Source organism: Vibrio sp. G-C-1 (genome assembly GCF_021728015.1).
GTDB classification, from domain to species: Bacteria; Pseudomonadota; Gammaproteobacteria; order Enterobacterales; family Vibrionaceae; genus Vibrio; species Vibrio splendidus.
This window is the reverse complement of sequence record NZ_JAKKCR010000009.1, coordinates 57672-115342: the sequence shown is the minus strand read 5'-3', so window position 1 is coordinate 115342 and position 57671 is coordinate 57672. Positions and strand designations below refer to the sequence as shown.

The window sequence follows — 57671 nt, the reverse complement described above, 5'->3', positions numbered from 1 at the left end:
GGGATGACAAATATACTTGGGGGCGTCAGGTTCACGTTCCATCAACCGTGTCTATTGAGATGCAAGGTCGAGACGAAGACAAAGCGAAATACCTAAAAGAGTGGTCTGAACTCGGTATTAAGCGTTATGACGATCGCCTACTGCCTACACTTGATGAAGACATCAAAGCTTGGTTGATAATGCCGGACGATGAAACGGGTCGTTCGTACCTCATTTACAACAACTACAATGTGTTAATGAAGTGGAATCGTTCTTACTACTTTGCTTTGGCTGTCAGCCACCTAGCAGACAGAATTAAGTTTGATTAATTGACCTAATTTGATTAATAGACTTAATCTGAGTAATAGAACTAGGTCGCTTTGAATAGCATTTAGCCTACTATAGGCAGAACAGATTAAAGGACTCTTCGGAGTCCTTTTTATTTTATATTTCAGAGAGTTAAGAAGGTGATTTTGTGCTAACAGATAGAGCCGCACAGATGGTGATATTCCATGCGTTAATCAAGCATGAAGGCTTTACCAGTGCAGCAAAAAGCTTGAATGTGTCGGTATCTCACATCAGTAAACAAATTGCTTTGCTCGAGGATTCGATAGGTATCAAGTTAGTACAAAGAACCACACGCAGCCTTACGTTAACCGAAGCTGGAGAAGTGTTCTATCAGCATTGTGAGCAGCTGTTCAATACGGTGAAAGCGGCTCAAATGGACATGGATAGCCAGCGTGACGACATTTCTGGAATATTCCGTATAGGCTTGTCTCAGTCATTTGGCACACTGCATATTATTCCAGCGATTGACCAGCTTAGACAGCTTTACCCTCAGCTGAGAATTGAAGTGCATTTGTTCGATTACAAAGTGGACATGATTGAGGAGCGCTTGGATCTCTGGATCACCAACAATGAAGACCTGCCTGAAGGTTACATTGCGCAGCGCCTAGCCGACAGCCAGTTTGTGGTGGCCGCATCACCGGATTATCTGATTAAGGCCGGGACTCCACACGTGCCATCTGATCTAATTGACCATAACTGCCTCATCTACCGCAGCCGTGAACGTGATTACACTTCATGGGCATTTGATAACGGCCAAGAAAATCTCAGTGTTAAAGTGGCGGGCGATTATTCGGTGGATTTGGCTGAAGCGGTACGAGACGCGGCAGTATCAGGTTGGGGCGTTGCTTACCTAGCGACTTACTTAGTCAAAGAAGAGTTTAGAACGGGCAAGCTCATCCAAGTTTTACCGGAATGGCGAGCAAGTCAGCTGATGCCATTTTATGCCGTGTATCCGAGCCGAAAGAACATGCCGAAGAAGCTTTCAGCAGTGATTGAGTTCATCAAAGATCATATCGGATCGCCGACTTATTGGGACAAAAACCTCAAAACCTGCGTTGAACTGCACCGCTAACTGTTTCCCAATCTATAAATATAATTTCCACATGGAAAAAGTGTGTTTTTTAATCAAAGTTAATTATTAAAATTCAATGGCTTAGTGGAAGGGACTATTAAAGAGCGATTCAACCAACATCACATTAACAACCTCAACTTGCCGCAAACGATTTCCTCTATAGAATGCGTCGCCTTTCCTACCTACAACTTTTAGGTTGACGCACATGGCTTCCCTACTTGGAATTATCACTATTTTAGTAACCGCTTGGTTACTATCTACGGACAGAAAAAATATCCCGCTAAGAACCGTCTCTTTGGCTTTCTTACTGCAAATCTCATTCGCCCTACTGGTTCTGTATGTGCCAATGGGTAAAGAAGTGCTGAATGCAGCTACTGGTGCAGTGTCTAGTTTGATCAACTACGGTCAAGAGGGGATTAACTTCCTATTTGGTGGCCTAACGAATAACGGATTTGTATTCGCTATTAACGTTCTCGGCATCATTATCTTTTTCTCTGCATTGATTTCAGGTTTGTATCACATCGGCTTTATGCCAAAGGTGATCAACCTAATCGGCGGTGCTTTGCAAAAGTTCTTAGGTACAGGCCGTGCGGAGTCACTGTCTGCTACTGCGAATATTTTTGTTGGCATGATCGAAGCGCCATTGGTGGTTAAACCTTACTTGAAGCACATGACGGATTCACAGCTGTTTGCCGTGATGGTGTGTGGTTTGGCTTCTGTTGCTGGTGGTACGTTAGTGGGTTATGCATCGCTTGGTGTTGATTTGAACTACCTGATCGCTGCAGCGTTTATGTCGGCACCTGCTGGTCTATTGATGGCCAAGATTTTGGTACCAGGTAACGCAGATGAGGCTCAAGAAAATATTGAGTCTGACGTTGAAATTCCACGAGCAACAAACGTCGTTGAGGCAATGGCAGATGGGGCTATGTCTGGACTCCGTATTGCCGTTGCAGTGGGCGCGACACTTCTGGCCTTTATCAGTGTGATAGCAATGCTGAATGGCTTGTTAGGCATTGTTGGTGGCTGGTTTGGCGTAAACCTAAGCTTCGAACTTATCCTAGGTTATGTGTTTGCACCTGTTGCATGGTTGATCGGTGTGCCGTGGTCTGAGGCTGTGGTTGCAGGCTCGCTGATCGGTAACAAGATCGTTGTGAACGAGTTTGTGGCTTTCATCCAGTTAATGGACGTAAAAGACGCACTGAGTGAGCACTCAAAAGCGATCGTTACTTTCGCGCTATGTGGTTTTGCAAATATCTCTACTATGGCAATTCTGATTGGCGGTTTGGGCAGCTTAGTTCCAGAGCGTCGTTCTTTCATCTCACAATACGGTTTTAAAGCGATTTGTGCGGGTGTGCTTGCCAACCTAATGAGCGCAGCGATTGCGGGTGTGGTGCTTTCTCTATAAGTAATTATTGGTGACTTATAAGCACTTTCTAACTGGGCCATAACCACCCAGTTAGCTAATCGTGGCTTTGCTCTCCCTATAGTAAAGTGACTGATTAACCACAATAATATTCGCTTAGTATGATAAAGAGAGCCTATAGTGTAAGAACGTAGGCTTTCTTATTTCAGTGAATAAGTTTGTACCACAGGGTGTGGTACAAATGTTTAGGGGCACAAATGGATTTGTCGATCACTTCTTCTTTGGCGTTAATTGGACTCTTGTCCTTGGCTTGTCAGCTACTTGGTTGGCGTTTGCGTCTTCCCGCTATTCTTCCTTTGCTTATCGTTGGCCTGCTATTAGGTCCCGGTCTAAAGATCCTTAATCCTGATGCCATTTTTGGTGATGTACTGTTCCCGTTGATTTCATTAGGGGTCGCCATCATTCTGTTTGAAGGTGCATTGACTCTTAATTTCAAAGAAATCAGAGGCCATGGCCGCATGGTGACGCACTTAGTGAGTTTCGGCATGTTGATTACATGGGCGTGCATCGTGGTGGGGGCTTATTATTTTGTCGATTTCAGTTGGCCATTGGCGGCGCTGTTTGCTGCATTAGTCGTGGTGACTGGCCCAACGGTGATTGTTCCCATGCTGCGCAGCATTCAACCCAAATCTTCGTTAGGCAGTATCTTGCGCTGGGAAGGGATAGTGATTGACCCGATTGGCGCTCTGTTTGCCGTTCTCGTTTACGAATACATTGTCTCTTCAGCCGATCCTACAAGTCATGTTCTGTCGGCGTTGGGGCTGACTTTAGCCATTGGTTTGGGCTTAGGGATCATCGGTGGCTATTTGATTGCCAAGATGCTGCAAGGGCATTGGGTTCCGCACTATTTGCGTAACGTGGCGGTCCTGACATTAATGCTGGCGGCGTTCTCATTTTCAAATGATCTGAGTGAAGAGTCCGGTTTATTAACCGTGACCATCATGGGTATCTGGCTCGCCAATGTGAAAGGCTTGGATCTCGAAGACATTATTGAATTCAAAGAAACCCTGACTGTGTTACTCATTTCTGCGTTGTTTATTCTGTTAGCGAGCAGGCTTGATTCAGGGACTTTCCTCTCAATAGGTTGGGGCGGAATTGGCTTATTAGCGGTCGTCATGCTGGTGGCTCGTCCTCTGAGTGTGTGGATCAGCGGGATCGGCACGGATCTTACTTCAGCAGATAAATGGTTTTTGAGCTGGATGGCACCTCGCGGGATCGTTGCTGCTGCAGTCTCTTCTCTATTTGCAATCAAGCTTCAAGAGAAGCAATTAATCGAAGGGGCTGACCTACTGGTGCCAATGGTTTTCTTGGTCATCATAGGCACGGTTGTGATTCAGAGCCTAACCGCGAGTTGGTGGGCAAGAAGGTTGGGTGTGACGCAAGAGAAAGCGCAAGGGGTTATCTTCTTTGGTGCGACTCATTTTTCACGTCAGTTTGCCAAAGTGCTGGCGACACACAACATCAACAGTGTGCTTGCTGATACCAACTGGGAGAGCATTCGCTTAGCGCGCATGGACAACTTGAATGTCTATTTCGGTAATCCAGCTTCGAGCCATGCTGAAAATAATCTGGAATTGGACGGAATAGGGCGCGCGATGATCGTCTCGCCTTATCGTCAAACCAACCCATTAGTCAGTATGCATTATCAAGATGAGTTTGGTGAAAATAAGGTGTTTGAACTTGAATCATCAGAAAATAAACATGAAAGGCATCAGGTGAGCCGTGATGGCAATAGAAGCCTGTTTTCAGAAGGGGTTACCTATTCCAAACTTAACTCCTTGATGGCTCAAGGTAGCCAAATTAAGAGCACGGGTTTGACCGAAGCATTTGACCTTAATGAGTTTAACGCGCTGTATCCTAAAGCGATTCCATTGGGTGTGATTACTGGCGGTGATTTCCGTTTAGTGACGCAAGGTTCTGATTTGGAAAAACTCATATCAACGGAGTGTCAGGTTATTAGTTTATTGCCGCCTTCGGAAGAAATTGAAGGTATCGATACTCCAGATAAGTAGTGAGTGCTCTGTATTTAAAGCGAGTCGCTTTGTATCAAAAACGAATAGCTCAGTATCGAAAAAGCCGCAACGTTTTCACGCTGCGGCTTTCTAATTTTGCTCTAGGGCGAGGCAATTCATGCCACCGGTATTACTACCTAAGCTCTCATTGCCGACTATTTCGAGTGAAATTGCTCACAAGCGATCATTGTATTCTCGATTAGGCTCGCCACTGTCATTGGACCTACACCACCCGGAACTGGTGTGATGAAGCTTGCGCTCTCTTTAGCCACATCGTATTCAACGTCGCCAACGAGCTTGCCAGATTCCAAACGGTTGATACCAACATCGACCACAACAGCACCTTTCTTAATCCAAGCACCAGGAATGAAGTTAGGCTTACCAACGGCAACTACAACAACGTCTGCTTGACGTACGTGACCTTCAAGGTCTTTGGTGAAGCGGTGGCATGTTGTTGTCGTACAACCTGCTAGAAGCAGTTCTAGAGTCATTGGGCGACCAACGATGTTTGATGCACCAACAACAACCGCGTGCTTGCCGCGTAAATCGATGTTGTAACGGTCAAGCAGCGTGATGATGCCTTTAGGCGTACAAGAGCGCAGCTTAGGCATGCGCTGAGCCAAACGGCCTACGTTGTATGGGTGGAAGCCATCAACGTCTTTTTCAGGTGTGATACGCTCAAGAACGTGAGTAGTATCGATACCAGCAGGTAAAGGCAGTTGAACTAGAATGCCATCAATCTCTGGGTCTTCGTTGAGTTGATCGACTAGCGTTAGCAATTCATGTTCGGTGGCAGTTGCTGGTAAATCAAAAGATTTCGAGACGAAACCAACTTCTTCACACGCTTTGCGTTTACTGCCAACGTAAACCTGAGATGCCGGGTCTTCACCCACTAAAACAACCGCTAGGCCCGGGGCACGTAATCCAGCTTGAGTACGAGCTTTTACACGTGCCGCTACTTCAGAGCGAACCGTTTGAGAAATTAGCTTTCCATCAATATTTTGAGCAGTCATGAATTTCCTTAGTATTGATATTCAAGTTAGTGGCTGATGTTTTGGCGCATTATTCCAGAAAATCTTTTTGATTACCATCAAGCAAACGTTTGCTTTGTTCTATTTTCCAACACTTATAATCTTATTGCCCTTTTTTTACTCACTTGGATCAGAATGTTAGATAAAGCCGTTGCTTTACTGATTCGAATTCGTATAATCCTTTCCTGTAGCGCGCCCTTAGCTCAGCTGGATAGAGCACCTCCCTTCTAAGGAGGTGGTCGAAGGTTCGAATCCTTCAGGGCGTACCACTATTTAAAGAAACCCGATAACTCCCTGAGTTGTCGGGTTTTTTGCATTTCAGAGATCCCTCTTTCTTATCGAACTACGATACATTAATCCCAGAAGTATTTTTACTATCAATATATTTGTGGTTAATTTATCTCTGGTAATTGCGAATTGTATCAATTCATTTCTAGGCTATGTAAGTAGGTTGGTATTGTATTATATAAGATGAGTAGCAATTGTTACTGGCACTAGAAATGAATTCAGACCTCAGTAGTACCCAAGTTTTTTATCGCATGATTGATATGGATCCGAAAGAGTGGCAGTCAAGACTCTCGGAGCTAAGCCATGTTTCACCGCAAATGGCTCGAAGAGTTTCCGATTTACTTTTGTCATATGAACAACAGTGTTTGACTCAATTGTTAGATATCCATTTATCCTCTTCGGTGCCTGCGTTTCAATCATTTGAAAACGAAATAGTTGATGATCGTTACCTTATTGGACATGAACTAGGTAAAGGTGGCTTCGGGATGGTTTATTTTGCTTCACGGCGTGACCATTTGTTTGAGCATAACTACGCAGTTAAGTTTTTTAACGCCGAAGCGTTTAATATTTTAGGCAAAGACAAACTTTTCAACGAAGCTCAAATCATGGCAAACCTCAATCATTCCAATATTACGAAGGTTTATGACGCAGGTCTTCATAAAGGAGTTGCTTATATAGTAATGGAGTACGTTGATGGCTGTTTACTCGATGAATATCTGTCTACTAATTCACTTTCTTATGACCAAAAGCTTACGTTATTTCGAGATATTTGCCTTGCTATTGAGTATGCGCATGAGTTGAAAGTTCTACATGCTGACCTAAAACCTGAAAATATACTCATAAATGCTCATGGAGAACCTAAGGTTATTGATTTCAATCTTACTCAAACTCTTAGTTGTTCGCCTGATAACTCACTCAACTCAATTAAAGCGGTAAGTCGAATCTATGCTAGTCCAGAACAACTCACAGGTGAAAGTTTGGATGAAAGGTCTGACGTGTTCTCTTTAGGGCGGATCCTACAGAAGATGTTTCCAGATAAAATAGCGTCTAGAGATTTAATTCGAGTACATCAACATGCGACTAACGTAAACCGTTCTCGTCGATATCAAAGTGTTCGTGCTTTAGCAAATGATATCGAAAATGTAAGGCGTTGTTATCCATTAAATTATCGTAACAATAATAACGTTCATAAAGTGATTAAGTTTATTCAACGTTATCCTACCACCTCCGTGTATTTTTCTTTCTTTCTTACGATATTGACCGCATTTTTAGTGGCTTTCTCTATAGAGACGCACAATCTTAGTGATCAAAAATTGCAACTTGATTCGGTTATATATGATGTCACATCAATGGCTTACCCATCAAGCCATACCTTACTTGATTGGGATGAAATTATTCACTCTCGAAATCTGAATATCGTTGACCTAGACGTTTACGTTGAAGACGTTAATTCAAATGATCGTGACGGTTTAGTAGTTCCTTAAAACCACCGCCCTAGTCGGTGGTGATTGTTGCTTGAGGCTATGGCCTCGAGAAGTGCTCATGTTAGAAGTAATCTCTTATTCATCACAAGTAAGAGGAAACAACCATATGGGCGATTACAGAAATTCATCATATGTCTATTGGCGTTGCAAATACCATATAGTTTTGACCCAAAGTACAGATATAAGATTTTGAAAGATAAGGGTGGAAAGGAGCTTTATCGTTCAATCCATATCTTGTGCAATGTGAAAGACTGCGAGGTTTTAGAGTTAAATGTTCAACCAGATCATGTTCATCTTTCTGTCATTGTTTCTCCCAAGTTATCAGTCTTGAGTTTGTTAGGAGTTTTAAAGGGTCGAATAGCAATTAGACTTTTCAATAAATCCCCACATAAACGCAAGAAACTGTGGGGAAATTACTTTTGGGCTAGAGGTATTTTGCAGATACGGTTGGTGTGAATGAAGAAGTCATTCGGCGATATGTACGACATCAAGATAAACAGGACATAGAGTATGAACAACAACTGCAGTTATTGAAGAATTGATAGCGCGGACGCCCCCTTCTTGGGGGTTATAAAGCAAAACCGGCTTCTAAGAAGCCGGATGTTTTTTGGATGAGGAATTATTCGATTCTTGGATTGCCACAGAAGACATGAACCTATTGGTTTACTTGTTGTGACTTCCCATTTAATTGTTTTAAAAGGTTAAATTGTGTCGACCATAAAAAAAATTCAGGAGCACAAGGGGCTTACTACTCTTATTTACCAATGGCAACATGGTTGCAAGCAGTCTGAAGCTGAATTGTATCGTTTTGCTTACTATCGGCTTAAAGAGTTAGCTCAATTACGACGTTATAAATGTGCAGAGGTATTTAATGAGCCTTTGATAGATACGAGCTCTACGACGACATTGACTCATGAGGCTTACTTGAAGATTGGCTCCGTTGGGAAGGGTGAGATAGAAGGGACGCGAGATTTTTTTTTGATGTCCGTTAAAGCTATGCAGCATATTCTCATTAATGACTCTTGGGCGTTGAAGGCTGATAAAAGAAAAAAGGGCAATTTAATGCGCATAGAAAATGCAATTTCGATTGAATACCTGCCCCTTGATAAACGCATTGAGTTAGAGAAGTCATTGATGGATTTTACGGAACGCTATCCACGACAATCTAATGTGCTGAAATTAAAATATTACATTGGCCTAAAGCATCAAGAGATCTGTGAACTATTAGATTGTAGCCACAGCCTGATTGAGAAAGATCTCAAATTTGCTAAGAGCTGGCTCCACAATAAATTGGCGGCTTAACTTTGCATAATTGGAAAAATTTAGAAATTATTTTACGAGTTTTCCATTATCCCCTGTGCCTTGCAAGTTCAAAGTAAACCTCTAAAAATAATGATGTTTTAATTATCACAGCCTACTGAGGTTGGCTGTATGAAGACTCATTGAATAGGTTTAATAAGGAATAATAATGAATAAGCAAGGCTTGCTCGCAGCGTCAATTGCAATGGCTCTGGTTGGGTGTGGTTCAGACAGCGATTCGTCGAGCAACCCAACGGCGTTTTCTATCACTGCTATTGATGGTTATTTAGTGAATGCTAATGTTTCGGTAGACAGTACTCAAGATGGCGTGTGTAACTTATCTCAAGGCAAGACTGACGATAAAGGCCAAGCAAGCTTGAGCTTGGAGTATCGTAACGCAGTGGTATGTGTTGATGCGGTCGCTGGGCAAACTGTAGATAGTAACCGAGGCTTGGTTCAGCACGACTTTACTCTGGCAAATTCGGGCAGTGGTACAATCATCAACCCAATGACTAATATGGTGAACAAGCTTCTAGCCGAAGACTCTGAGTTAACGGTAGCTGTGGCCGAAGAGCAAGTGGTTGTCGCGATCACGGGTGATGCGGGCCTAGAGGTGTCACAAGCACTGATCTTTGGTGACTACATTGCAGATACCACGGAGCAGGCTGAGGCTCTAAACCTGATCGGTGAAGTGCTGGTGGATAATTCTGACAAAGATATCGAAACTAAGCTGAAACTGACTCAAGCAATGGCGGAAGCGACTCAAGAAATCATTGATGCTGGCGACCCGCTCGATGACTACTCGCCAATTATTGATATTCCAGAAGGTGGTGGAGACATCATCGTGACTCCAAATACGCGTCCGAAAGTCGTTGGTAGCACTGACCCTGTTGAGTTAACACTAGGTGAAGCATGGTCCCCATACAATGTTAGCGACAAATTCCTAGACTCCGAAGGCGATGAAATGACCTTCTCGATGGGAGCCATAGGAACAACTGGAAGTAATGGTCTGCAAGTTGATTCTTCAACGGGCATTATTAGTGGGGAGCCTGAAGGGGCTGGTGACTTTACTTACCATATTTTTGCGACCGATGAGCACGATGCGCGTTCATACCCACTGACCTTTGAAGTGACGGTTTTAACTGACAACCAACTTCCTGTGGTTGACGAGAACGAGCTTGCAAACCTGCAGTTGACAATGAATACGTGGTTAATCACAGAAGGCGAGTCGCTAACCGATACATTGGATGTAAGTGCACTATTCATAGATCAAGATGGTGACGCCTTAAACTACGAAGTGGAAACGACGCTATCAACGGCTGCACGCACGGGCTTTAACGGTCTAGTAAGCGAGCAGGGCGTAGTGAGCTTCTCTGGTTTGCTTCCACGCCCTGCTGCGGCAGGTGACGAAACACTGACAGTTTTAGTCAATGATGGCGTCAACAGTGAGTGGGTTGCGGCAACTCTGAGCTTCCCTGTTATCGAAGAAGCACCACTACCACCAGTGGATGGCCATCCATTAGAAGACAATACATGGTACTTCCTTGAGCGAGGCTCAAATGGAACGAAATACGCTCAAGTATGGTGTGACACAGTGCGTTTTGAAGATGGTGATATCTTCTACAATGACCGTGACTTGAGTAATAAGACGGAATGTACGACAGAGGCGACTTTGAAAGTCGGTACGTACGCTATTGAAGGTGACACGCTGGTGGGTTCATTTGTCGATGACGAAGAAACGATGACCATGGCTTATGATATCACTAATGATTACGATACCAACCTAGTTTCACAAGGTGCGTTGACTATGCTCTGGACTGAGGAAGGTAAATCAAGTCGTTATATTGGATTTAGCAACAAGGCTGATGCAGAAAAACGAATCCAAGTGAAATCAAGTCACGGCCCTGAGTTGCGAGATGCATACCTATATTGGCCTGGTGAACAAGACCACCAATACGATCTTATCTCTACGTCACTACAGATGAGTACAGCAGAACTTTCAACTGGTAATTCACACGACTATATTAAGGTCTGGATGAATGGTATTAGCTGTGATGGATTGTTGAATTCGCACAATGGCGATGCGGCTATTTTTGAAAGGTTCACTGTGACGTCTGAAGCCATTTCCGCAAGCAACGGTTATACTTTACACCCACAATTTTGTGACGATGTCTTTGAAGATGATACACCGAATGCGGTGCTTTCATTCTTGTTTGGGTTAGATAATAGCTACTCACTTGAATTAGATGAAAACTACAGCATCATTGGCAAAATTAGTGATGAGTGGAGTCAGTACATTACCGATGTGAACTTTAATATGGTGTGGGATGGTTCATCGAACGACGATTAATTTGAACGCTTGAGTTAGTCGCATATTGAATGCCAAGTGAATCAAAGGTAATGAAAGAAGGAAGCCTAGTGATGGGCTTCCTTTTTTATTTTTCGATAAACTGACAATTGTTCGTTTTTTGGGGTTTACATCATTTAGTAATAAAGCCACTATGAATTCACGAAGAATAGACAAGTAAAGCTATTAGCTGGTTGGTTTAGGAATCAAACCTTCTGATTGATGGCTGATTTAGAGGAAGTAATGGCAGGAAACAGTATCGGACAACATTTCCGCGTGACCACGTTCGGAGAAAGTCACGGTATCGCACTAGGATGTATCGTAGATGGGTGCCCACCAGGATTAGAAATTACCGAAGCAGACCTTCAAAGAGATTTGGATCGTCGTCGCCCTGGTACTTCTCGCTATACAACGGCTCGCCGTGAAGCGGATGAAGTGAAAATCTTATCAGGTGTATTTGAAGGCCAAACTACGGGCACTTCTATTGGTCTATTGATTGAAAATACAGACCAACGCTCTAAAGACTATTCCGAAATTAAAGACAAATTCCGTCCTGGTCATGCTGACTATACCTACCATCAAAAGTACGGTGTACGTGATTACCGTGGCGGCGGTCGCTCTTCTGCTCGTGAAACTGCAATGCGTGTTGCGGCAGGTGCAATTGCGAAGAAATACCTGAAACAAGAATTTGGTGTTGAAATCCAAGCATATCTTTCTCAAATGGGTGATATCTCAATTGATAAAGTGGATTGGAATGAGATCGAAAACAACGCGTTTTTCTGCCCAGATGCCGACAAAGTGCCTGAGTTTGACCAACTGATTCGTGACCTGCTAAAAGAAGGCAACTCGATCGGTGCGAAGATTCAAGTGGTTGCGACTAAAGTGCCTGTAGGCCTTGGTGAGCCAATCTTTGATCGTTTAGATGCTGATATTGCTCACGCTCTAATGAGCATTAATGCGGTAAAAGGTGTTGAGATTGGTGATGGCTTTGATGTCGTAAATCAACGCGGTAGTGAACACCGTGATCCATTAACTCCAGAAGGCTTCAGCAGCAACCATGCTGGCGGTATCCTAGGCGGTATTTCTACTGGTCAAGATATTGTGGCAAGCATTGCGCTTAAACCAACATCAAGCATTACTGTTCCTGGTGACACGATCACTAAAGACGGTGAAGCAACGCAGTTAATCACTAAAGGTCGTCACGATCCATGTGTGGGTATCCGTGCGGTACCTATTGCTGAAGCGATGTTAGCGATTGTATTGCTTGATCACTTGCTACGTCACCGTGGTCAAAACTTTGGTGTGACAACTGAAACGCCAAAAATCTAGTTCTGCTTCGCTTTATTCAGAACAGATTTGAAACTGATTTGATAGATACAAAAAAAAAGGGTTGCTTCGTACTGAAGCAACCCTTTTTATATTCTGCGTCATTGAGAATATCTAATGTACAGAGCTTTCCGTATCAAGCTGGAACGAAGGCAAGCGCCATTTGAATCTTACGGCCGCCATACGCAGCAAGTAACCAACCACAAGCGTAACAATCGTTGCGGTTACGTCGTTAATGCCAAGCTCAAGCAAACCTAGGTATAAACCTGAAGCGACAAGTGCGACAGACGCATACAGCTCTTCATGCAGAACCAATGGTGTTTGACGGCAGATAAGATCGCGCAACAGGCCACCGAACACGCCAGTGACCAAGGCAGACACCATACAGATCATTGGGTGCAGACCCATGGTCATCGCGACTTTAGTGCCAATGATACTGAACACGATAAGACCTAGAGCATCTAAACGAATGAACAAGCCTTTTAGCTTGATTACCCATTTAGCCAGTCCTGTTGTGATAACACCCGCGATACAGGTGATCGCCAGATATTGTGGGTTTTCAACCCAACCTAAAGGGTAATGGCCGAGTAAGATATCTCGTACTGTTCCGCCGCCAATTGCCGTTGCACTTGCAACCAACATTACACCAAACCAATCCATTTTTTGTTTGCCAGCGCTGAGAGCGCCGGTCATGGCTTCTGCCGTGATGCCAATGATATACAAAACACTTAGTAGCATTGCTGTAGCTCTATAATTTAGGTCTATAAATTGGAGTCTTATAGGCCATAGGGATATAAAAATGAAGCGCGAGTGTAGTAGTAAAAACGCTGATTGACGAATGAATATTTGTACCGTGAATAGGCATTTCAGATTAGCTAAACTAATCATTCACCTCAAAATGGTGTAATCTGGGATCAGCAATCGATTGTCATCGTAAAGTATTATGATGAACCTAATGTCATTGCCAGTGATAGGGCTTTACCGATCGCTTAAAAAAACGCAAAATGCCCCAGTTCTTTTTATTTAAATTTGATCTTATGACGTACCAATACCCAGATATCATCGACATTTTCAATCAAACCTTTTTCGAGAGCTTCAATACCAAGCTAGAACTGGGAGCGGACGAGCCTATTTACCTGCCAGCCGATGGGGAGGTTTCTCATCACCGTATCGTATTTGCTCGCGGCTTTTACGCGTCAGCACTTCACGAGATAGCACACTGGTGTGTGGCTGGTCCTGAGCGCCGTTTATTGGAAGATTTTGGTTACTGGTATGAGCCTGATGGCCGAACTGAGTCGGTTCAAGCTGAGTTTGAAAAAGTAGAAATTCGCCCACAAGCGTATGAATGGATCATTGCGACCAGTGCAGGCTTTCCTTTTAATGTCAGCTGTGACAATCTACACGGCGATTTTGAGCCAGATCGTTTGGCCTTTATGAATAAAGTACACAGCGAAGTCATGGGTATCTTTGAAGCTGGCCTTCCGCCTCGCGTGAAAATGCTCTCTGAAGCATTACGCAGTTTCTATGATGTTGCACCTTTATGTACTAGCCAATTTATTGTGAAATAAGAGAATATTATGATTATCGAATTTGAAGAAAAACTACTTGAAGTAATTGATGCTCGCATTGAAAACGCATCAGACGATGAACTGTTTGCTGGTGGTTACTTACGTGGTCATATTTCTCTTTCAGTGGCTTCATGTGAAGAAGACGGTATTGAAGACGTAGCAGAAGTTAAATTGCGTATTGAGAAGAGCCTAGAAGACGCGCGTTCTGAATTGACGCCAGCCGATCGCACGATCGTTAATGACCTTTGGGTTGAGCTGCAAAACCAAGCTTAATTTTATTCGTCTAGCATTATTCGTCTACCGTAATTCGCTCATTACTCTTCCTCCTCATTTTTGAGCGGACCAATAATTTGAGACTCATTCGAAACTTTTGAATGAGTCCGTTCATTTCTTGTGATGGTCCCATTTCCTGACTACGTTATTCTAATCCCACTTAACGGAACTATAGAAAAGGTCACATCATGAAAGTTATCGCATTTGGCGCAAGCACAAGCTCTACCTTTATCAATAAAGCACTAGCAACTTACGCAGCAAACTTGATTGAAGGTGCTGAAGTAAAAATCCTAAACATCACCGATTACAACGTGCCTATGTTCAGTGAAGACACTGAAAAAGAGATTGGCCAAGCGGAAGGCGCTCAAGCATTTTTACGTGACCTAGCTGAAGCCGATGCATTCGTTATCTCGTTTGCAGAACACAACGGTCACTATCCTGCAGCGTACAAAAACCTATTTGACTGGGCGACACGCATTGAGCGTTCAGTATTTGGCGAGAAGCCTGCGGTTTACTTAGCGACATCTCCGGGCCCGGGTGGTGCACAGACGGTACTTGGCGCAGCAACAGGTTCAGCACCATTTTTTGGCGGTAACGTTAAAGCGTCACTTTCAGTGCCTAGCTTCTACGATAACTTTGATTTTGAGTCGGGTTCAATTAGCAACGAAGAGATTGCCGCTCAGATTAAAGACGCGATTGCTAAGCTGTAAAAGCGGAAAGTAAAGCGAATAGCTGCAAAGTAGCAAGCTGATGTAAAGTTACGAGCCGCTGAAAAGTAAGAAGCAGCGACGTAGACAAGATTAGAAAAACAAAGCCCGAGCATTGAGAGATGCTCGGGCTTTTGTTTGAGTCGTACTAATACTTATTTGAATATTTAGACCTAGTCTAGAATCGATTATTCCGCACTGGCTTGTTTTGTTGAAACCCAGCCTTCTGTTAACGCTTTGCCTTTGCGTAATCTTCTAATCCACATTCGACTTGGATGAATGGCTTCGAGCACATCAACCGGAAGAGGTAGAGGATCGCCACAAATTTGTGAGGCTAAAACTTCAGCTAAAAGAGGGGTCGAGCTCAAACCACGCGAACCTAAACCGATAAAGCAGAACAAGTTCGGATAGCTGATAACAGGTTCGATACTGTCGATAGCATCACGCTGCGGATTAAAGTTGTGCAAATTCTGATATTGCTCTTTGATGGATTCAAAATCACCAACATTACCGACGAATGGTAGGTGATCACGGCTTACGCTGCGGATGCCTTGGCGCGCTAAGTTACCGCTGGTATCGACATCTTTTGTCCACGCTTGCTCTGGCAACGAGCCGTGTAAGCGCTCGCCATTATGTTGTTGCACCTCAATATCAAATTCTTGGTCGATATTGGTTTTATCGTAATTCGCGCCAATACAGTGGTGACCATTATTTGGGTTTTGTGGCGTCAGGTAGCCATCAAAGCACAATACCGTTTTTAACTGGCTGAGATTTTCTGTGGTCGGGATATGACTCACTTGCCCTTTAACTGGCGTCAGAGGTACGGGTCGAGTTTGTTCAAACTGAGTAAATTTGTGCCCATTAGCAATAACCACTTGGTCGTGCTTGGTTTGAATCTCGCCTTGAGGTGTCTCAATCGTCAGTAACCATTGTTGTTCAGCTTCGAGCCACTCAAGTTGCGTTACTTGATGTTGATAGTGTGCGCTTACTTGGTTGGTCTCTTCTAACTTACCTATCAAACCTTGAGTCAACTGAAGAGGGCTTAACCACCCACCCATTGGGAAGTAAACACTCTCTTTATCGACCGGTAAGCCAATCTTTTCGTTCGCTTGTTCAGGCGTTAAGCGCTGGATCAAGTCTGTGTGGAAATTGCCTTCCAACATGCGGTTGAGCTTTTTAGTTGAGCCTTGATCCCACATCAAGATATTCACGCCACACCAGCTGTGATCAAAGTTCACCGATTGTGCTGCTTGATTGATAAATTGGCGGGCAAACAATAAACCCGGGCCAAATATTCTTGAAACATTAGATGTCGCTTCACTCAATAACGGGTAAATCGCACCTTGATTATTGCCAGAGGCATTGCCCGCAGCTTGTTGGTGTTCACAATAAAGGGTGATGTTTTTACCACGTCGGCTTAAGGTTTTTGCAAGCGCAGCGCTGGCAACACCACCACCGATAATGGCGATATCTTGTGAATCACTGTGTTGAGCTAGGCCATACCAAGGTTTGATGTTGGTGTGAGCGTGCTTTTCGTTAAGGCGGCCTGCAATCATTTCCCGCTTAGTACCAAAGCCTTTAACTTTTTTCATTGCAAAGCCAGCTTCGATTAAACCACGGCGAACAAAACCAGCGGCGGTGAAAGTGGCGCAGCTACAATCTTGTTTTGCCAGTTTTGCCATGCCGTTGAATAGGTTTTGATTCCACATCTCTGGGTTCTTACTTGGCGCAAAACCATCTAAGAACCAAGCGTCAACCAAACCTTCATGCGGGGTCGGCACGTTTGGCATACAATCTTTAATATCACCAAACCACAAATCAAGCGTGATCGCACCATCACCGAGCACAACACGGTGACATTCAGGCAGGGCGATAGGGTAGTGTTCTTGGAGTTGTGTCGCATACTCCGCTAATTCTGGCCACGATTGGTGCGCTTTGATGAGATCCTCTTTATTGAGAGGATATTTTTCAAAACTGATGAAATGTAACTCTTTGGTCATCGCTTGTGGGTTATCTTTAATAAAAGCATCGAACCATTGCCAGACTGCGAGAAAGTTCAAACCTGTACCAAAACCGGTTTCAGCAATCACAAAACGGCGTTGTTGATGTTCAACCCAACGCTCTGGAAGGTGGTTTTGTTTTAAAAAGACGTAGCGAGTTTCTTCTAAACCGTTAACATTAGAGAAGTAAACGTCGTCAAATTGGTCTGAAACTGGCGTGCCAGACTCATTCCATTCCAGTTCTGCATTAGTAATTGAAGTCATAAAATCTATCATTTTGTGATTTGAAGCGATATGTTGGTAGGGATTGTACGAATTTCTAGGAAAGCTGACCACTTTTGTTAGGCTTCTTAGTTATCATCTAGCTGAATTTAGAATTATAGGAATGTCACATGAAACGAGTCGTAATCACCGGTATGGGTATTGTTTCAAGTATCGGTAACAACGTCGAAGAAGTTTTAGCATCACTGAAAGAGGGTAAATCTGGTATTACCGCTTCAGAGCAGTTCAAGGAAAATGGCTTGCGCTCTCAAGTTTGGGGTAACCTAAAAATGAACCCTGCTGACCATATCGATCGCAAAAAAATGCGCTTTATGGGTGATGCAGCGGCATTCGCTTATCTTTCAATGGAGCAAGCAATTGCTGATTCTGGTTTAACTGAAGATCAAGTATCTAATGACCGCACGGGTATCGTAGCGGGTTCAGGTGGTGCTTCATCTCTAAACCAAGTTAACGCTGTAGACATCATCCGTGAAAAAGGCGTTAAGCGCGTTGGTCCATACATGGTGCCACGTACAATGGCTTCTACGGTTTCTGCTTGTCTAGCAACTCCTTTCAAAATCCGTGGTGTGAACTACTCTATGAGCTCTGCATGTGCGACATCGGCACACTGTATTGGTCACGCAATGGAGCTTATCCAACTGGGTAAACAAGACGTTGTATTCGCAGGTGGCGGTGAAGAACTGGATTGGTCTCTGACTATGATGTTCGACGCAATGGGCGCACTTTCTACTAAGTACAACGACACGCCAGAATTGGCTTCTCGTACCTACGATGCAGATCGTGACGGTTTCGTTATCTCTGGTGGCGGCGGCATGCTAGTTATCGAAGAACTTGAGCACGCTGTTGCTCGTGGCGCAAAAATTTACGGCGAGATCGTAGGTTACGGCGCAACTTCAGATGGCTACGACATGGTTGCTCCTTCTGGTGAAGGCGCGGTTCGTTGTATGAAGATGGCAATGCAAAACGTTGATGGCGTTGACTACGTGAACACTCACGGTACTTCAACTCCTGTTGGTGACGTTAAAGAACTTGGTGCAATCCAAGAAGTCTTCGGCGGCAACAGCCCAGCAATCTCAGCAACTAAAGCGATGACAGGTCACGCTCTAGGTGCGGCTGGTGTACACGAAGCAATTTACTCAACGCTAATGCTTGATAACGGCTTCATCGCACCAAGCATTAACGTTGCAAACCTAGACGAAGCGGGCGCAGGCCTAGACATCGTAACGGAAGCTCGTGAACAAGAGCTAACAACGGTTATGTCTAACAGCTTTGGTTTCGGCGGTACGAACGCAACGCTAGTAATCAAAAAATACCAAGGCTAATTGAAGCTAAGGTTAAATTAATAAAGGTTAATCGTTAATGGGTGACGAGAGTGCAGACTCAACACGCATAGGTTGCCCACTAACCATGACCAACAGAACAAAGCTTTTTAAATGTAGGTTTTATACGTGTTTTTTTGAACATGACTTTTTAAATCTGGGTTTAGAAATTAAAAGGTTTCCAGAGCTTGACCAGTAGTGACTTTGGTTAGTACTGGTTGAACAGACGCAAGACTCTGTCTCCTGGAGAGCGAGATAGGATCCTTTTGTTCTGGATGTTTGCCCGATTGTTTATTCAATCGGGCATTTTTCGTTTCTGGGCTACACAATCTTCAGTGTTGATTCGGTTTTGGGATATGGTGTGATAAATGCCAACGTAGCCCTTTATATATAATGTATTCCATTTGCTACTCGACACCGAGTGTGGAATTTTGCACAATCATTTCAATTCACATTTAAGGTCGACAGACCCCAACTAAAGTACTCGCCAAATGAAAATCTTAATCGACGAAAATATGCCTTATGCTGAAGCGCTATTTAGCCAGCTAGGGGAAGTGACAATGAAGTCTGGTCGCACATTAACTGCTGACGATCTAGTTGACGTAGACGCATTGATGATTCGCTCTGTCACCAAGGTGAATGAGTCATTGATTAGCAAAGCCAATAAGCTGAAGTTTGTCGGCACTGCGACGGCAGGTATGGACCATGTCGACCAAGCATTGATGAAAGAGCGTGGCATTTTCTTTACTGCGGCGCCTGGCTGTAACAAGGTGGGTGTCGCTGAGTATGCTTTCAGCGCAATGATGGTACTTGCGCAGCAACAAGGCTTCTCTGTATTCGATAAAACAGTCGGTATTATCGGTTGTGGTCAGGTAGGTAGCTACTTAGCGAAGTGCCTTGAAGGTATTGGTATCAAAGTTCTGCTGAACGATCCTCTAAAACAACAAGAGGGTGATACTCGCGAGTTTACGGAATTAGAGACACTGCTTGAGCAATCGGACGTGATCACTATGCATACGCCAATTACTAAAACGGGTGAGTTCCCAACACATCACTTGATCAATGAGCAAGTGCTGAACAACTTACGTGCTGATCAAATTTTGATTAATGCAGCTCGTGGCCCAGTTGTTGATAACCAAGCGTTAAAAGCTCGCTTGCAAAAAGCCGATGGTTTTACTGCCGTTCTTGATGTATTTGAGTTTGAGCCTGAAGTCGATTTTGAGCTACTTCCACTGCTTGCTTTTGCAACTCCTCACGTAGCGGGCTACGGTTTAGAGGGTAAAGCACGTGGTACCACGATGATCTTCAACAGTTATTGTGAGTTTTTAGCTACTGAACAGCGTGCTTATGCAAGCGATCTTCTGCCGACAGCGCCAGTGCCTCAAATGAAATTAGATAGAGCTTGGGATGAAGCAACACTGCACAATTTGACTCAGTTGATCTATGATGTGCGCAAAGACGACGCCTTATTCCGTCGCAATATCTCTACGCCGGGTTCTTTTGACAAGATGCGTAAAGAATATTGGGACCGCAGAGAGTACAGTGCAGTCGAGTTAACGGGCGATGAATCTTGTAATTTAACTCCGTTATCTAAACTCGGTTTTATGGTAAAGCCAACTTTATAAAAGAGAGAAACAATGAGCCAAGAATTTAATATTGCTATTTTAGGTGCGACTGGTGCGGTTGGTGAAACCATTCTTGAAGTACTTAAAGAGCGTAAATTCCCTGTCGGTGAAATGCACTTACTAGCAAGTGAACGTAGTGAAGGCAAAACTTCCCGTTTTAACGGCAAAACAATACAAGTACAAAACGTAGAAGACTTCGATTGGTCTCAAGTACATATTGCGTTTTTCTCTGCAGGTAGCGAGCTTTCAGAACGTTGGGCTCCAATCGCCGCTGACGAAGGTGTGGTTGTTATCGATAACACATCACGTTTCCGTTACGAATATGATGTTCCTCTGGTTGTGCCAGAAGTTAACCCTGAAGCGATTGCTGAGTTCCGTAACCGCAACATCATCGCGAACCCTAACTGCTCTACTATTCAGATGGTAGTAGCACTTAAACCAATTCACGATGAAGTGGGTCTTGAGCGTATTAACGTTTCAACTTACCAATCTGTGTCTGGTGCAGGTAAGCCGGGTATCGATGAGCTAGCAGGTCAAACGGCTAAGCTTCTTAACGGCATGCCAGCTGACAAGTCAGCATTCTCACAGCAGATCGCGTTCAACTGTATTCCTCAAATCGATGAATTTACAGAGAACGGCTACACACGTGAAGAAATGAAGATGGTTTGGGAAACTCAGAAAATCTTTGCTGATTCGTCAATCACGGTGAACCCGACTTGTGTTCGTGTTCCTGTGTTCTACGGTCACGCTGAATCTCTACACGTTGAAACTCGCGCGCCAATCGGTGCAGAGCAAGTTATTCAACTTCTAGAGAACACGGAAGGCGTTGAAGTATTCCAAGCTCTAGACTTCCCAACTCAAGTTCGTGATGCGGGTGGTAAGGACCACGTAATGGTTGGTCGTATTCGTAGCGACATCAGCCATCACAGCGGCGTGAACATGTGGGTAGTAGCTGATAACGTTCGTAAAGGCGCAGCGACAAACGCAGTTCAAATCGCTGAAGTTCTGATTCGCGATTACTTCTAAGCTTCATTGCTTTGATTATCAAGCCTCACTCTTTAGTGGGGCTTTTTTAATCGATTGAAAATATTGTTAGTCAAATTGTGTGAAATTGCTGCGAATATTGTTGCTGCAACACATTTTTTGTTTTCATCTCTATAGTTTTACGTCATTTATCCGATATATTTAATAGATCATCACTTTTCCGAATTTAAGCACCTAGCTGAGCCTTTTATGTTTCAATTTTTCAAGCCGTGGTTAATGCCTTTTGCCTTTATCATTGCGACTCAGATTTCCGTTGTTCGTGCAGATTCCATTCGAGTTGTAGGGCCTAATGGCCAGATACAATCAGCGCCTACGTTTTCAGAACCTCTTCAAAGAGCGCAATTGAATAGCGCTGAGCCTTCACGTTTCTATGGTCCAACTCGTGGCTCAGAAACGCTATGGTCTATTGCTTCAAGGTTACGCCCTGATAACTCCGTTTCAGTTCAACAAACATTGTTGGCGATTTATCGCTTAAACCCACAAGCGTTTGAAAATCAGAATATCCATAGCCTGCTGCCTGCCAGTAATTTACGTGTGCCTTCTTTAGAGCAAGCACGTGCAAGTTCGACGCAGCAAGCTATCAACATCATGAACTCGCACCTTGCTAAGCTTGATGCTCCTGCGACAAAGCCTACCGCTTCAAAACCTAAAGTAGCGCAAGCGCCAAGTCGACCAGATGTAGCCCCTAAAAATGCACAATCCAAAGCTAAGGTTAGCGAACCTAAAGTTGTCGATAAATCGATAATTGGTAATCAAGAGATAGTGAATAACAAGCCGCTAACCGGTGCCAAGGAAATGAACCACCTTGAGAAGCAGTTAGAGCTTTCAGAAACTGAGTTACTGTCACTCGAAGAAAAAAATCATCAACTTCGTTTGATGCTGTCGAATGTTCAATTGGAAGTGGATGAGCTAAAAACAGAGCTCAGTGATGAAGACCGCATTCGTAGCGAAGTGGAAAAGCTGCTTGATGAAGAGCGTAGAAAGAACGCCGAAATTGAAAAAATGGCACCAAGTGCCATGGATGAACTGTTATCTAATGGTTGGTTAGTTGCGGCTCTTGCGATTATTCCGGGTCTTCTACTTGGTTTGATCATCGTGATGCTGATAGGTCGTCGTTCTAAAAATGAAGAACAACAGCAAAACACTCAAGAACAACCGATTCAAACTGAACCAAGCAGCGTCGCGCCTATTACATTGGGCGACGAGATGGACGACCTTAACGAGCTGTCTTTAGACGATGACCTGTTTGGCACTGAAGACGATGCCAATAAGTTGTTTGACGACCAAGCTCTTGCTGAAGAAGATGATGTATTTGCAGGATTGGATGAATCTGATCTCGATTTCAATCTCGACGGTGAAGATGATGACCCATTTGCGAGCATTGGCGAAAATGGTGATTTAGACACTAACTTTGATGATCTGGACTTGGACAGCAGCAACGGCATCAGTGTTAATGGTGAAGAGAAAGCGCTTGGTCTAGAAGAGATGGAGCGCGCGCTCGATAAAAGCGCAGAAAGCGCACTTGATACCGATGAAGTCGATTTTGATCTCTCAGATGATAACGCAATGTCTGCTGATGACATTGAAGCACTGCTATCTAAAGAATCCGAGACTGAAGATTTAGGCTCTAACGAATTAGACCAGTCACTATTAGATGACCTGTTTTCTCTTGATGACGAAGATGATGATAGCTTCGACATCGATGCTTTGATTTCGGAAGAGCAAAGTGATTCTACTTCTAGTGCCGACACATCAATAACCGATGATTTTGATATCGATGCGCTTATCTCAGAACAACAAAGCGATGCTACGCCTTCGGACATAAGCAATGACGACTTTGATATTGATGCTCTGATCTCTGAACAACAGACCACTCAATCTGCAGCTCCTAGTGTAGAGGATGATATTGATGACATCTTTGCTCAGGTTGCCGCTCAGAACGAGCAAGCGAATGATCCTTTCAACCTCGATAGCGACGATGAAATAGCGACGAACCTAAACAATGGTTTGGCGTCTGATGATGATATCGAAAACATCCTGTCTCAGTTTGATAAGCCAATCGTTGATGAAGAGACTCAAGACAGCGTTGATCTACTTGATGAGCAGCTGGAAGGGGATGACGTTGACCTAAGCAACTCGACCGAACTCCTTGATGAAATGCTGGGCGATGAATCGGATGATGAGCTTGAAAGTGAGCCTTTAGGTTTTGATGCCTTATCTGAACTTGAAGAGCTTTCTGGTTTATCGACTGATGATGAACTAAACATTGCAGAAGACAGCACGGAAACTCTGGATGAATTAATCGGAGATTCTGATGATGACTTCGAACTCGACGCAGAGAGCACCGACTTACTGGATGATTTTCTTGATAGTGAGCTATCGGATGATACGCTTTCAGCGGACCAAGCCGATTCACCAAAATCGGAATCTTTAGACCCGTTTGATGATTTACTGACAAGTGGTATTGAAGACGAGCTTGAATCAGAAGAGCAGACGTTTGATAAAGAGCTAGATGCTGCCTTTGGTTCTGATAAAGCTAGCGACGACCTTATCAAGGATTCAGACGTTGAACATACTCAATTAACGTCAGAGCCTTCTGAAGCCGAGCCTGAGCAAATCACGGACATTACTGAAACACCACAACCTGAACTTGTTGGTGATGCTTCATTAGATTCAGAACTGATTCAAGACGGTGCTGATGTTAAGCCAGAAAATGATGAAGCCTTTAATCGTGATGACTTTATCGATGACTTGTTTGGTGTAGCGCCTGCAACGGATGCGTTGCTTGATGACGCACTAGAAACAACAGATGAAGCATTGATTGATGAGTTGATGACTTCTGATGACAGCGATTCGTTGCAAGCTACTGAAGAGCCAGCTGAAGCATCAATCGAAAGTGCTTTGGAACCAGAACAAACGCCTCTTTCTGATAGTCATGAATTATCACCAGAAGAAGCGGTGTCGTCTGTTAAAGATGATGAACTGGATATTGACTCGTTGCTCTCTGAGAATTCTGACTTTGACAAACCAGTTTTTGAAGAGCCGACTCAAGAAGACACTGAGCAACAAGCATCAGATTCGGAAGAAGCCGACGTACAAGATCAGCGTGAAGACATCGCTGCGAGTACTGAAGATCAAGCTTCGCCGTCGTCTTTAAATGATATCTCTGAAGACGATGAAGAAACGGTAGAAGATTGGTTAGCCGAAGCCATTGATGATGTTGAATCTCCTGCGAATATAGACTCTGATTTTGACTTTGAACCGAAAATTCAAGGTAGCGATGAACTTGAAAATATCGTTGAATCCTTGCCAGAGCCAGAGCCAGAGCCAGAGCCAGAGCCAGAGCCAGAGCCAGAGCCAGAGCCAGAGCCAGAGCCAGTCCGTGCTGCACATATGCCAGAAATCATTCCAAATGAGTTCGGTGTACCAGAAGACAGTGATTGGCTGATTGGAGACGATACAGCTAAAGAAGATGCGTTGGAAGAAGTGGACGCTGAAGCTGATGTTGAAGTAATACCAGACCCAGTTACTCCTGCTGTTGAACCTCAACTAGACGCTGAGCCTCAAGCAGAAACGGTACCGCAAGTTGACGCTACGGAACAAGCTGAAGTTCCAGGACAAGACAGCGAAGAAGAGTTCTCGTTTGATGACTTCGAGCTTCCAGAGTTTAATGAAGAAGACGCGTTGGCAGAAGCCGATGCTGATGTTGAAGCCGATGCTGAAGTAATACCAGAACCAGTTGCTCCTACTGTTGATTCTCAACTAGACGCTGAGCCTCAAGCAGAAACGGTACCGCAAGTTGACGCTACGGAACAAGCTGAAGTTCCAGGACAAGACAGCGAAGAAGAGTTCTCGTTTGATGACTTCGAACTTCCTGAGTTTAATGAAGAAGACGCATTGGCAGAAGCCGATGCTGAAGCTGAAGCTGATGTTGAAGTAATACCAGAACCAGTTACTCCTGCTGTTGATTCTGAACTAGACGCTGAACCTCAATCAGTATTAGAACCACAATTAACATCTGAGCCACAAGCAGACGTTGCGCCTCAAGCAGAAACGGCACCGCAAGTTGAAGCTACGGAACAAGCTGAAGTTCTAGGACAAGAAGACGAGTTCTCGTTTGATGACTTCGAACTGCCAGAGTTTGGTGAAGAAGATGCATTAGCGGAAGTCGTTAGTGAGCCTGATGAAGCTCAGTTAGAGCAAGATCTCGCTCCTGAGGCAGAAAAGTTTGAGTTCGATGATCTTGACCTTCCTGAATATGACGAAGAAAGCGCAAAAGCAGACTCTGTTTTAGATGATATTGAGCAAAGCAGCGCAGAGCCAGTAGCGGAAGAAGAAGGCGTCGAGTTCGATGAGCTTGATTTGCCTGAATACGGTGAAGACGAAGCCATCTCAGATGCGTTTGCAGAGAAGCCGACACCACTGACTTCTTTTAGTCCGCAAGGTGAAGAGCAAGATGCGCTGCATGATTTGTTCTCAAATCCGCAAAGCTTTAGTCACGCTGACGACTTCTCCGATACAGAGGGTTTCTCGGACGAAGCAGGGTTCTCAGATGCAGAAGAACCTGAACTGGCAGCGTTCGCACAACCAGATGATTCACCGAGTTCATCTTCAGGATTAAATTCAACGCCTTTAGAATCAAACTCAGCACCTACAGCGGTTCAAGATGAACCACTAGAAGGCTTTGACGATTTTGATGAAACAGCATTGGCTGAGTTGCTTTCAGAAGATGTACAAGACTCAGTCGACAATATGTTTGAGAAGCCATTAGATGCAACGTCGATTGACAGTGCAGGGCTCGATATCGATGCGATGCTTGAAGTTGGCGGTGAAGATTGGAAAGGCTTTAACTTAGCTCCAGAGCAGCAATCAAGCATGCACAATGGTGTTCCTGACGATCAACAAGAGATTTGGGCATCGGCTGAAAAACAAGCTGAACCTAAAATTAAAGAAGAAAATTGGGGTCAACAAGATAATCTAACAGAGTCAGGTAACAGTCGTGATAAGCAATACATGACGATTGACGAACTGATGGCTCAAGTAGAGCAAGAAGGCGAAGAAGCCATTAATCCAGATGATGAAGAGTTGAAGCTGGATGTTGGTCTCAATGAATTCCCTGATGTTATCGGTGATATCGGCAACTATGATGTCGACAATAATGCAGAAGCTGCTGGCAAGCTCGATTTGGCTAAAATCTATATCGAGATGAGTGATTCGCAAGGTGCAATTAAGCTTCTAGAAGAGGCGATAGTTGACGGGAGCGATGATATTCGTCGAGAGGCAAAGAATCTTATCGATACCTTAAACGGTCGATAAATTTAAAAAAATCATAAAGGGTAGCGTTGGCTACCCTCTATTTTTGGGTGAGCCCAAGCGCCTTTGTTTTATTTGGCTTCTTAAAACCACCGTCTAGGGCGGTAGTGGTTGTTTATTGCAGTTTTAGCCCCATCCTATTTGGGCTAGCAATCATTTCCGTATATACTTCTTGCCCATTTTCAAAGAGAACAAGAACATGAAAATTGCTTTAGGTATTGAATATAACGGTACCCACTACTTTGGTTGGCAGCGCCAACGAGACGTGAAAAGTGTCCAAGAAGAATTGGAAAAGGCTCTTTCAGTTGTCGCGAATCATCCTGTAGAGGTTATGTGCGCAGGTCGTACAGATGCCGGTGTTCACGGTACGGGACAAGTCGTTCACTTTGAAACTAATGTTGATCGTAAAATGGTTGCTTGGACAATGGGCGCGAATGCCAACATGCCAAAAGATATTGCGGTTCGTTGGGCGACAGAGGTGAATGAGGATTTCCACGCTCGTTTTTCTGCAACTGCACGCCGTTATCGCTACATTATCTTTAATCATGCACTACGTCCTGGCATTCTGAATTCAGGCGTGAGCCATTACCATGGTCACCTTGATGAAAAAAAGATGCATGAAGCGGGTCAGTACTTGTTAGGCGAGAACGACTTCACCTCATTCAGAGCGACACATTGTCAATCTCGTAGTCCATGGAGAAACATGATTCACTTAAACGTGACTCGTCATGGACACTACATAGTGATCGATATTAAAGCGAATGCGTTTGTTCACCATATGGTGAGGAATATTACGGGTAGCCTAATTGCAGTAGGTAAAGGTGAGCAAAAACCAGAGTGGATCCAGTGGCTTTTAGAGGCTAAAGATCGAAAAGTGGCTGGCGCAACCGCCAAAGCGGAAGGCTTGTATCTGGTAGATGTTGATTATCCTGAACATTTTGAGTTACCACGAGAGCCAATTGGACCTCTGTTTTTACCGGATAATTTGAACTAAATGTGAGACTTAGGTTCAAAAAATATTACGGTTTCGTGCGTAAAATAGTGCCAGAAAATAGGTACAACCAGTTTTTTATCTACAGTCGCTGTTTTATGTGCTTTAATTCCCACGCATAATTCCCAAATTTATTTCTTTCGCAATCAAGCGTAAGAATCGAAACAAAAAGGTCTTCCATGAGTTGGCTTGAAAAGATTTTAGAAAAAAGCAACATCGTAACATCTCGTAAAGCGTCTATCCCTGAGGGTGTTTGGACTAAATGTACTTCTTGTGAGCAGGTTCTTTACCATGCTGAACTAGAGCGTAACCTAGAAGTGTGTCCAAAATGTGACCATCACATGCGCATGAAGGCACGTCGCCGTCTGGATACATTCCTAGACAAAGGTGAGCGCGTTGAACTAGGTGCTGATCTTGAGCCACAAGACAAACTGAAGTTTAAAGACTCTAAGCGTTACAAAGAGCGTATCTCTACTGCTCAAAAGAACAGTGGTGAAACTGACGCGCTGATCGCAATGAAAGGTGAACTACTAGGTTTACCAATCGTAGCGTGTGCTTTTGAATTCTCATTTATGGGTGGTTCAATGGGCTCTGTTGTTGGTGCTCGTTTTGTGAAAGCGGTAGATGCGGCTATTGAGAACAACTGTGGTTTAGTTTGTTTCTCTGCAAGTGGTGGTGCTCGTATGCAAGAGGCATTGATGTCTCTAATGCAAATGGCAAAAACCAGTGCTGCTCTAGAGCGTTTATCTGCGAAAGGCCTACCGTTTGTTTCAGTAATGACTGATCCAACAATGGGTGGTGTTTCCGCGAGTTTGGCAATGCTTGGCGATATCAACATCGGTGAGCCAAAAGCGCTTATCGGTTTTGCTGGACGTCGTGTAATCGAACAAACTGTACGTGAAGACCTTCCTGAAGGTTTCCAACGCAGTGAGTTCCTACTCGACCACGGCGCTATCGACATGATCGTTGACCGTCGTGAGATGCGTCAGCGCGTTGCAAGCCTTGTTGCTAAAATGACCAACCAGCCTTCACCATTAGTAGTTTCTGTGAACGATTCACCGAATGAAGCTACTTATGAAGTACCAGAAGCGCCAGAAAAAGGGTAAAGTACCTTCTAACAAACCTACTTAATCATGGTTATGAGTTAGATGAGTCAACAACCTATTCCTCAAGCCACATCCTCTTTGGAGATGTGGCTTGATTATTTATCAAACATCCACACAAGTGCTATTGATCTTGGATTAGACCGAGTTCAGGCCGTCGCCTCTAAGGCAAACCTCACCAAACCTGCTCAACACGTTATTACTGTTGCCGGAACTAATGGCAAAGGCTCAACGTGTGCACTAATGGAAGCTATTCTGTTGGATGCTGGTTACTCAGTTGGTGTCTACAGTTCTCCTCACTTAATTCGCTATAACGAACGTGTTCGTATTAACGGCCAAGATCTATCCGATGAAAATATAGTTCAGTCTTTCAATTTCATTGAGAAAGAGCGCGGCGAGATCAGCCTTAGCTTTTTCGAATATGGGACTTTAGCGGCGTTACGTGCTTTTCAAACTGAAGCTGTTGATGTTGTGTTATTAGAAGTGGGTCTAGGTGGACGCCTAGATGCGACGAATATCGTTGAGCATGATGTTTCTGTGATTACCAGTTTGGCTATCGACCATGTTGATTGGCTAGGTGATGACATCAATGTGATTGGTTTTGAGAAAGCCGGTATTTATCGTAGCGGTAAGCCAGCTATCTGTGGTCAACCTAAACCACCAGCTACGGTTGCTGCTCACGCTGATGACATTAAGGCTGAGTTCTATCAGGTGGGTATCCAATACACCTATGATGTAGACGGCGATACTTGGAACTGGCGCAGTGGGGCATTCCAACTAGAATCACTGCCTATTCCAAGCCTACCGCTACCTAACGCAGCAACAGCATTGATGGCATTAGGTACTTCAGAACTTAGCATTAGCGATGTGAACGTCGTTAATGGCATGAAGAACGCACAGCTTCCTGGGCGTATGCAGCAAATTAGCGAACAACCCGTGATTGTGCTTGATGTTGCGCACAACCCGCATTCGGCTAAATACTTTGCGCAGCAAGTAACGAAGAAGTATGCAGGCAAAAATTTACACGTTGTAGTCGCCATGCTTCATGACAAAGATATCCCAGCGACATTGGAAGTATTAGCACCAATCACAACACATTGGTACCCAGCTTCGCTGAACGGCCCACGAGCCGCAACAGCTGCTGAATTGTGTCAAAGCTTACCTCAAGGCGTAGAGCAGCATTCAAACCCTGTAGCAGCGTTTGAAGCGGCTTTAGCTTCTGTTAAAGGTGACGATGTTGTACTGGTGGTCGGTTCTTTCCATACTGTGGGTGAAGTATTGGAGCATTGGCAGAAAAAAGGAAACTAAATGGCAAGTAAATTCCAAAGCCGATTAGTCGGTACCATCATTTTAGTGGCCATTGGTGTGATTGTATTGCCCGATGTGCTAGATGGTAAGAAGCTCCACTATAAAGAAGAGTTTGCAAGCATTCCGATTAAGCCAGAGCTTGATAGTAATGTAGAAGTTTTTGAAGTACTCGACCCTGTTGAAGATCAGATTGCACTGCCGGATTCTCCGGTTGAGCGAGTGGTTGAAAGTGGTGTTGATAATTCAGATAAGCAAACTGCGTCGGCTTCCAGTAACAAAGAAGCGGATAAAGTGGCAGTGGTGGTTAAGCCTGTACCGGAAAAAAATGAATACCAAGACAGTGCTTGGATTATTCAATTGATGGCTTTGAAGAATGCTGACAACGCAAAAAACGTTGTTAAGGATTTACAAAAGCGTGGTTACCAGGCTCACACCAAGCAAGAAAAAACGTTTACGCGAGTAATTATTGGCCCGGATGTCTCTAAATCCAAACTTGAGCGACAAATTAAGGAATTAGAAAAAATTACGGGTTCAAAAGGCCAATTGCTCAAATTTAAACCGTTAAATCCATAAGAAAACGTTTGCGTCAGCATTTTTTCTGTTAAAATGCGCGCCAACTTAAGATGAAGAATTCATGAATTGGTTAGATTTTGTCATTTTAGGCGTGATCGGCTTCTCTGCCGTGATCAGTTTAGTTCGCGGTTTCGCTAAAGAAGCGTTATCACTTGTTATTTGGTTTGGAGCATTTTTTATTGCTAGCCAGTACTACGCTAAATTAGCCATGTACTTCACCAATATCGAAGATGAGATGTTTCGAAACGGAACTGCGATAGCAGCATTATTTGTTGCAACGTTAGTTGTCGGTGCCTTAGTTAACTATGTCATCGGTCAGCTAGTTCAGAAAACAGGCCTGTCGGGTACAGACAGAATCCTCGGTGTCGTCTTTGGCGGCTTACGTGGTGTTCTGATTGTCTCTGCAGTGTTGTTTTTCATGGATGCGTTTACTGCATTCCCAAGTTCTGAGTGGTGGGAGAATTCGCAGTTGGTTCCGGAGTTTAGCCGAATCATTGCGCCGTTCTTTGAGCATTTACAAGCAACATCTAGTTTCTTATCTGGCGCGCTTTAGCGCCAGTTAATGTCGAAAATCGAGGATTAGGACATGTGTGGTATTGTTGGAATCGTGGGTTCAACACCTGTAAACCAGTCTATTTATGACGCTTTAACGGTATTGCAGCATCGTGGCCAAGATGCCGCTGGTATTTGTACCATAGAAAGCAATCGTTTCCGTCTGCGTAAGGCGAACGGTTTAGTTAAAGATGTTTTTGAAGCAAAACACATGCAACGCCTCCAAGGTAACGTGGGTATTGGTCATGTTCGTTATCCTACAGCGGGAAGCTCGAGTGCTTCTGAAGCGCAGCCTTTCTACGTAAACTCTCCTTTTGGTATCACGTTGGCGCACAACGGCAACCTAACGAATGCAAGTGAAGTTCGTGAGAAGTTGTTCGAAAAAGACCGTCGTCATGTCAACACAACCTCTGATTCTGAAGTTCTACTGAACGTATTGGCTCATGAAATCGATACTGTTAAAGGTAATGTGACTTCAGAAGATGTGTTCCGCGCCGTTGCAAACGTGCACCGTACTATTCGTGGTGCTTACGCAGTGACAGCGATGATCATCGGCCACGGTATGATCGCATTCCGTGACCCACATGGTATTCGTCCACTGTGTCTTGGTAAGCGTGAAATTAACGGTAAAACAGAGTACATGGTTGCGTCTGAATCGGTAGCGTTAGACGCTGTTGGCTTTGATTTTATGCGCGATGTTGCCCCTGGTGAAGCTATCTACGCAACATTCAATGGTGAGCTTTTCACTAAACAATGCGCAGATAACCCACAATTAAACCCATGTATTTTCGAGTTTGTTTATTTTGCTCGTCCTGATTCATTCATCGATAAAATTTCGGTTTACAGCGCACGCGTTGAGATGGGTGAGATGTTAGGCAAGCGTATTAAAGAAGAGTACGCAGACCTAGACATTGACGTGGTAATTCCAATCCCTGAAACATCGAATGATATTGCGCTACGAATTGCTCAAGCGATCAATAAGCCATATCGTCAAGGTTTCGTGAAAAACCGCTATGTTGGCCGCACGTTCATCATGCCTGGTCAGCAACAGCGTAAGAAGTCGGTTCGCCGTAAGCTCAACGCAATTCGTTCTGAGTTTAAAGGTAAGAACGTTCTATTGGTTGATGATTCTATTGTTCGTGGCACAACATCAGAGCAGATTATTGAGATGGCTCGTGATTCTGGCGCAAGCAAAGTCTTCATGGTTTCTGCTGCTCCTGAGGTTCGTTTCCCGAACGTTTACGGCATCGATATGCCGAGCGCGACTGAGCTTATTGCTCATGGCCGTGACAACGAAACGATTTGTAAGCAGATTGGTGCCGATGCTTTGATTTTCCAAACGCTACCAGATTTAATCTCTGCTGTAGGTATGGGTAATCAAGACATCTCTCGTTTTGATACATCCGTATTCAACGGCGAGTATGTAACGGGCGATATCGACCAAGCGTACCTAGATTTCCTAGACTCTTTACGTAATGACGATTCAAAGGTTGAGCGTGAGATCCAACAAGATCTCGCGAACCTAGAGTTACATAACGAAGGCGCTTAGCGTACTCATAAAAAATGAGTAATAAAAAACCAGAGCATCGGCTCTGGTTTTTTGTTTGCGGGGGAAGGGGATTGAATCTTAGTGAATGTGGTATGCGATCACAAAATCGATAAACAATCTAACCTTCTCTGGCAGGTGGTCTTTGTGGTTATAAAGCATGTAAATATCACGAGGGTTAGCACTCCAGTCTTCTAAGACTTGCACTAAGCTGCCATCTTCAATGTATTCACGGATCATCACGTCAGGCATTAGGGTGATACCTAGGCCCTCTGAACAGGCTTGTCTCACGACATTAAGCGCATTCGCATTGAAACGACCTTTCTCGCTATTCACGACCGTCTCTTCATTCGAATTACTCAGCTGCCACTTAATCAGTGGGTAACCTTTGAGTAAAGAATGATTCGCGAGCTCTTCTGCATGACTTGGTGCCGGGTTCTTCGCTAAGTAGTCAGGACTCGCGATAAGAATATCCTTCACTTCACTGATCTTTCTTGCGATTAAGCTTGAATCACGCTGCGGGCCGACTCTGAAAATGACATCCCACTCAGTTGGATCAAGCTGATCAGCTTGGTTGTTCATCATCAGCTCAATATTGATATCAGGGTATTGAGTCATGAATTCACTGAACATCGGCATCATCATGCGCTTGGTCAGGTTCGAGGGGGCGGTAATGCGAATCTTCCCTGAAGCCCCCTTACACACGTCAGTGAGTTCTTCTGCAGTAGAAGATAGACGTTGTAGTAACGGTGAGCATTCATTGAAAAAACGTTCGCCAGCCTCTGTTAAAGAGAGTTTACGCGCGTGTCTATTGAGAAGCCTTAGGTTCAAAGAATCTTCTAAGGCTTGGATGCGTCGTGTAATGGTCGCAACCGGAATCATAGTCTTGCGCGATGTTGCGGTGTAGCTCCCATTTTCAACGACAAGTCGAAAGAGGTTTAAATCATCTAATTTCATAAATCCAGACACATTTGTTTACAATCTCATCTAATTTATACGTAATATTGAGATCAATGTTTGCGTTACGTCAACTCGTTGCACTATTTACCAGTATTCCAACCCTTGTCACGAATTACCAGTAAAGAGTGAACATTTGTGTATTTAGTATTTTATTACTAAGTTTTATATTAGTTCTTAGAACAGATAACAATAATAATTCGACTTAGTTTTGTGAGGTTAGAGATTATGTACAAAACTCACAGTCAGCCAGTTATGACCTCGGCTCAGGAAGTTCTCAATCAAAAATGCGTTATGTTGGTTGATGATGATCCTATTTTTCGCCGGATAACCAGCGCGTACTTAGACAAGATTGGTTATAAAGTGGTTGAGGCTGAAAATGGGCTGGACGCTCTGCAAAAGCTTAGAGACTCAGCGCCAGATTTAATTGTGTGTGACTTATCAATGCCGATACTGGATGGCATTGAGCTTGTAGAAGAGCTCAGTTTAGAGTATCCGTCACTGCCTATGATCGTTGTGTCTGGCACTGATGATATGTCTGATGTGGCGAAAGCATTACGATTTGGTATCAAAGACTTTTTAGCGAAACCTCTAGAGGATCACGGTCACTTAGGAAGTGCGATTGCGAATACGTTGACAGATTCGTTCGATAACATTTCAGACCAACGAGATTTTTCAAGCCAATGGTTCTGCGTTGATGACGGTGGCGAGATCCCTGAAGACCAAGAGCTGCATTGGCATCTAAACTACCTGCAAGATAACCCGAGTGCTGCAAGAGATTTATTGCATGCGCTGCTTCCAGAGAAAGACACACGACAAGGCTCATGGCGTTGCAGCTACCGTTTACTGCAATCAACAGAAATGATGCCGCTTGTGTTTGATTATGCGTGGATGATGAACGGGCAGTTTGCTTTCTACCTTGTCGATTCGTCGTCTTCTGATAACGGCGGCTCAGCGGCCACATTGTTGGTGAGAGCGTTATTCCACGATTACATCAGAAATAGAAAAGATTTTAACGTTGATCTCAAAGATATTGCGGAAATTTTGGAGAAGGGGATTCGTTGCTCTAAATGTTCGACCCCTGTGAATGCTTTGTTTGGTGTTGCTGATCTTGCTGTGGGAACTATCTCTATTCTACCTGCGGGTTTAGATGGACAATGGTCGAATGGCGAATTGAATCAACATATTGCGGCGGGCGAGCGCTTGGGTGAGAACTGTAAGAAGAACTTCATTACACGGGATCTTCCGATTGAACAAGGCTGCCAGCTATCATTGAGCCTGCTTGGATCGGCCAGTTTTAGTTTAGACATACACCAAGGGTCCACTGATTAACCCTATATTTCCTCGGTTTTTGTGAATAATTGATTAAGGTATAGTTGCGCAAATGGTGTGGCCATGCCTTTTTTGTTAAATGTCGATTTAGCAAAGCGGGTTTGGTTCGCCAGATACTTACCTTTACTAACAAAAACAAGAAGCAATCATGGCAGATAACAAAGACTTTCAAGACCCGTTTAATGTATTCTATTTTTTAGGATTTTTAGCCGCATTTTTAGCGATTCCATTACTACCAGCAACTCTTACGTTGATCCGAGTATTCAATGGTTACGCAACATTCTAGTTAAGCTATCGTCGCCGATGGTGATAGCTAACTCAAGGAGGCCACAATTAGCGTTCGAGTTTTAAGCCTCAATATTGCTGGTGGCCTTTGTATCATTCTTGCAGTTCTAGGGATCGTTTTACCCGTTCTGCCAACCACGCCTTTTCTCCTTCTTGCCAGTGCATGTTTCATGCGAAGCAACCCCAAAGTTCACAAATGGATGCATGAGCATAAAACGCTCGGCCCGTTATTGAACAATTGGTATCAACACGGTGCTGTGACCAAACAAGTTAAAACGCGTGGCGTGTTCTTTATCTTGTTGAGTTTTGCGTTATCGATCTACTTTGCCCCGATCATTTGGGTCAAGGTTTTCCTAATTTGTGTACTTGTTATTCTTCTCACATGGTTTATGCGACTTCCAACCCATGAGTTGGTTGCTGACAGCAAAGAAAATCACTACCATTAAGCCAGTGTGCCTGCTTGTATAGCGGGCGTTTATTATTTCAGCAATCAGAGTTATGACTCTCGTTGCAATGAATACCAATCGTACCTTTCCTTAATTCCGAGCGTTGATGTTTGATTCGTTAACGAGAGTTTGGAAAGCGGCCTAATGAAGTGCATAAGATTATGAACACAGAAAAAATCTCTCTGATCAAAGCAAGCATCAAAAGCATTCCTGATTACCCTAAAGCGGGTATTTTGTTCCGTGACGTAACAAGCTTGATGGAAGATCCTGCCGCTTACAAAGCGACAATTGACCTGTTAGTGGACACATACAAGGGCATGGGCTTTACTAAGATCGTTGGTACTGAAGCTCGTGGTTTCCTATTTGGTGCGCCTCTTGCTCTTGAGCTAGGTGTCGGCTTTATCCCTGTTCGTAAACCGGGTAAGTTGCCTCGTCAAACTGTGGCACAATCTTATGAGCTTGAGTACGGCACTGATACGCTAGAAATCCATACCGATGCTATCGTTGAAGGCGATAAAGTGCTGATGGTTGATGACTTGCTGGCAACAGGCGGTACGATTGAAGCGACAACAAAGCTGATTCGTCAGCTTGGTGGTGTGGTAGAACACGCTGCATTTGTTATTAACCTTCCAGAAATCGGTGGTGACAAGCGCTTACAAGGCTTAGGTCTAGAAGTGTTTAGCATCTGCGAATTCGACGGTCACTAATCCTTTTCGGAATTATTCATGAGCTATCTTGCGTTAGCGCGAAAATGGCGACCAACCAAATTCAAAGAAGTGGTTGGTCAAGCCCATGTTTTAACAGCATTAGAGAATGCCCTTAGCCAAAATAGGTTGCATCACGCTTACCTATTCAGCGGTACACGAGGTGTCGGTAAAACGACCATCGGCCGTTTGTTTGCTAAGGGACTCAACTGTGAAACAGGCATTACTTCAACCCCTTGTGGTGAGTGTGCAACCTGTAAAGAGATCGATGAAGGTCGTTTTGTTGACCTGCTCGAGATCGATGCTGCCTCACGTACTAAGGTAGAAGATACCCGCGAGCTTCTGGACAATGTTCAGTACAAGCCTGCACGTGGTCGCTTCAAGGTTTACCTAATCGATGAAGTACACATGCTGTCTAGGCACAGTTTTAACGCGCTTCTAAAGACCTTAGAAGAGCCGCCTGAGTATGTGAAGTTCTTGCTCGCAACAACGGATCCGCAAAAGCTTCCTGTGACGATATTGTCGCGTTGTCTGCAATTCCACCTTAAGCCGATTAGCGTTGATAATATCCACGAGCAACTCGATCATATTCTTGAACAAGAAAATGTGACGTCTGAATCTCGTGCGCTTGGAATGATTGCTCATGCCGCTGATGGCAGTATGCGTGACGCTCTTAGCCTAACAGACCAAGCTATCGCATTAGGTAATGGCAATGTAGTGACAGACACTGTTGCTCACATGCTTGGAACGCTGGATACAGACCAAGCGATTCATCTACTTGAAGCGATTAGCAGTAAACAACCACAATTAGCGATGGCTTGCATTCAAGCTCTTGCTGAAAATGGCGTTGAGTGGGATGGATTGCTGAGTCAACTTGCGACTCAATTACACCGTTTGGCGATGTATCAAGCTCTGCCGTCGACTTTAGACAAGGCTCAGCCTGATGCTGAAAGGCTAGAACTGCTGAGCAAAGCGTTAAGCCCTCAAGACATCCAACTCTACTACCAGATAGTGTTGAAAGGGCGTCAAGACTTGCCATTATCGCCAACCGCTCGTGTTGGTATCGAGATGGTGGTTCTGCGTATGTTGGCATTCAGACCTGCTGAGCAAACTGTTGCTACGGCTATCTCGACTGAGTCGACTAGCCCAGCGCAAGTAGTTCAAGGACAAGCTCCAACTCAAAGCGTTGCTCAGCCAGTGAGTCAAGCTGCGCCAATGGCCGCTCCGAGACAGTCAGCTCAGGCTCCAGCGGTTTCACAGCCTCAAGTGTCTCAGCAAGCTCCTGTTCAGCAGCCTGTGCAACAGCAACCGCCGCAGAATCAGAACCAATATTCAGATTCGCAAGGTTACGCTGATCATTCAGGCAACCAAGGTTATCCAGAACAGGATTACCCGCACAGTCAGTATGACGCGCCACCTGCTTATGATGAGCGTCCAAGCTACGGCACAGAGCAGCCGATGAGTCCCATGACTCAGCAAGCTAATTATCAAAATCAACAGCAGCCAAATGTTGCTCCCGTTGCACCTTCTGTTCCACCTGTTCCTTCTGCTTCGCAAGAGCAACCAGCGCGTGCAACTTCGCCTGTGAGTGGTTTACGTCACCAATTGCGTTCTCAACGTAGAGGTGGTGCAGCAACAGAAAACAAAGGTTCGGCGCCAAAAAAGGCTAAAGCGACACCAGCTAAAACTTCAGTTCTTGACCGAGTTGCTCAGCAACACGGTGGTTCTGAGCGGGTGTCGCCAGCTTCTTTAACCGCCTCTTCGACAGAAAATGTGACCAACGATAATGAACCTTATCGCTGGAAACCGTCTAAACCTGTAGTGAAAGAGGTGAGCAAAGAGCTTACACCTACTCAGATCAAGCGTGCGTTAGAGCATATTAAGACACCTGAAATGGTCGACAAATTGCTTCAAGAGTCGATTGTTCAAGATGAATGGTCCGCCACGATTCAAAAGCTAGAGACAGCCAAGCTTGTTGAACAGTTAGCATTGAACTCAGTATTTACTAAGATTGACACATCAATCACCTTAACGTTAAGAGCGAGCCAGGCTCACTTGAATACGGACCGTGCACAGAGTGAGCTATTACAGTCTCTCAATACTGTGCTTGGAGAAGAGTGTCATTTGAGTGTTGAAATTGGTGATGGTGGAGAAACACCGCTAGAACTGCGAGAAAGATTGTATCAAAGCAAGTTGAAAGACGCGTTTACCAGTTTGGAAAACGATGCCAACGTACAGTTTATCGAAAGACGTTTTGCTGCCGAGTTGGATAGAGACAGCGTTCGTCCAATATAGTGTTCCTCCAATATCGATATGCCTTTCATTTAGTGATGAGCATATCATCCTTGGAAAGCAAATCAGAGAACTGAACTCGTGGGGTTGAATCACAGTGTTTTAACCCCCATTTAAGCCCTTAGTAGCTTAAATGATTTTAATAAACCAATTAGACCAGAGAGTAATAACATGTTTGGTAAAGGCGGTATGGGCAACATGATGAAGCAAGCCCAGCAAATGCAAGAACGCATGCAAAAGCTTCAAGAAGAAATCGCAAATATGGAAGTTACAGGTGAGTCAGGTGCTGGCCTTGTAAAAATTACGATTACTGGTAGTCACAGTGTTCGTCGCGTTGATATCGATGAAAGCCTAATGGAAGACGATAAAGAGATGCTTGAAGATCTTATCGCAGCCGCTTTCAACGATGCAGCTCGTCGTGTTGAAGAGACTCAAAAAGAGAAAATGGCTGGCGTAACTGGTGGGATGCAACTTCCACCAGGTATGAAAATGCCTTTCTAAGCGACTTATTTATAAGAGACTTGTCTCTTCCAACGGCTTGTTCTTGAATAAGCCGTTATTTAAAGTTAGAACGGTTAAATATGCGTACCAGTCATATGCTGGAGCATTTGATGGAGGCCTTACGTTGTCTACCTGGGGTTGGCCCCAAGTCGGCGCAGCGTATGGCCTTTCATTTGTTACAGCGCGATAGAAAAGGCGGCCTACAGTTGGCTGAAGCTCTTAGCCAAGCAATGACCGAAATTGGTCATTGTAATGAGTGCCGTACTTTTACTGAAGAAGATACTTGCCACATTTGTACCAATCCTAAACGTCAGGAAAATGGTCAAATTTGTGTAGTAGAGAGCCCTGCAGACATTGCAGCCATTGAAGCAACGGGCCAATATTCAGGTCGTTACTTTGTGCTTATGGGGCATCTTTCACCACTTGATGGTATCGGTCCAAGTGATATCGGTCTCGATGTTTTGGATTACCGTTTACGTCGTGGTGATATCACTGAAGTAATTCTAGCGACTAACCCGACAGTAGAAGGGGAAGCAACAGCGCATTACATTGCTGAGCTATGTAATGCCCATGAAGTGAACGCTAGCCGTATCGCCCATGGTGTTCCCGTCGGTGGTGAGCTAGAGCTGGTGGATGGCACCACGCTTTCGCACTCCTTACTCGGTCGTCATAAGATCTAAAAAAGCCGCTTGGTGAATCATCACTAAGCGGCTTTTTCTTTTTTGTTTTAAAGCTCTATTCTGAAATGCGTCTACTCTAAAACCTTTTCAAACGATTAATCAGAGCCACGCACAGCTTTGTAAATCGCAGCGCCAATCACGGCACCAATAATCGGTGCAATCCAGAATAGCCATAATTGCGAAACAGCCCAGTCTCCAACAAATACGGCTACACCAGTACTTCGAGCAGGGTTCACAGAGGTATTAGTGACGGGGATACTGATAAGGTGGATCAAGGTTAAACAAAGACCAATCGCGATAGGCGCAAACCCGGCAGGTGCTTTCGAATCGGTTGCCCCCATGATCACGAATAGGAACACCATAGTCATTACTACTTCACACACGAGTGCTGCGGTTAGCGAATAGCCACCCGGTGAGTGTTCACCGTAACCATTCGAAGCAAAGCCTGATGAGACAACGTCAAAACCTGCTTGACCAGAAGCAATCACAAATAGCACGCCGCCCGCGATAATACCGCCAATCACTTGGGCAATAATATAAGGCGCAACATCCTTGCCATCAAAGCGACCACCACTCCATAGACCGATGGTGACAGCAGGGTTAAGGTGGCAACCGGATATATGGCCAATAGCAAAAGCCATGGTGAGTACGGTTAAACCAAAGGCAAGGGAAACTCCGAGTAGACCAATTCCCACATCAGGGAAAGCCGCGGCTAAGACGGCACTACCACAACCACCTAACACCAACCAAAACGTACCGAACATTTCTGCGATATACTTATTCATAACTATCCTTATTAATCTGTACCAGTATCAACAAGATAGTTTAGATTTCGCAGAATTGTGAAATCTTGGGCATATAGGAGGAAGAAAAGGTCAGCTAATCTTAGGTAATGGCTTCTAACTCAATCAGGTTATCAAGCGCTTCTTGGTCTGTTTTACCACAGATGATAGGGCAGGCTTTGAACTGGTGACATACCTTCGGGCGTGAAGGTTGACCAAATAATTTGCATAGATCTTGCTCATTTAATTGAATGCAGCGTACGCCAGCAGGCTTACCATTAGGCATTCCAGGAATAGCAGATGTAATACTTGGAGCGATACAACAAGCTCCACAACCTAGGCGACATTCCATCAAATTAAACTCACTAAATAACAGGGTGCGCGATAGTAGCAAAAAATGATGAGAGTGACAGCTGTTGATTGAATCAAAGAATGAACAATTATTATCCTTGAACTTTTTATGGGCTAGCGGTATAACACGCACCCCAGTAAAAGAGTAAGAAGTAATCCTATGACGAATCCATTTTGGCAAGAAAAGACACTAGAGCAAATGACCGAGAACGAGTGGGAATCACTGTGTGACGGTTGTGGTAAGTGTTGCCTGCATAAACTAATGGATGAAGATAGCGATGAAGTTTACTACACCAACGTGGCGTGCAGCTGGTTAAACGACAAAACATGTTCTTGTAAAGACTACCCGAACCGCTTCACTTCAGGTGAAGAGTGTTTGAAGCTGACTCGTGACAAGATTCATGAATTCCATTGGCTACCAGACACTTGTGCTTACCGTCTTCTATCTGAATCTAAACCGATTCCTGAGTGGCACCCTCTGATTACGGGTTCTAAATCAGAGATGCATGCTGCAGGTGAAAGTGTTCGTAACAAAGTGGTATACGAAATCGATGTTGTCGATTGGGAAGACCACATCCAAAACTTACCTTCAGGTTATAAAAGATAATACTTACCTTCATAAGATGAGAATGTAGTCTATGATCTACTGTAAGGTTTAATTCTACGGTAAGTCATTTATGCTGCATTTTTCATACGTACAAATCTCAAAGATTAAAGACTACACGTATAAAAAACCATTGCTGTCTAAGGATTGTAATGAGAGGCTAGTCAGTGAGTATCGTAGTAACAATAACGATGTATTGATAAAAAATATGCCGCTCTTAAATATCGTTCAATACGATAGAGCAGGATGTTTAGTAGACTATCAGCCATTGGACGTCGTTAATGAGTTTCTGATGTCTAGGGCCATTGAAGATTACGTATTGGAGTTAGGCGTAACTGCTCAAGGATTAGCGCATTACTTTACCTTTATTTTAGATACACAGGCTCAGTGGGACGAAGAATATAATGAATCAGATATTGATGAACTTTATGATGAACCACGACCATCATGGCTGAACTTTCCTCGCAATAAACAAGGGCGCTTAACATATCAATATAGAGAAGGCTTAAGGAACTTAGTAAAACAAGGCAGCTTGGCTGAGACTACAGCAAAACAGTACCTTACCAGTGTGATAAGTTTCTATCGTTACTGGCTCAAAAAAGGCTTTATCTTCAATAACCCTCCTTTCGATTATGAAGTAGTGACCGTTTACTTTGAGGCGAAAGCTTCAAGTATCCAAGCCTACCAACGCAAAGATTTTCACACCACAGACCTGCGACTAAAATTCAGTAAACCTTCGAAAAGTTACGGTACGGCTTTAGATAATCTACGAAGAGATTTAAGACCATTTAGCTGCCCTGAATGGAAGATTTTGCAAGACATATTGATGAAATCACGAAGAGTGGTTCGTCATGGTGACGATAAGAAGCTACATTCATTACCTATTGAGTTTTGCTTACATCCAATGGTTTGCCGTTATACAGGCTTGCGCCGAGAAGAAACAGCTAGCTTGCATTTAGAACAGGTAGTAAATCCTGAAACGATCATATGTGACGGTAAAGAAGTTTTTAAGAACAGTATCTTAAAAATAGGTATAGGTGATAGATATGGATCTCTAACTAAGACGTCTTATCGAGGGAATAAATCGAGAGTTACAGTCATCCCTGCTTTCTTAATGAAAATACTATATGAATACACTCAATCTGAGCGATATCAAAAGCGATTAGCTGCCTTCAAAAAATGGTGTGAACAGGAAATTGCTCAAGGGAATACCGATCTTTTTGAAGGCGATGATGCTATCAACCCATCCCTTAACTACCTATTTATAACGCAAACAGGCAAGCCGATGTTTACGCGGTTGAATGACTTTACAATGCGTTGGGGGGAGGTTCGTAATACAGCTAATTTGTTAGTCTCTTTAGATAAAAGAATCGTAGGCTCCTTACACAACCTTCGCCCCACTTTTGCTATTAGTTTATTTAGGCACTTGCTAAATAAAGTAGATGAAAATGGGATACCTGTTATTAGTCCTGATAAAGCGTTAGATATGGTATCAAGTTTACTAGGCCATGATGAAAGGGCTACGACTTTGTTGTATCTAAAGATCGCTCAAGACATGCCATCATCCGATGAGATATACGAAGATGTGCTTGATTATATAGGTGCATTTCATAATGATGAGGTGTCCCATGAGCGTTGAGATTAATAAGCCGCATGTACAACGCTCAGGACGCCCTCGCACGTTAATACCGCTTAATAGAGAGCTGAATAAGAGTTCTATTAGTGTATTACGGTTTCAAGATATGGTTATTTCTGATGGCAAAGATCGAAAGTTCAACTTCAATAGGTTTCGTTTCCTGGGGGTTCCCACGCAAAGAAGTATTGCGAAAGGAAAGGTAGTTAATGCGGGGAGGGATGACCTAGTTAAAGAGCTGTATGCTCTTGCTATTCAAGAAAAGCAAGGACATTCGATACTGGGCCATTTCAAAGGGGGATTAGTATCTTACTTACGATATATCGATTCTATCGCGTATATTGGCGATCCTTTTTCTCTCGAAATAATGTTTAAGTGTCTAAAACACTACAATGCCCAGAGAAAGAGAGGAAAGGAAATTTCAAAAGCCTATGGCATACAGGCAATATTGGCTTGGTTACTTTCGAAATGGGGGCGCTACTCAGATATAAGAAACTTACCGATTGTCCCCACAAAAGAGCGTTCGTCTACGTTGACTGCCTATAAAGTAGAAACTGAGCTCAAATCAATTTCGCGTCTCCTTGTAAATAGCCTTCATAAATTAATGATCCACGTAGAGCAATCTCAAACGCCTAGTGTTCACCCAATGTTTAGTGAGGAATTATTAACTGAGCAAGCTCGGTTGAACAATTGGTCAGCTATTGATCTTTCCAATAAAAGAAAAGCTTTCCGACTCTGTATGATGGTTCCATCTGTAAATAAAAGAAATAGCAACTTATCAGAAGAAGAACTCAAATTTAACTTATTGGCAAACCATGCAAGTCGTAACTCGTTGTATGTCTTTTTTATGTTGACAGGAATGAATCATTCAGTTCTTAGTTCAATGAGGCGCATGGAAGTTAAGTTCAAGGATATAAATGGGGGGCGTTACGTATTTGAGGGAGAAAAGTTTAGGGCAGGTTATAAGAAAATAGACAGTGCTCTTGGCTTTTCAAAATACACTAAGGAGTTGATTGAAAAGTGGATGAGAATGACTAAGTTTTTGTACGAGAAACTTGGGCACAAGGAAATGGATACACTTCCTTTATTTCCATATTTAGAGCTGAAGAATGGGAGCGTATTAGATTTTACTTATAACAAATCAAATACTGACTATATTAATAAGTTGGTAGAAAAATTATTGGGAGTTAGAGTTAACGCTGCACGTTTTCGGCAAACTAAATCAGATGTTTTGATGCGTGTTACAGAAGATGTAGTGCTGGTATCGTTGGGCTTAAACAACACTGTTAGAACAGTCAGTTCTGCATATTGTAATGGAATTAAAGATGACCATGATAACAACTTGAATGCCGCATTTTCCGCACAAATGTCAATTGCGAAGGGGAAAGAGATTTCTGAGTCGGTCGCGGAGGCAAAAGCTCTACAAAGTGATATTTTATCTGATTACGACTACAAACAACGACTAATTAAAGGAAAGTTCTGTACAGCAATAACTCCATCTGGAGTTCATTGTTCTGGCCCCACATCGAAGAAGCTTTCCTTGGAGATACAGAGGAAAAAGCACCAAGGAGTAAACTTAGATAATGATGAACACAAATGTACGGATTTCTTAGGGTGCTTTGACTGTGAAAGTCATTTATTAGTGGCATCTGAATTTGATATTTGGCTCATGTTATCGTTTTTAGAGCAGCTTACCGACTTAAAAGAATATATATCCATTAACTCAACCCCTAAGACTAAGCTGTTTGAAACTGAGGCTGTTATTAGTAAAACGCTTGAACGAATGAAAGTTAAGTCGCCAAGTAACTACGATAAGGCATTGAGTAGAATACGCGAAGGTGAGCTACATCCTTTGTATCAAAATCGCGCTAGCTTGCAGCAGTACTTTGGAGACTAGTTATGTCGTTCAATAACAATCAACAAATGGATAAATGTTTAGAAGAAAATCCATATGTCACTTTTAACAGCTCAAGTGAAGGTGTTTCTCGTTTATTTGACAGTGAGTGGGATTTCACTGCGTTGAAGCAGGTGAAAAAGAAATTGTCTTTTTCGGCTATAGATGAACAACATAGGAAGTATGTTCAGTCTTGTATGTTTGCGGTGGTAGAGCACCAAAGACAAAAATCAAACAGTCTTGACGTTACCGTAAGTCACTTGATGACTATTGTAAAGAACCTGAATTACATTATTCGCCATTGGGGGAAATCAGACTTCTCACTTTTGGCACACGATCGCGAGTGGAAAAGGCTTAAGAGGGCCCTAGCAGGAAAGTATAGTTTTGGTACGTTGAAGCAACTATCCGCGACTATAAACCTATTGACTGATGTTGGTATAACAAACCGTGTCGTATCAGCCAAAGAATACTCGAAGCTAAAGAGCTCAAGAGATGAAAAACAATGTATTGCTTTCCCTGAAGCAATACATATTCAGGTACTTTCTCAGGTAGTTGAGACTGTTGAAAAATACCATAAGGATAGACATTCAATCTCTGAGGTTATCGAGCAAGCATATAAGCTGAGAGATACAGAATACACGATTGAACTGGCTAAGCATAATGTATCGAAACTAACGCATAATCAGCAGGCCGCGTTTAACGCTAGGATCTTAAGGCATGCTAAAAAGCTAGCCAAAAGTATTCCTGACTTCGAAATGAGGTTTGATGGTAAATGGCTACATGAACTACTCAAACAGTGTTTCATTTGTGTTGCTCTATTTAGTGGTGCACGGACGCAAGAAATTTTAACTATGAATAAGGAGAGTTATGAAGTTAAGCAAGGGATTCCATTGGTATCTGGACTCACTAGCAAAGGAAACGATGGGCAGCCGATTTATACTGTGTGGAATACACATCCAATAGTAAAAAATGCTTTAGAAGTTGCCTACGACGCTTCACAAAGCATGAGGGTTTATCATCAAAATAGATTGGAGATCGCTAAGCATAATGGTGATGTATCTAAGGATGCTTATGACGCTGCAATGGAAGAGTTAGAAGGTGCTTTCATATCGTGCGATTACAGGGGGCAAGTCCCGCGACCATACTACAGACTTCGTTTTGACAATGATGTTTCTGGCTTAGGGCTAAAACTCTTTGATATTCAAGCAACTGAAGAAGATGTTGAAGAATTCAATGTGTTAAATCCCGATTGGGCTGGTGAGTTAGAGCTAGGTGGTACGTTACCTAAACTTTCTCCACATGATATAAGGCGATCATTTGCTGTATTTGTTGTTAGAAATCAATTAGGTAATGAACTGACCATCAAGTATCAACTTAAACATAAGAACCTTAGAATGTCGCGCTGGTATATAAATTACTCTGAACTAGCCCGAACTAACAAGTTATTGATGGATAAGGATTTGCTTAAGGAATTTCATAAAGCCGTAGAGGATGTGTCAGTCGACGCTTTAGATGATATCTACAATGTATCAGATAGGCTCTCTGGGATTGAAGGTGAGAAAATTCGGGCTATTAAGGAGAAGATGCTTAAGAAAGGGGAGAAAGTGTATATGAACCGTGATGAGCTTCGAATGCTACTACGTTCAAAAGAGAAAGCTCTTGTTATCTTACCAACGGGAGGCTATTGCACTAGCCGAGATTGCGAACGTTTGTGTTCTATGAATGAGGTTACTAAATCGAGAAAAAATTGCGGCCGAGTTGTTACAGATAAAGGTGCAAAAAAAATGGCTAGGGAGCGTATAGAACTTATTCGTTCTTTCAGAAAAATCAATGAGTTGAGAGATCAGGCATATTCATCTTTGCTTTCTGCTAGAAAGGAAAAAATATTGATTATCGAACAAACACTCACTTTCCATGGCATTCCTTATGAAAGTTTCACCGATAATATAAAGGCTCATTAATATGAAAATTGAATTTAACTCTAGAACAAGAGCGGAGGGCATGTTAGTTAATGCTTTACAGCGACTGTTGAATGGTGAGCCTATCAGGGTAAAAGCTAACGGTAGACTTACTCTGAACCGAGTTAATGAGGAAGCGGGATTAGGGCACGGCTACATATACAAATTTAAAAAATTTATGGAGTATGCCAATCCAATAATTGATGAATGCAATGCTAATAAACAAAAGGAATTAGAAAATAGCTTTCTTATCGAAGAGTCTAGTAGTTTGTCAGATATAGATGTACTGAAAGCTAAGTTAAAAAAAGCAACAGAGCTTAAAAACAGATACAGAAAAGAAAGAGACAATGCCATAAAGGCGAGAAAAATACTTGAGCATAAATACGCGGAGATGATGTATCGAGCACACGAACTACAGACCGAAATAAGTTCTCAGAATGATGTAGTTGTTCCGATACAAAATGGGGATTAATTGGAAAAATAGCTAGTGTCCTACTCATAAGCGTATACATACCTATGCTCGTAGGGCTGAAATTAGTTTACAGCCCAAATTCAAGACGCTTAAAGTTATCGAACACCTCTCTCCCTGAGCAGCATGTTGATTTCATTTAGAGCTTGTATTTGACGTCTCTCAAACTCAGTAGTTTTTTCACCTTCTTGGAGGAAAAGTAGGGTTAAGGCTATGGAGGCGAAACCAAGCATACCAGAGATCAAGTCTACTTGACCTTTGATCCAATACCAAATAGCAGCAAGCACAAAAGCAGATGCACAAAAACCTAATAGTTTAAATAGGACATTGTTTTTCCTGTTTCTTTCTTTCGAAAGTACATCCCTTCGATGAATTTCTTCGTGCAGCAGCTCTTCGTTGCTACAGTGTATCAATAGTTTGTGTTCAGTTGAGTTGTCGTTAATGTTGACGTCACCATTAATCTGGTTTGCATTAAAGTCTCTCATAAATAGCCTATTTTATTGTACATACAATGAACAATAACTGTGTATAATTACAGTGTCAATAAGTGGCATAGCAAAACATTTAATACGGTTCGTAACGTTTGTAAATTTCGGTTTGAATTGGTCTAAGTGTTTACGGCACAATGAGTTAGGTATGGCGGGCGTGATGTTCACTACTTAGCGTGGCGTTAGATTTTAGTAGAGGATTTTACTTGAAAAACAAAGTATTTGAGTTGTTGGAGAAATTAAAAAAAGAAGTTCCAGGTAATTCCTTTACTGGAACAGGTATCATCATTTATGACGACTTGAGTGATTTGCCTATCTTCAACATGAGTAAGGTTTCTGAATTGCATGGTAATAATGATGTATATACAACCATTTTGGAAAGTAGTTTGGCGACCAATACCCACCACGATGGCTTTAACATGATCAATAATGAGTTCAAAATAACACATAGAAATGTGTACTTTGCTCCTCCTGTTGATTTTGAGGTGAAGTTTGATAATGAAAGTGGCTTTGGTACTAGATATGTAGCGGCATTGTTGGGCTCAAAAGTTAAAGGCGTGTTGTTAACCGCTGTTGTAAGTAACTCGTATGGAATCGTGGTTTTTGAAAACGGCTCCCCTGTGTTGGTAAGCAAGTAATGATAGATACAAAATCAATAACAAAACTATTGATCATATTTTCAATAATATATTCGTTGATTGTAGTTACAATCGCAAAAATATTACCAGCAATAGGTATCTCAAACATAAGTGACATGAAGGTTATTTTTTCAATATCTACGATCGTTGAGTTTATTTTAATATATCTTTTCTCCTCAGGTTGGCGAAAAGTATGGAAATGGTTTCCTGTACTAAACGATAAGTTTTTTCCTGACCTAAATGGTGAATGGCTTGCCGAGATTAACTGGAACTGGAATGGTGTGCAAGGAATAAAGTTAGGTAAAGTTTTTATAAAACAATCTCTTATTACGTTCAGTGTAAGTCTGGAAACAGATGAGTCACGTTCAAAAACATTACTGGTAAAACCATTTAAAGACCCTGAATCTGATCAAGCATCGTTTTATTACATGTACAGTTCAGAATCAAAAGCAATTAACAGTGATTATAATAAAGAACATAAGCAATCACATGAAGGTGCTGCAATTTTGCACCTTAGTTTGGAAAGTAATGATGAGCTGTCTGGAAACTATTTTACAAATAGAGAAACATTTGGACATTATGTGTTCAAACGTAAAGTTAAATAAATCTAACATAAACTTAAAGTTTCAAAGTGATTTTTTTAACTAATTGTAAGTCGTTTAGATTAATCCTATTAAATGACTTCTTTCCAAGAGTAAGCGGTGAGGGTGTATTGTAGGTGTAAGATCAAGTCACACAATATAATCAAAACTGTCACTTCCGTCTGATTTTGTATGGTCAATGTTTCCACACTGTTTAAATATATAACAGCACAAAATATCTTGTTCTCTTTTTATTTCTGCAATAACCATGTTACACGAGTCATCTTTATTTAATAATTTGAGACGCTACAAATGTAGCCAAACCTAAGATACATGTGATTACAATAGCCCATGTTTGGATATTGTTGTTTCTCAGTTCACGTCTTTTAATTTCACCTTCGGCTTCATTCCTTTGTAAAGAGTTTTCCATAGCGTTGCCATAATGTCTCCCAAGCTCTTTTGTTGTGAATTTTTTAACTTCTTTTGCCATTGTTGATTCCATTTAACGCCACTTGTGGAATCTTATCATTACCAGTTAGCATAAACTTATACAAAGATCACTACTGTCAAAGAAACATGGTTCAGTCATTCATGTTTGTAAACAGTTAACAATGGTGCTATTTCGAATAGTTAGCTGCTAATTACTGAAATTTAATCAAGCTGGAAGCATAGTGGAACTTTATTTCTTTGATTTTTCGATTGTTTGGATAAAGTAATCCGCCATTTTATCGCGAAATGTTCGACCGCCACCCGTAGCATTAATCCAATAAGTATTACTTGCATCTTTTTTGAGAGCGCCGCACTCAGACCAATGAAGTGCGTCCTTACTGTAATCCAATTGTGATAGTGTTTCCCCTGCTTGGTAGAGCTCTTCCTTTGAAGTAACACCAGAGTTCAGTAAATGGTGTATTACGAGACCAAGAGCTTGCCAAACCTGCATCGAGTTTTGAAAGCCGCTTTTCTCTAGAATGAAATCACTTTTGAGAGCAGAAAGCCATCCTTGAATGAAGGGTGTTATCAATTTTACTGTCTCGGAGATTAATTGAGGGGTAATTTCTCGCTTATCAGAAAGCTTAGTTGGCAGACGCTTTTCTATTCTCGCCGTTCTTCCCGATAACGTGGCTAAGATGATGTGTATAAGAGTATGCCTAGTTGTTACATAACTATCTGATTTAGTAATCTTATTTAAATTTGATACGCCACCTAACTCACCTAATTTTAGTAGTGACGCTAACTCGTTAGCGCCAACTACTAATGGCGATCCATCATCAGTACAAGTTATGATATTTTGAGAATAAACTCTTGTATCGAGAGTATTCATATTTAGAAAGTGCTGACTGATCAGAATACTTGGAACTTCTACTTGAGGAGAGTAGTGAAAAATTACTCTTAACTCTGAGTTCAGGAGTTTGTTTGTATCCGCAACATCTAAAGCCCAACCGACCTTACGTTTTTCCTGTGTAAATGGGCAGCTTTTACCTAATAGGGTAAATAGAGAGCTAATACTGTGAAATCCTTCTACAAGAAAAGCTGAATCTTTTTTGAAAGTGATTTGTTTGTAATTTTCTAAAATAGTTTTTTCTTTTGTAATGCTACCGATAAATAGTGAGACAGGAGGGATATCAAAAAAAACATTCGTTTCAATACTTTGTTTTATGTATTTAGATATGTCTTCTTGACGCTGAACATTTACTGAACGCAGAAAGTTACCTGAAACAAAATCAAAATGTGTTACTTGCTCAGGCAAGATCTTCAACAATCGTGATACAGAGATGAATGCTTGAAATCTAGATATGCCAGCAGTTTGGTTTGTGTCAACTAAGCCTTTGAGTGAGATTTCATTATTATTCATTTTATATATTAACGTATTGTTTTTATTGAAGTGTACAAAAAAAGCATACAAAACTCTTGATCGGGGCGTCGCCCCGATCAAGAATGTGCTCGATTATTTTTGGTGAAAAAGAGAGATTTATTGTGGGTACAGACATGGAATTAAAGCGCTTTGGTGTAACGACAAAGAGTATTTTTGGGAATATCACGCATACGGGTTTTAATGAGATACATACGATGTCAACGGTGATGCCAGTTGCTGAATTACTCCGAGCATGTTCTTTCGATTTGATTCCCCCACATCTAAAGGTTTTGTACAAGGAAATTCAACGGGTAGTGACTCCGCAAAGAAGAAATGGATTTGAGGATTATTGCTTCAAGCACCTTACTGGTTCTACGTCTGTCGGAGGGGTTATTCCTCCTGTTCTGATCGGCTGTATGTCAGAAGTAAAGTGCACGCTGTCAGATGACCCAATGCATAATGATGCCCTAGTAGTTCAGCCTGATAATAATTTTATAGTAGATGGACTAAATAGGTTATCTACATGCGCGACTATTATCGGAGGGTATGACAATAGTACGGTTAAGCGTAGTTTAGATTCTGATAGTCGCTTGAAGCGCAGAGTTGAACTTTCTCAATTACTTCCAGAGCTTAGCGTCCAAGTGATATTTATATTTCGAGTTGATCGCGCACTGGAAGCTGATGATTTCTCCCAAATATTTGCAGATGTAAATGGACAACATCAACCAATGTCCACAAATAAACTAATGAAACTAGCTAGAACAGATGATGTTATTGCGTGTGCTAGAGATATTGGCCGCCTAGATAAGGTTGTACTTCATGGAGGGATGGATGAAGAATCGTCAAGAGTATCCGACAAAACAGATTTTATTATTACGCTCAATACGTTAACACGATTTGTACTTGGAGCTGTAGGCGGATATAAATTACAGACTAAATTAAGGGGGGTTAGGGAGATGAATGATGGCTCATTACTTTCCGAAAAGCACATTAATGTAATAAAAAAGGATCTTCTCATGTATTTCGATACATGGATTGATAATCAAGGTGAGCAGTACTCAGAAGACCGATCGGGATTTCAATTGGTTACGACGTTGGTTCAGGCTTTGGGTTTGGTATTCCATCGAGTTTGGAATACATGCAACACACTAGGAACCGCAGAGAGAATAAATGTAATTTACAACGTTGCCAAAAAACTGGGTCAACTTGATTATTCTAGAACAGCACCTCATTGGAATGATTGTGAATGCCTAGCTAAATCTGAAGATGGTACATACAAAGTTGTCACTGGAGGGGCGTCATCCCGTCGTCATTTTGCAGCTCACCTTTGCCGAAAAGTGGGGTTGTCTTATTCAGAAGGCTAAAATACTTCCGTTACCCAACAGGTTAGTTGGAAGGATTTATTATAATTACTATCCCATTCGTTGATTTTGTATAACTGATTTACTTGTATATCCTTTATAATACTAAATGCATATCATTTCTGTTAAGGGTATATTAAATAAAGAAAAATCATACAGAAGTATTGAAAATGAAAGTTCTGTCCCATATGTAATATGTTGATTATTTATATTATATGGAGACTGGGCTGTGCCTAATTTAGACGTAGTGTTGGATTTTGGATATGTGATTGCGCAAAAGAGGCTATCATCAGCTCGATACCTAATGAAAGTAGGCATTGGCGTTGCAAGTCTGTTTTTAGGGCTCGGTTCTTTGGTAGGCTCTTTTTCCTATGAAGGCTTTACGTTAAGCGCAGATAGTAATAGCTCACCTGTTTTACCTTTTATCATTAATGGATTTGCGTGTTTAGGTCTAGCTAGTCTAGCTATTGGTATATTGTTAGAAATATATGAGCACCTTTGGGGAGAAGCGTCAAAAGACAATCGTGCAAAAAGTATAGATCTCAGGAGCTTAGCAGTTGCCAAAGCCCCTACTTTGTCTAAGTCATTTCCATCATTAATAGAATCATCAGGTATACATGACACTCTGTATTTGGAGACAAAACCTGGAGAGAGTCGCACAGACTGGCTAACAAGATCTACTGAAGCCTTGTCTAAGTTTGCTCAAGAAGATCTAGTCAAAATTAACGACTTTGAGAGTGATCATCCGTTAGCTATGGGGGCTTTAGCTCATGTTCCACACTGTTTTTCTCTTGGGTTCCTTGTTGCCAATAGAAGATTAGTTCATTACTACTGTTGGAACAGAGATTCTAAAAAAGCAGAAAAAAGTCGTTGGGTAGATTGCAGAGACCAAAGGACTAGAGGACAGTCTATCAGTGGACAGGTTAATGTTATTCAATCTGAACATGTCACTACGCCTGAAGACGTGACTAAGATAGGTTTGTCGATTGAGTTGTCTATTCCATCTAATCCCCAAAACTTCTTGGAGAAGGTTGGTGTTGATGTTGTATATCAAATTGGATTGAAGAACCAGTCAATCGGGAACCTTTTCTCGGAGAAAGAACAGGTTAAAATAGTCTGTGAAATTAGAGAGTTAATTAATAATGACATATTAACTCATTACAAGAACTTGGAAGAACTCCACTTATCTATAACTGGTCAAGCATCATTCATAACGCGACTTGGTGCAGATATGAATCAAAATCACTTACCAAAAGTTATAAAAATTTATCACTTTGAGAACCAGAACTATCCATGGTATTTCGAGCTCAGCCCGAATAGTGACAGTGTTCAATTCTCTGTGTTAACAAACGAGGAAGGATAAGGAATGAACAAACGTGATAATGAACAACTACTAAGTCAGCTTGTTGATGATCTAGATCTACCTAATTCAGCTTATGAAACAGCAGTACGTCGCTATGAAAGTATAGGCGAGTGGTTAGGTAGGGAAGATTCTTCGTGTGCCGATTGTGACCCTCATATTTTCCCTCAAGGTTCGTTTAGATTAGGTATAGCTATTAAGCCGCTATCAGGTTTAGAAGAGTACGATTTAGATCTTGCTTGTAATTTACGTTCTGGTATTGACTCTACTACACATACACAACAGGAATTGAAAGAGTTAATAGGTACTGAGTTAGAGTTGTATCGTAATGCGCGAAGCATTAAGCAACCCGTAGAAGCAAAACATCGTTGTTGGCGACTAGAGTACGCTGATAACTTAAAGTTTCATATGGATATTGTTCCTTGTGTACCTGAGAGTGAAATTCGAAAGAAATCACTTGTTGTTGCTATGGAGAGCTACGGAATTGTTGAGTCTTTAGCTCAAAAAGTTGCAGAATTAGCCGTAGGTATAACTGATGATAGGCATCCTAATTATTCTCAGAAAGTGTCTGATTGGTTGATCAGTAACCCTGAAGGGTATGCACAATGGTTTGAGAACAATATGCATCCAACCGAATTGTTAAAGGTTGCCTGCGAATCAGCTCAAGTTGATGAAGTGCCCTTTTACAAGATAAAAACACCTTTGCAAAGGGTTGTACAAATACTTAAGAGACATCGTGATAAAATGTTTGCAGATAACTCAGACAGCAAACCAATTTCAGTTATTATTACTACATTAGCTGCATCTGCATATTCAGGTAGTAGTTTGCTGGAGTCTGCGCTTAAAGAAGTTTTACTAGGGCTGAAAAAGTTTGTTAATACCGATTCGAACGAAGTACTAAACCCTGTGAATCCTAAAGAAAATTTTGCTGATCGGTGGTCGATGTCTGCATACAATGATCTTGAGTTAAAGAAAAATTTTCATAATTGGGTTAATCAAGTGAACCGTGACTTTGATTTTTTGTTGGAGTCCGATGAGCTTGAAATGATCTCAGAGTCTCTTGCGAAGAATTTATCAGTGTCCCTTGAAAGCCACAAACTAGCATCATTACTGTCGATTCCTTTAACCTCTGACGCCATAGCGTCACAGCCGAAAATTGTAAGCGAGCCTTTCTCAAAGCCTTGGAGCAAAGGGCGAGGTGATTTTTGCAAATAATTGGTTTAGATGATTTTTTGAACGAAAACCCTTTGATGAACGTTCTACCAACATCAAAGGGTAAGTCTATAGAGTTGAAAGGGAAAGTTAAATTGAGTCATCAATTCAAGCATTTTCCTCAAGTCAGTAGACTTATTGAGATCAAAGTGAGCATTCCCGAACAGTTTCCATTTTCTTCTCCTATTTTTGAGGAGGTAGGAGGGTTTGTGCCGAAAAGGGATGACTTTCATGTAAACCCTGATGGCTCGCTATGTTTGGGGACTCCATTTCGTATTGAAACATTTATCCGTAAAGAACCGAACTTTAATACTTTCTATAAGAAGTTTTTCATTCCTTATATCTATGCAGTATCTCTTAAGATTATGAATAATATAGATTTTGTTTTTGGTGAGCTAAAGCATGGAAATGCTGGAGAATTGGAAGATTTTGGCGATATCTTTGGTGTCCAAAATGAACCTCAGATCTTAGGTTGCCTCAACTCATTGGTAATGAAAAAGCGGCTAGCTAACAAGAGGCCATGCCCTTGTGAATGTGGCAGGCGTTTAGGTGTTTGTAGATTTCACTATAAGATTAACCAACAGAGAAAAATCTTACCAAGAAGTTGGTATAGAAATTTGAAGTCCCGTTTATCATAGCGTAAGCCCCAAGGGGCTTTCTTCATTTTAGGCCCACCGTTGCTCTTTCACGTAAAAAAACGAGCATATTATTTACAAGTATAAATTTGCCTCATAGATTTCTAATTAGAGGGATAATATGTAAAGAAACTCGTAAATTAATCTATGTAAACTTAACGTACGTTTTCTTATGGTGGTGATCTGAAGATAGGGTATGCGCGTGTTAGTACAGACGATCAAAATGAAAGCTCTCAGGTTGATGCGTTATATTTGGCAGGTTGCGAGAGAGTTTATATAGAAAAGTGTAGCGGTAAGTCGAAACGGCGTCGTTCAGCGTCTTGATAGATTGGGCAGAAGTCTTTAATCGAATTACTGGATTCTTTCAAGCAGCAAGATTTTAAGCTTATTAGTCTTAATGAAAACATCGATACGACAACAGCTACAGGTGACCTAGCATTCCATATGATTGGGGCGATAGCTCAGTTTGAACGCAGATTAATCTCAGAAAGAACTAAAGTAGGTTTAAATGCTGCGAGAGCCCGAGGGCTCAAAGGTGGGTGAAAAGCAAAGCTAAGAGCCTCTGATATTAAAAATCTAGAGCGATGTTTAGATAAATCATTGACAAAAACAGAAGTGGCAGCACATTTCGGAGTTAGTCGACCCACTCTCAATAGGGCTTTAAGCAGTAGCACTAGTGAGCTTGAAAGTAAAATTGATTGAACTCCAGGTTCAAGTCTATCTGAATAGAGGATAGCTCGCTATTGAGTGATTAATCATTATGAAAATCAGTCCTTTACGGGTTGAAATTGTCACAAAAGCCCCCACGTATAATATGACTTATGGTGAGTGTTTTATTGTGGAGATTGCAATGGCTGATGTTCAAAAAGCATTTTTAGATTATCATGATCAAATTAAACTAGGTACATATGAAGAAAATCAGACGTTGCGCGATAAGCGAGACTTACTGATAAATGAACTTAATGAGTCACTCTCTGACGAAAAAGTTCCGAATACTAATAAGAAGCTGACCTTCTCAAAGATTGATCAAGGCTCTTATGCGATGCATACAGGAGTTAAGCCTCTAGATGGTGATTACGATATTGACGTAGGTGTCGTATTTGATATCAACATTGAAGATTATGATTCTAGAGCTTTGAAGAAACTTGTTCGAAATAAGCTTAATAAGCAACATAACCGAAGTGTGTCCTACAACCGTCCGTGTATCAGTGTTAACTATGCTAATGGCTACCATGTTGATCTTCCTGTCTATGCTAAAAATAATGGAAATCTACATATAGCATGGGGTAAGGAAACGTCTTCAGAGCATGTTTGGTATGAATCAGATCCCGATGGTTTAAAGCAGTGGGTTAAAAATGTATCTGATGATGAAGAGCAACGAGCCCAATTTAGAAGATGTGTAAGATATCTTAAGCGTTGGAAAAATAACAAGTTTCTCTCTATTGGTAATATAGCGCCACCCTCAATTGGTTTAACTATCCAAGCTAGAAATGCTTTTGTCTACAAGAGTGAGGATGACCTCTCTTGTCTTATTGGTATTGCAAAAAGCATTCGAGACAGCTTTACATCATCACTAAGTATCGAAGATCTAACGTTTTATCAAGTTGTGGAAGCTCCTTTACCTGTAGCCCCTTATAAAAATGTCTATTATAAGATGACGAAAAAACAACTTGATAATTATTACAATAAAATTGACGAATTGGTTGAAGCTTTGGAAGCTGCAAATCAAGAAGAGAGCCTTGCAGAGAGTACTAAGATTTTAAATAAAGTCTTTGGTGATTTCCCTGTAATTACTGATGCAGTTAAATCATGTAAGCAACCTTATCTACCTACGGGTATGAGT

At 42.4% G+C, this 57671-nt stretch carries 49 protein-coding genes, 1 tRNA gene and 2 pseudogenes (2 of these 52 cut by a window edge); 43 read left to right on the top strand and 9 right to left on the bottom strand.

What is annotated here, in order from left to right; translation table 11 throughout:
- The 4 genes from L3V36_RS14560 to L3V36_RS14545 form a co-directional block, all read left to right on the top strand.
- Positions 1-308, top strand: partial view of a lytic murein transglycosylase gene (locus L3V36_RS14560; protein ID WP_208774947.1) — the 3' end only. Its footprint begins 691 nt before the window's first position; 308 of the gene's 999 nt are visible here — the last part of the coding sequence; its start codon lies off the left edge, out of view; the stop codon is at positions 306-308.
- A gap of 170 nt (positions 309-478) precedes the next feature.
- Positions 479-1399, top strand: coding sequence for a LysR family transcriptional regulator (locus L3V36_RS14555; RefSeq protein ID WP_004734177.1), 921 nt, complete (start codon positions 479-481; stop codon positions 1397-1399).
- Between the two features lie 205 nt (positions 1400-1604).
- A complete protein-coding gene (locus tag L3V36_RS14550) occupies positions 1605-2804 on the top strand; it encodes a NupC/NupG family nucleoside CNT transporter (protein ID WP_102445067.1) in 1200 nt (399 codons plus the stop codon).
- 215 nt (positions 2805-3019) lie between these two features.
- Positions 3020-4834 carry a sodium:proton antiporter gene (locus L3V36_RS14545; RefSeq protein ID WP_108189797.1) on the top strand — a complete coding sequence of 605 codons (1815 nt, stop codon included), beginning with the start codon at positions 3020-3022 and terminating at the stop codon, positions 4832-4834.
- A 155-nt stretch (positions 4835-4989) separates the two neighbouring features.
- On the opposite strand, the gene folD is transcribed toward L3V36_RS14545, so the two are convergent.
- Positions 4990-5847: a bifunctional methylenetetrahydrofolate dehydrogenase/methenyltetrahydrofolate cyclohydrolase FolD gene (gene folD, locus L3V36_RS14540; RefSeq protein WP_004734180.1), complete on the bottom strand. Its 858-nt coding sequence runs from the start codon at positions 5845-5847 to the stop codon at positions 4990-4992.
- A gap of 210 nt (positions 5848-6057) precedes the next feature.
- Between folD and L3V36_RS14535 the strand changes: the two genes are divergently transcribed.
- The 6 genes and pseudogenes from L3V36_RS14535 (at position 6058) to aroC (ending at position 12612) form a co-directional block, all read left to right on the top strand.
- Positions 6058-6134 (top strand) — tRNA-Arg (locus L3V36_RS14535).
- Between the two features lie 231 nt (positions 6135-6365).
- Positions 6366-7637: a serine/threonine-protein kinase gene (locus tag L3V36_RS14530; protein WP_069595456.1), complete on the top strand. Its 1272-nt coding sequence runs from the start codon at positions 6366-6368 to the stop codon at positions 7635-7637.
- A 106-nt stretch (positions 7638-7743) separates the two neighbouring features.
- Positions 7744-8179 (top strand): annotated as a pseudogene (tnpA, locus tag L3V36_RS14525) (IS200/IS605 family transposase).
- 166 nt (positions 8180-8345) lie between these two features.
- On the top strand, positions 8346-8939 hold the full coding sequence (locus L3V36_RS14520) for an ECF-type sigma factor (RefSeq protein ID WP_017095020.1): 594 nt from the start codon (positions 8346-8348) through the stop codon (positions 8937-8939).
- Between the two features lie 166 nt (positions 8940-9105).
- Positions 9106-11286 (top strand): Ig domain-containing protein, encoded by a 2181-nt coding sequence (locus L3V36_RS14515; RefSeq protein WP_208774950.1) that lies wholly within the window; start codon positions 9106-9108, stop codon positions 11284-11286.
- A 240-nt stretch (positions 11287-11526) separates the two neighbouring features.
- Positions 11527-12612 (top strand): chorismate synthase, encoded by a 1086-nt coding sequence (gene aroC, locus L3V36_RS14510; protein WP_004734182.1) that lies wholly within the window; start codon positions 11527-11529, stop codon positions 12610-12612.
- 111 nt (positions 12613-12723) lie between these two features.
- Here the strand turns inward: aroC and L3V36_RS14505 are convergent, their stop codons facing one another.
- Entirely contained in the window at positions 12724-13347 is a 624-nt protein-coding gene (locus L3V36_RS14505; protein WP_029224082.1) for a trimeric intracellular cation channel family protein, read from the bottom strand.
- 299 nt (positions 13348-13646) lie between these two features.
- Here L3V36_RS14505 and L3V36_RS14500 point away from each other — a divergent pair, with 299 nt between their 5' ends.
- The 3 genes from L3V36_RS14500 (at position 13647) to L3V36_RS14490 (ending at position 15160) form a co-directional block, all read left to right on the top strand.
- Positions 13647-14177, top strand: a complete 531-nt coding sequence (locus L3V36_RS14500) for an elongation factor P hydroxylase (protein ID WP_017099194.1) — start codon at positions 13647-13649, stop codon at positions 14175-14177.
- A gap of 9 nt (positions 14178-14186) precedes the next feature.
- Positions 14187-14450, top strand: a complete 264-nt coding sequence (locus L3V36_RS14495; protein ID WP_004734185.1) for a YfcL family protein — start codon at positions 14187-14189, stop codon at positions 14448-14450.
- Positions 14451-14638: 188 nt separating this feature from the next.
- Positions 14639-15160 (top strand): NADPH-dependent FMN reductase, encoded by a 522-nt coding sequence (locus tag L3V36_RS14490; protein ID WP_208774951.1) that lies wholly within the window; start codon positions 14639-14641, stop codon positions 15158-15160.
- Positions 15161-15345: 185 nt separating this feature from the next.
- On the opposite strand, the gene mnmC is transcribed toward L3V36_RS14490, so the two are convergent.
- A complete protein-coding gene (gene mnmC, locus L3V36_RS14485; protein ID WP_208774953.1) occupies positions 15346-17493 on the bottom strand; it encodes a bifunctional tRNA (5-methylaminomethyl-2-thiouridine)(34)-methyltransferase MnmD/FAD-dependent 5-carboxymethylaminomethyl-2-thiouridine(34) oxidoreductase MnmC in 2148 nt (715 codons plus the stop codon).
- A gap of 56 nt (positions 17494-17549) precedes the next feature.
- Here mnmC and fabB point away from each other — a divergent pair, with 56 nt between their 5' ends.
- The 10 genes from fabB (at position 17550) to purF (ending at position 32816) form a co-directional block, all read left to right on the top strand.
- Positions 17550-18761, top strand: a complete 1212-nt coding sequence (fabB, locus tag L3V36_RS14480; RefSeq protein WP_010436883.1) for a beta-ketoacyl-ACP synthase I — start codon at positions 17550-17552, stop codon at positions 18759-18761.
- 488 nt (positions 18762-19249) lie between these two features.
- Positions 19250-20383 carry a 4-phosphoerythronate dehydrogenase gene (locus L3V36_RS14475; protein ID WP_208774955.1) on the top strand — a complete coding sequence of 378 codons (1134 nt, stop codon included), beginning with the start codon at positions 19250-19252 and terminating at the stop codon, positions 20381-20383.
- Positions 20384-20395: 12 nt separating this feature from the next.
- On the top strand, positions 20396-21409 hold the full coding sequence (locus tag L3V36_RS14470) for an aspartate-semialdehyde dehydrogenase (RefSeq protein ID WP_004734159.1): 1014 nt from the start codon (positions 20396-20398) through the stop codon (positions 21407-21409).
- A gap of 207 nt (positions 21410-21616) precedes the next feature.
- The gene (locus tag L3V36_RS14465) at positions 21617-26743 is read left to right on the top strand and encodes a FimV/HubP family polar landmark protein (protein ID WP_208774957.1); all 5127 of its coding nucleotides are present in this window, start codon (positions 21617-21619) and stop codon (positions 26741-26743) included.
- Between the two features lie 196 nt (positions 26744-26939).
- On the top strand, positions 26940-27734 hold the full coding sequence (gene truA, locus L3V36_RS14460; protein WP_004734161.1) for a tRNA pseudouridine(38-40) synthase TruA: 795 nt from the start codon (positions 26940-26942) through the stop codon (positions 27732-27734).
- A 176-nt stretch (positions 27735-27910) separates the two neighbouring features.
- Positions 27911-28837 (top strand): acetyl-CoA carboxylase, carboxyltransferase subunit beta, encoded by a 927-nt coding sequence (gene accD, locus L3V36_RS14455; RefSeq protein ID WP_004734162.1) that lies wholly within the window; start codon positions 27911-27913, stop codon positions 28835-28837.
- A 42-nt stretch (positions 28838-28879) separates the two neighbouring features.
- A complete protein-coding gene (gene folC, locus L3V36_RS14450) occupies positions 28880-30142 on the top strand; it encodes a bifunctional tetrahydrofolate synthase/dihydrofolate synthase (RefSeq protein ID WP_017095027.1) in 1263 nt (420 codons plus the stop codon).
- Entirely contained in the window at positions 30143-30715 is a 573-nt protein-coding gene (locus tag L3V36_RS14445; protein WP_017084069.1) for an SPOR domain-containing protein, read from the top strand.
- A 61-nt stretch (positions 30716-30776) separates the two neighbouring features.
- Entirely contained in the window at positions 30777-31268 is a 492-nt protein-coding gene (locus L3V36_RS14440; RefSeq protein ID WP_004734165.1) for a CvpA family protein, read from the top strand.
- Positions 31269-31301: 33 nt separating this feature from the next.
- Positions 31302-32816: an amidophosphoribosyltransferase gene (purF, locus tag L3V36_RS14435; protein ID WP_004734166.1), complete on the top strand. Its 1515-nt coding sequence runs from the start codon at positions 31302-31304 to the stop codon at positions 32814-32816.
- Positions 32817-32894: 78 nt separating this feature from the next.
- Here purF and L3V36_RS14430 read toward each other — a convergent pair whose 3' ends face one another.
- Positions 32895-33770 (bottom strand): LysR family transcriptional regulator, encoded by an 876-nt coding sequence (locus L3V36_RS14430; protein ID WP_004734167.1) that lies wholly within the window; start codon positions 33768-33770, stop codon positions 32895-32897.
- Positions 33771-33998: 228 nt separating this feature from the next.
- Between L3V36_RS14430 and L3V36_RS14425 the strand changes: the two genes are divergently transcribed.
- From L3V36_RS14425 to recR, 7 genes are all read left to right on the top strand, one after another.
- Positions 33999-35102 carry a response regulator gene (locus tag L3V36_RS14425; protein ID WP_004734168.1) on the top strand — a complete coding sequence of 368 codons (1104 nt, stop codon included), beginning with the start codon at positions 33999-34001 and terminating at the stop codon, positions 35100-35102.
- A gap of 148 nt (positions 35103-35250) precedes the next feature.
- Positions 35251-35388: a hypothetical protein gene (locus L3V36_RS14420; RefSeq protein ID WP_004734169.1), complete on the top strand. Its 138-nt coding sequence runs from the start codon at positions 35251-35253 to the stop codon at positions 35386-35388.
- A 73-nt stretch (positions 35389-35461) separates the two neighbouring features.
- On the top strand, positions 35462-35833 hold the full coding sequence (locus tag L3V36_RS14415) for a YbaN family protein (RefSeq protein ID WP_029222189.1): 372 nt from the start codon (positions 35462-35464) through the stop codon (positions 35831-35833).
- 161 nt (positions 35834-35994) lie between these two features.
- A complete protein-coding gene (gene apt, locus L3V36_RS14410; RefSeq protein WP_004734171.1) occupies positions 35995-36540 on the top strand; it encodes an adenine phosphoribosyltransferase in 546 nt (181 codons plus the stop codon).
- A gap of 18 nt (positions 36541-36558) precedes the next feature.
- A complete protein-coding gene (gene dnaX / locus L3V36_RS14405) occupies positions 36559-38832 on the top strand; it encodes a DNA polymerase III subunit gamma/tau (protein ID WP_208774959.1) in 2274 nt (757 codons plus the stop codon).
- Positions 38833-39000: 168 nt separating this feature from the next.
- Positions 39001-39330: a YbaB/EbfC family nucleoid-associated protein gene (locus L3V36_RS14400; protein ID WP_004734156.1), complete on the top strand. Its 330-nt coding sequence runs from the start codon at positions 39001-39003 to the stop codon at positions 39328-39330.
- Between the two features lie 80 nt (positions 39331-39410).
- Complete coding sequence (recR, locus tag L3V36_RS14395; protein ID WP_017079504.1) at positions 39411-40010, top strand: recombination mediator RecR; 600 nt, start codon at positions 39411-39413, stop codon at positions 40008-40010.
- A gap of 95 nt (positions 40011-40105) precedes the next feature.
- On the opposite strand, the gene aqpZ is transcribed toward recR, so the two are convergent.
- Together aqpZ and L3V36_RS14385 are read right to left on the bottom strand one after the other, a co-directional pair.
- A complete protein-coding gene (aqpZ, locus tag L3V36_RS14390) occupies positions 40106-40795 on the bottom strand; it encodes an aquaporin Z (protein WP_004734154.1) in 690 nt (229 codons plus the stop codon).
- A 100-nt stretch (positions 40796-40895) separates the two neighbouring features.
- Positions 40896-41144 (bottom strand): YkgJ family cysteine cluster protein, encoded by a 249-nt coding sequence (locus L3V36_RS14385; RefSeq protein ID WP_004734153.1) that lies wholly within the window; start codon positions 41142-41144, stop codon positions 40896-40898.
- A 159-nt stretch (positions 41145-41303) separates the two neighbouring features.
- On the opposite strand from L3V36_RS14385, the gene L3V36_RS14380 reads away from it, so the two are divergent.
- The 5 genes from L3V36_RS14380 to L3V36_RS14360 all read left to right on the top strand — a co-directional run bounded on the left by L3V36_RS14380 (position 41304) and on the right by L3V36_RS14360 (position 47704).
- A complete protein-coding gene (locus L3V36_RS14380; RefSeq protein WP_208774961.1) occupies positions 41304-41750 on the top strand; it encodes a YcgN family cysteine cluster protein in 447 nt (148 codons plus the stop codon).
- Positions 41751-41820: 70 nt separating this feature from the next.
- The gene (locus L3V36_RS14375) at positions 41821-43386 is read left to right on the top strand and encodes a site-specific integrase (protein ID WP_208774963.1); all 1566 of its coding nucleotides are present in this window, start codon (positions 41821-41823) and stop codon (positions 43384-43386) included.
- Complete coding sequence (locus L3V36_RS14370) at positions 43376-45277, top strand: hypothetical protein (RefSeq protein ID WP_208774965.1); 1902 nt, start codon at positions 43376-43378, stop codon at positions 45275-45277. Before L3V36_RS14375 ends, L3V36_RS14370 begins: the two co-directional genes overlap by 11 nt.
- 2 nt (positions 45278-45279) lie before the next feature.
- Complete coding sequence (locus L3V36_RS14365; protein WP_208774967.1) at positions 45280-47235, top strand: hypothetical protein; 1956 nt, start codon at positions 45280-45282, stop codon at positions 47233-47235.
- A 1-nt stretch (position 47236) separates the two neighbouring features.
- Positions 47237-47704: a hypothetical protein gene (locus L3V36_RS14360; protein ID WP_208774969.1), complete on the top strand. Its 468-nt coding sequence runs from the start codon at positions 47237-47239 to the stop codon at positions 47702-47704.
- Between the two features lie 95 nt (positions 47705-47799).
- On the opposite strand, the gene L3V36_RS14355 is transcribed toward L3V36_RS14360, so the two are convergent.
- The gene (locus L3V36_RS14355) at positions 47800-48186 is read right to left on the bottom strand and encodes a hypothetical protein (protein ID WP_208774971.1); all 387 of its coding nucleotides are present in this window, start codon (positions 48184-48186) and stop codon (positions 47800-47802) included.
- A 209-nt stretch (positions 48187-48395) separates the two neighbouring features.
- Between L3V36_RS14355 and L3V36_RS14350 the strand changes: the two genes are divergently transcribed.
- Positions 48396-48827, top strand: coding sequence for a diadenylate cyclase (locus L3V36_RS14350; RefSeq protein WP_208774972.1), 432 nt, complete (start codon positions 48396-48398; stop codon positions 48825-48827).
- Positions 48827-49432: a hypothetical protein gene (locus L3V36_RS14345; RefSeq protein ID WP_208774974.1), complete on the top strand. Its 606-nt coding sequence runs from the start codon at positions 48827-48829 to the stop codon at positions 49430-49432. Before L3V36_RS14350 ends, L3V36_RS14345 begins: the two co-directional genes overlap by 1 nt.
- Positions 49433-49694: 262 nt before the next feature.
- On the opposite strand, the gene L3V36_RS14340 is transcribed toward L3V36_RS14345, so the two are convergent.
- Positions 49695-49898, bottom strand: coding sequence for a hypothetical protein (locus tag L3V36_RS14340; protein WP_208774975.1), 204 nt, complete (start codon positions 49896-49898; stop codon positions 49695-49697).
- A 189-nt stretch (positions 49899-50087) separates the two neighbouring features.
- Positions 50088-51260, bottom strand: coding sequence for a hypothetical protein (locus L3V36_RS14335; RefSeq protein WP_208774977.1), 1173 nt, complete (start codon positions 51258-51260; stop codon positions 50088-50090).
- A 134-nt stretch (positions 51261-51394) separates the two neighbouring features.
- Here L3V36_RS14335 and L3V36_RS14330 point away from each other — a divergent pair, with 134 nt between their 5' ends.
- The 6 genes and pseudogenes from L3V36_RS14330 to L3V36_RS14305 all read left to right on the top strand — a co-directional run.
- On the top strand, positions 51395-52624 hold the full coding sequence (locus tag L3V36_RS14330) for a DNA sulfur modification protein DndB (protein WP_208774979.1): 1230 nt from the start codon (positions 51395-51397) through the stop codon (positions 52622-52624).
- Between the two features lie 226 nt (positions 52625-52850).
- Positions 52851-53984, top strand: a complete 1134-nt coding sequence (locus tag L3V36_RS14325; protein WP_208774981.1) for an SAVED domain-containing protein — start codon at positions 52851-52853, stop codon at positions 53982-53984.
- A gap of 3 nt (positions 53985-53987) precedes the next feature.
- Entirely contained in the window at positions 53988-55196 is a 1209-nt protein-coding gene (locus tag L3V36_RS14320; RefSeq protein ID WP_208774983.1) for a nucleotidyltransferase, read from the top strand.
- Complete coding sequence (locus tag L3V36_RS14315) at positions 55187-55831, top strand: hypothetical protein (RefSeq protein WP_208774985.1); 645 nt, start codon at positions 55187-55189, stop codon at positions 55829-55831. Before L3V36_RS14320 ends, L3V36_RS14315 begins: the two co-directional genes overlap by 10 nt.
- Positions 55832-56011: 180 nt before the next feature.
- Positions 56012-56344, top strand: a pseudogene (locus L3V36_RS14310) (recombinase family protein); the annotation flags it as partial.
- Positions 56345-56588: 244 nt separating this feature from the next.
- A protein-coding gene (locus L3V36_RS14305; RefSeq protein WP_237296681.1) for a nucleotidyltransferase crosses the window boundary here: on the top strand, positions 56589-57671 show its 5' portion. Its footprint extends 6 nt past the window's final position; 1083 of the gene's 1089 nt are visible here — the first part of the coding sequence; the start codon lies at positions 56589-56591; its stop codon lies beyond the right edge, outside the window.

What these genes read in the sequence shown, in the direction of transcription:
- L3V36_RS14555 (WP_004734177.1), top strand. Translation starts at nt 479, where the DNA reads ATGGTGATATTCCATGCGTTAATCAAGCATGAAGGCTTTACCAGTGCA.
- L3V36_RS14550 (WP_102445067.1), top strand. Translation starts at nt 1,605, where the DNA reads ATGGCTTCCCTACTTGGAATTATCACTATTTTAGTAACCGCTTGGTTA.
- L3V36_RS14545 (WP_108189797.1), top strand. Translation starts at nt 3,020, where the DNA reads ATGGATTTGTCGATCACTTCTTCTTTGGCGTTAATTGGACTCTTGTCC.
- folD (WP_004734180.1), bottom strand. Translation starts at nt 5,847, where the DNA reads ATGACTGCTCAAAATATTGATGGAAAGCTAATTTCTCAAACGGTTCGC.
- L3V36_RS14530 (WP_069595456.1), top strand. Translation starts at nt 6,366, where the DNA reads ATGAATTCAGACCTCAGTAGTACCCAAGTTTTTTATCGCATGATTGAT.
- L3V36_RS14515 (WP_208774950.1), top strand. Translation starts at nt 9,106, where the DNA reads ATGAATAAGCAAGGCTTGCTCGCAGCGTCAATTGCAATGGCTCTGGTT.
- aroC (WP_004734182.1), top strand. Translation starts at nt 11,527, where the DNA reads ATGGCAGGAAACAGTATCGGACAACATTTCCGCGTGACCACGTTCGGA.
- L3V36_RS14505 (WP_029224082.1), bottom strand. Translation starts at nt 13,347, where the DNA reads ATGCTACTAAGTGTTTTGTATATCATTGGCATCACGGCAGAAGCCATG.
- L3V36_RS14500 (WP_017099194.1), top strand. Translation starts at nt 13,647, where the DNA reads ATGACGTACCAATACCCAGATATCATCGACATTTTCAATCAAACCTTT.
- L3V36_RS14495 (WP_004734185.1), top strand. Translation starts at nt 14,187, where the DNA reads ATGATTATCGAATTTGAAGAAAAACTACTTGAAGTAATTGATGCTCGC.
- L3V36_RS14490 (WP_208774951.1), top strand. Translation starts at nt 14,639, where the DNA reads ATGAAAGTTATCGCATTTGGCGCAAGCACAAGCTCTACCTTTATCAAT.
- fabB (WP_010436883.1), top strand. Translation starts at nt 17,550, where the DNA reads ATGAAACGAGTCGTAATCACCGGTATGGGTATTGTTTCAAGTATCGGT.
- L3V36_RS14475 (WP_208774955.1), top strand. Translation starts at nt 19,250, where the DNA reads ATGAAAATCTTAATCGACGAAAATATGCCTTATGCTGAAGCGCTATTT.
- L3V36_RS14470 (WP_004734159.1), top strand. Translation starts at nt 20,396, where the DNA reads ATGAGCCAAGAATTTAATATTGCTATTTTAGGTGCGACTGGTGCGGTT.
- L3V36_RS14465 (WP_208774957.1), top strand. Translation starts at nt 21,617, where the DNA reads ATGTTTCAATTTTTCAAGCCGTGGTTAATGCCTTTTGCCTTTATCATT.
- truA (WP_004734161.1), top strand. Translation starts at nt 26,940, where the DNA reads ATGAAAATTGCTTTAGGTATTGAATATAACGGTACCCACTACTTTGGT.
- accD (WP_004734162.1), top strand. Translation starts at nt 27,911, where the DNA reads ATGAGTTGGCTTGAAAAGATTTTAGAAAAAAGCAACATCGTAACATCT.
- folC (WP_017095027.1), top strand. Translation starts at nt 28,880, where the DNA reads ATGAGTCAACAACCTATTCCTCAAGCCACATCCTCTTTGGAGATGTGG.
- L3V36_RS14445 (WP_017084069.1), top strand. Translation starts at nt 30,143, where the DNA reads ATGGCAAGTAAATTCCAAAGCCGATTAGTCGGTACCATCATTTTAGTG.
- L3V36_RS14440 (WP_004734165.1), top strand. Translation starts at nt 30,777, where the DNA reads ATGAATTGGTTAGATTTTGTCATTTTAGGCGTGATCGGCTTCTCTGCC.
- purF (WP_004734166.1), top strand. Translation starts at nt 31,302, where the DNA reads ATGTGTGGTATTGTTGGAATCGTGGGTTCAACACCTGTAAACCAGTCT.
- L3V36_RS14430 (WP_004734167.1), bottom strand. Translation starts at nt 33,770, where the DNA reads ATGAAATTAGATGATTTAAACCTCTTTCGACTTGTCGTTGAAAATGGG.
- L3V36_RS14425 (WP_004734168.1), top strand. Translation starts at nt 33,999, where the DNA reads ATGTACAAAACTCACAGTCAGCCAGTTATGACCTCGGCTCAGGAAGTT.
- L3V36_RS14420 (WP_004734169.1), top strand. Translation starts at nt 35,251, where the DNA reads ATGGCAGATAACAAAGACTTTCAAGACCCGTTTAATGTATTCTATTTT.
- apt (WP_004734171.1), top strand. Translation starts at nt 35,995, where the DNA reads ATGAACACAGAAAAAATCTCTCTGATCAAAGCAAGCATCAAAAGCATT.
- dnaX (WP_208774959.1), top strand. Translation starts at nt 36,559, where the DNA reads ATGAGCTATCTTGCGTTAGCGCGAAAATGGCGACCAACCAAATTCAAA.
- L3V36_RS14400 (WP_004734156.1), top strand. Translation starts at nt 39,001, where the DNA reads ATGTTTGGTAAAGGCGGTATGGGCAACATGATGAAGCAAGCCCAGCAA.
- recR (WP_017079504.1), top strand. Translation starts at nt 39,411, where the DNA reads ATGCGTACCAGTCATATGCTGGAGCATTTGATGGAGGCCTTACGTTGT.
- aqpZ (WP_004734154.1), bottom strand. Translation starts at nt 40,795, where the DNA reads ATGAATAAGTATATCGCAGAAATGTTCGGTACGTTTTGGTTGGTGTTA.
- L3V36_RS14385 (WP_004734153.1), bottom strand. Translation starts at nt 41,144, where the DNA reads ATGGAATGTCGCCTAGGTTGTGGAGCTTGTTGTATCGCTCCAAGTATT.
- L3V36_RS14380 (WP_208774961.1), top strand. Translation starts at nt 41,304, where the DNA reads ATGACGAATCCATTTTGGCAAGAAAAGACACTAGAGCAAATGACCGAG.
- L3V36_RS14375 (WP_208774963.1), top strand. Translation starts at nt 41,821, where the DNA reads ATGCTGCATTTTTCATACGTACAAATCTCAAAGATTAAAGACTACACG.
- L3V36_RS14370 (WP_208774965.1), top strand. Translation starts at nt 43,376, where the DNA reads ATGAGCGTTGAGATTAATAAGCCGCATGTACAACGCTCAGGACGCCCT.
- L3V36_RS14365 (WP_208774967.1), top strand. Translation starts at nt 45,280, where the DNA reads ATGTCGTTCAATAACAATCAACAAATGGATAAATGTTTAGAAGAAAAT.
- L3V36_RS14360 (WP_208774969.1), top strand. Translation starts at nt 47,237, where the DNA reads ATGAAAATTGAATTTAACTCTAGAACAAGAGCGGAGGGCATGTTAGTT.
- L3V36_RS14355 (WP_208774971.1), bottom strand. Translation starts at nt 48,186, where the DNA reads ATGAGAGACTTTAATGCAAACCAGATTAATGGTGACGTCAACATTAAC.
- L3V36_RS14345 (WP_208774974.1), top strand. Translation starts at nt 48,827, where the DNA reads ATGATAGATACAAAATCAATAACAAAACTATTGATCATATTTTCAATA.
- L3V36_RS14340 (WP_208774975.1), bottom strand. Translation starts at nt 49,898, where the DNA reads ATGGCAAAAGAAGTTAAAAAATTCACAACAAAAGAGCTTGGGAGACAT.
- L3V36_RS14335 (WP_208774977.1), bottom strand. Translation starts at nt 51,260, where the DNA reads ATGAATAATAATGAAATCTCACTCAAAGGCTTAGTTGACACAAACCAA.
- L3V36_RS14330 (WP_208774979.1), top strand. Translation starts at nt 51,395, where the DNA reads ATGGAATTAAAGCGCTTTGGTGTAACGACAAAGAGTATTTTTGGGAAT.
- L3V36_RS14320 (WP_208774983.1), top strand. Translation starts at nt 53,988, where the DNA reads ATGAACAAACGTGATAATGAACAACTACTAAGTCAGCTTGTTGATGAT.